This window comes from Egbenema bharatensis FJBBOT/2019, from assembly GCF_048077055.1.
Lineage (GTDB): Bacteria > Cyanobacteriota > Cyanobacteriia > Elainellales > Elainellaceae > Egbenema > Egbenema bharatensis.
Genome location: NZ_CP182236.1, coordinates 322,672 through 378,355 on the forward strand (window position 1 = coordinate 322,672; position 55,684 = coordinate 378,355).

The window sequence follows — 55,684 nt, forward strand, 5'->3', positions numbered from 1 at the left end:
CATAAAATCCCTTGCGCTTGCACGTTTCAAGCTAATCTTATCAGAATCAAACCGCTTCAACTGTTAACAACCTGAAGATAACCTAATAGTTTTCTGTTAATTAAGATACAGAACTTGAAAAACAGGGATCGGAGATCAAGGTTGTCCGGAGTTCAAATGTCCTCTTCACTTAGGCTTACGCCCACGTTCCGCGATCCCTCCTCCTTCCATTGGGCTGAGGCTGACGGCAGAAGCCCCACTGCTCACTCCTCTTCCTCTCCCTGCCCACAACACCGATTGTCAATTCCCAGACTTTGCAAAATCAGATCGCTGACTGCGTTTGCCACTGCGAATTCGCTGTAGAAGCTCTGGGAAAAGTCAAATGCCTGCATTTCAGTGACGATCGCAATGACGAGAGAACCCAGGTCATTCTCACCTTCCATGCGGTGGCGAACAAAGACCTGAGCGGCTCGTTCTGCAATCTCCTGATTGACGGTTTCTGGAAGAAATTCCTGATCCAACCATTGCTGAAGGGTAGCACGAAGCCATTCGCCCTCTTGCTGGGGATCTTCGACAGGGGAAAGGGTAATTGCTTGAATGGGTTCAGCCATCGGCGATTCTTCCGGTTTACGATATACCAACGGTGTTAAGCTAGCGTCATTCGATCGCGCGACGTTGGTTCCTAACGGTGACTCAGTTTCAGTATGACATTCCCAGCATCATTAAAGGCTACGCCCAGGGGTATTTCTTGATGGCAGATGAGATGGGCGGCAACCTGGGGTGGTATTCCAGTCAAGAAAGGGCTTTAATTCCACTGGACGATCGCTTTCGCTACCCCAAATCTTTGCAGCGGATACTGAACCAAGATCGCTTTACGGTGGCGATCAACCGGGACTTTCAGGCGGTCGTCAATGGCTGTGCGAATCGGGATAAAACCTGGATCTCAACGGATTTGAAAGAGATTTACTGGGAACTGTATTTGACGGGATGGGCCCACAGCTTTGAAACCTGGCAGGGCAATCAACTGGCAGGCGGAATTTTGGGACTGGCGATCGGTGGGGCGTTTATTGGCGAATCGATGTTCTACCAGATTCCAGAAGGCTCTAAGGTGGCGATGGTGAGGCTGGTCGAACATTTGCGATCGAGGGGCTTTCTGTTATTCGATGCCCAAATGACAAACCCTCACCTGGAACGATTCGGTTCCTACATCATCGGCAATCGAGCCTATAAGCGATTGTTGAATCAGGCGGTGGAGCGATCGTGTGTATTTGTGTAAAGGTTGAGTTGGGACGGGCAAGATGCCCATCCCACAAGAGATTTGGTTAATGATTAACTTGAGTTTTAATGACTAATCATCCAGGGTCTACTGCCCTGGGAACTGCTGTGTTTGGGAGTGGAAGGCTGGCGATCGGCTTTTTTGACTAGACGGGGTTCTTTGCTGTAGCGGGACAGGCTACCGGAGTTGAGGCTGATGTTGGGGGCGGAGAAGATGCGTTTGGCGATCGTGTTACAACCAGGGCAGGGCATGGGGTCAGTGGCTTCAGCGAGGGTACGCCAGGCATCAAATTCACCACAGGTGTCGCAGCGAAAGTCGTAGAGTGGCATGGGGTTTTCCTCTGGTTGGGTTTAGAAAGGGGATTGATCTTGAATGAAATGGCTGAGGTTTTGCAGGTGTATGACTGGGCGGGCAGGATGCCCACCCCACAAGAGAAGCTACCGTGTACACAGATCTTGGCTGAGAGGCTCAAACCCTGATAGATCCCCCTAAATCCCCCTTAAAAAGGGGGACTTCTAATCCGGTTCCTTCCTTTTTAAGGAGGGTTAGGGAGGATCAAACCCAGTCGTGGCTAGAGCAGATGACTTGTGTGTACACCGTAGACAAGAGAAGGGGGTTTCCTCAGCGAAGCAGATATACCTGGGATGGTCAGTGCCCAGCCGCCGGAAGTCAGCACCATGCGGCGGAGATTCAGACGGGCAGAATATCTTTGTCGAAGATTTCGGTGGGTAAGGCCAGGGTACAGCAGGCGTTGGGAATATCGACAATGCCGCTGATTCGACCTTCGACGGGGGCACAGCTCAGTAACAAGTAAGCCTGCTCGCCGGTAAACCCAAACTTTTTGAGATATTCGATCGCATTCAAGCAAGCCCGACGATAGGCGACATGGGCATCCAGGTAGTACTGCTCGCCGGAGAACTCATCAACTGAGATCCCTTCAAAGATCAGGTATTCGGAATAGCGGGGTTCAACTGGGCCAGGTTTGAAGATGGGATTGACCATGCCGTATTTCTCAACTCCGCCTTTAACGATGTCTACGTGCAGATCGATATAGCCCGACATTTCGATCGCCCCGCAGAATGAGATCTCGCCATCTCCCTGGGAGAAGTGAATATCGCCCATCGATAGCTTGGCTCCGTCCACATAGACCGGGAAGTAAATCCGGGAACCTCTGGAAAGGTTTTTGATGTCACAGTTGCCCCCATGCTCGCGGGGTGGAACGGTTCGGGCCGCTTCTGCGGCGACGCGATCGAATTCTGCTCCTTTCAAGCTCCCTAACACCGCATTCTGAGGATTCGGCAAGGCAGCATAGGGAGGAATTTCGGGTTTCCAGGGGGGTCCCCAGCCCGTTGGGCCTTTGTCCACCAGTGCTTTCTCCCTGGCGTTCCACTTCGCCAGCAGTTCGTGGGAGGGCGCACAGCCAATCAAACCGGGGTGAGTAATCCCGGCAAACCGCACACCGGGAATATGTCGGGAGCTGGTGTAAATCCCTTGCAGATCCCAGATTGCCTTTGCAGCGTTGGGGTAGTGATCGGTTAAAAAGCCGCCACCATTTTCCCTGGCGAAGATGCCTGTGAAGCCCCATTCATCGCCTTGCAGGGCCCCAATATCCAGCAGATCAACGACTAAAATATCACCGGGTTCTGCACCGTTAACGTATATTGGGCCGCTGAGAACGTGAACGACGGTCAGATCAACATCCTGAACGTCACTCGGATCATCGTTGTCCTTAATTTGTCCATCTGTCCAGTCTTTACATTCAATCCGAAAGATATCTCCCGGATTGACCGATGCAACGGCAGGAATATCGGGATGCCATCGGTTATGACCGACGAGTTCCTGTTCTGACATCGGTTTGGTCAGGTCAACTTTGAAGAGAACCTGGGGCATAGGACACTCCTTTTCGTATTCAAAATACGGAACTTTTGAATATATGAACACTAACACAAATGCTTTGGTTTTTTGTTAGTTAAACCAAAAAATACAATTCATTAAGAAATGATTTATCGTGCGCTTTTACACAGAAAAAGCATCTGTTTTTCCTCAAGATTTTGAAATTTTTCTAATCTAAATACCTTCCTTTTCAAATCTTTCAACCTTTTTTAAACCAGTAAAAACGATCGACAAAAAAACGTGAGTTGAGTCAAGACTCAGGAATTAAATAACCTGGGCAACGTTTTACTTCACTGACTGGGCGGGCAAGACTTCGGCTTGAGCGCTCAGTCGAAACGCTACCCACCCCACAAGAATTTCAGGTTATTGAATTTGCATGCCCAAAGAATGAAGCTCAATTCGACTTTTATTGCGACATCAATTTTGTGAATAAACGGGAGCATCCCATTTTTGTATCAGGGTGGGTTCCAAATCCCATGAAAAAAAGTTGGGTATTGTCATACTCAACCCAACTCAGATAAAAGGATTTAATCGATCGAACGTTTAGCTACACTGCCAGGAAGCGTTGAATCACTTCATTACTTAATTCACTGGTTGCTCCAGATGCCACAATTCCACCCTTTTGCATCGCGTAATAGCGATCGGCTTGCCGGACAAAGTGAAGATGTTGTTCGACTAACAATACTGAAATTCCGGTAGCCGCAATAATTTTACGCACCGCCGCTTCAATATCCAGAATAATAGAAGGCTGAATTCCTTCAGTCGGTTCATCCAACACTAACAGTTTTGGTTTACCCATAATGGCCCGGGCGATCGCCAACTGCTGCTGCTGCCCACCACTTAAATCACCCCCCATCCGAGAGAGCATTTCCTTGAGCACCGGGAATAGCTCAAAAATTTCCTCCGGAATCTCCTGAGTATTGCGGGGGCGTTTGGCCCTGGCCTCATAACCCAGCAGCAGATTTTCCTTCACCGTCAGACGAGGAATGACTTCACGTCCCTGTGGCACATAGCCAACCCCTAACTTGGCGCGGCGATCGGGACTTAACCCTACGATGGATTGACCACCATCAAACAAAATATTGCCACTGCGCGGTGCTAACAATCCCATGATGGTTTTCAGCATTGTCGTTTTACCCACACCATTTCGCCCAATCAGGCAAACCATTTGCCCTTTCGGCACAGACAGATCAACGTTTCGCAGAATATGGCTCTCCCCATAGTAAACATTGAGTCCCGTTACCTGGAGCATGAGCGAACTCGGATCAGCAATGGATTCTGAAAGGACAGCAGAATTGGTTTGAGTCATGGGAAAGAATCAGGGATAGTAGAGAAAACTAATAGAACTTGCCGTCAGTTCGACAACTCTTCAAAGGGAGTCAGAAGCCAGGAAGCAGGAGCAAGAAGTCAGGGATTAAACAGGGTAGGCAGACTTCTGCCGCAAAGCACTGGAGCACAAAAGTTGCTTGGCAAGGTGTCTTAGACCCTTGTATGGTGGGTATCCTGTTCGCCCCACCAGCTACTTAACCTCTTGTGGGGTGGGCATCCTGCCCGCCCTTCAACCCAACAAAACGATCGCACAAATCATTGAATTCACAGTCCTAAGCGAATTCCGTTGCAACCGCATCTTGAATCGAAACGGGAGCCTCATGATCATCATGCTGCATTTCCTGACCCAGGTACACTTCAATCACACGCGGATCAGATTGCACTTCATCGATCGTGCCTTCAAACAGAACAGAACCCTGGTGCAGGACAGTGACTTGCCGCGCAATCTGGCGAACAAATTCCATGTCATGCTCAATCACGATTACAGAATGACTTTCTGCCAGGGAAAGCAGCAGTTCTCCCGTTTTCATCGTTTCCTCATCTGTGAGTCCAGCCACGGGTTCATCAACCAACAGCAGATCGGGGGACTGTGCCACCAGCATGCCAATTTCCAACCATTGCTTTTCCCCGTGGGAGAGCAGATTCGCTTTCATATCTGCCTTGTGTACCAGCCCGATCGTCTCTAACAATCCGGCCACCGTTCGGCGTTCAGCAGCAGGAGACTGACTCAACAACGTCGGGAAAACCCCCTTTTTGCGGTTGCAGGCTAGCTCCAAATTCTCGCGGGGAGACAGGTTCAGGTAAACGCGAGGAGTCTGAAACTTCCGTCCCACGCCCATTTGGGCAATCTGGTGTTCTGAAAACGATCGCAGATTGCGGCCCTTGAATAAAACTCGTCCTTCCGTCGGTTTAGTTTTGCCCGTGATGATATCCAGGAACGTCGTCTTACCGGCCCCGTTCGGGCCAATAATCACCCGCAGTTCCCCCGTATCCATACTGAAGTTGAGATTATTTAACGCCTTAAACCCATCAAAGCTGACGGTCAGGTGCTCAATCTCCAAGATTTTGTCGTTCATATTCAACCTCTGGGTCTTCTTCCAAGCTGGGATAGGTAATTGCGCGTTTCCGTTTGCCGGTGACTGCCCGGAATAAATTCATGCCTTCGGTTCGCAGCCAGCCCACAATGCCGTTGGGCAGTAGCAGTACCACAAACAGGAATAAGCCACCCTGGAAAAACAGCCAGATATCAGGGAACCGGGTACTGAGCAAACTTCTGGCAAAGTTAACAACGAGCGCGCCTAAAATTGCACCGATTAACGTCGCCCGTCCACCCACCGCTACCCAGATCACCATTTCGATCGAAAAGGCAATATTCATGGAGTTGGGCGATACAATCCCAGATTGCAGGGTAAACATGGCTCCGGCAATACCTGCCAGAGCCGCTGAAATGGCAAAAACCAGAACCTTAAATCCCGTTGGATTGTAGCCAGAGAAGCGAACCCGGCTTTCATCATCGCGGATGGCAACCAGCAACCGGCCAAAGCGTCCACTGGTGAGCCAGCGGCAAAGGGCATAGCTGAGGGCAAGAAAAATAATGGTAAAAACGTAAATCGTAAACTGGGTTTGGCGCGTATTCACCGTCGCTCCCAACAGGGTTCTGAAGTCCGTTAACCCGTTCGTGCCATTAAAAAGCTGTTGCTGACCATTGAAGAAGTTGAAAAAGATAATCGTCGTGGCCTGGGTCAGGATCGAGAAATAGACTCCACGAATCCGGTTGCGGAAAATTAAATAGCCCAGTCCTGCCCCCACTAAGGCGGGCAACAGGAAAACCGCTAAGGCGGAAAAGGTGAACGAGTGAAACGGTTCCCAAAACCAGGGCAGATCTGTCCCACCGTACAGCGACATAAAGTCAGGAATCCGGATGCTGGAGTTAGGCGGAAATTGCAGCTTCAAGTGCATTGCCAGGGCATAGCCCCCCAGGGTGAAGAACACCCCATGCCCCAAACTCAGCAGCCCCGTGAAGCCCCAGATCAGATCAATTCCCAGGGCGACGATCGCCAGTGCCAGAAACCGCCCCAACAAGTTTTGATAAAAGCCGGACAACATCAGGGGGGCAATAAAGATCAAGAACAGCATCACCACCACCACAATCCCTGCCTCAATCAGCAGCGGTCGGCGCGATGCCCAGTCAACCCCTCGTCTATCTGCTACATCAATGGTCATTCAATTCCCTCAGGCAAGGTTGAGCATTTGAAACCGATCAATCATGGAGATCACTTTATGTATCCACCGTTCGTCCTTTCTGTGGGAACAGCCCAGCCGGACGGAACTGCAAGAACACCACAATCAGGAAGAACACCAACACAGTTGCCATGCTAGTGGTGGCAAAGAAAGCAAAGAAGTCTACCAGGGGCTGAATCGGCGCAAAGAGGAAAACCAGGATTCCCGAACCAATGACAAAATGCACCACACCAATCACCAGTGCCCCCACGATCGTTCCGACCAGCTTGCCGACTCCACCGACCACAACCACCATGAACGTGTTGACAATGTAGTTTTGGCCTGTGTTTGGCCCAACCGCTCCCAGTAGGCTGACCGCACAACCGGCAATTCCTGCTAACCCTGAACCCAGGGCGAAGGTCAGGGCATCCACCTTCTGCGTCGGAATTCCCAAGCAGGCACTCATATTCCGGTTCTGCGTCACCGAGCGAATTCTCAATCCCCAGGGGGTTTGATTCAGGAAGAAGTAAATGCCCGCCACGCACAGAGCCGTCAGCAGCATGATAAATATCCGGGTGTAAGGCAACTGGTAGTTGCCCAAAGGCATGCCGCCCTGCAACCAGGTTGGAGCCGTAACCGCAACGTTTTGGGCACCAAACCAGGGCTGGGTAATGGTCAGCCCAAAGCGGTTCCCCAGGAGCACGTTAACGGTAATGGCGATCGCCGCAGACAGGGGCAACAACGCCAGAATGATCCATTTGCGAATATTGAGGAAATCCGATCGCCGTTCTAAGAGCCGCAATCCGCCAAAAAACAGCAAGCAGAATACAAGCAAGCCAATGATCATGCCCCAGCTGACGCTACGAACGAACTGTTGCAAAATCAGGCTGACCCCCCAGGTGGCCAGCAACGTTTCCAGCGGTCGTCCGTACAGGAAGCGAATCACTCCCTTTTCCAGAATCAACCCCACCAACGCTGCGACTAAAAACGCCATGATCAACGCCACAAAGATGTAGCTCTGGGCGAAGGGCTGCCCCATCGGACGCATCACGTTCTGCACAACGTAGGTGGTATAGGCTCCGAGCATCATCAACTCGCCATGGGCCATGTTGATCACGCCCATCAGTCCAAACACGATCGCCAGACCTAAAGCCGCCAGCAGCAAAATTGATCCAATGCTCAGACCGTTAAAGATCCCGTCTAAGATACTGGGTAACAAGGGTGGTGCTCTCCTCATGAATGGAGTAATTTTTAAACGCAGAAAAACTGTGGTTGAGAGACGATCTGCCCTCTTCCACAGCCTTGCGTCTCATTTCTTAAGCGTCCTGGAACCGACCTGGATCCGGTTTATCCGTCCTCGTCCAATCACAGGTATAACCCTGGGTTTCAGCCACGAACTGGTTCCAGGGCAGGGGATCGACGGGGCCATTGGTTTCGCTGATGATTTCAAACAGTCCATCATCGCGGATTTCACCAATCCGCACCGTCTTCGAGAGGTGGTGGTTGGTGTTCATCTGAACTGGGCCGCCCGGTGCATCAAATTCAATGCCGTACATGGCTTCCCGCACTGCATCCAGATCCGTTGCCGTTCCTTCGGTACCAGCTGCTTCAACCCCCTGTTTCCAGATGTTGACGGAAATATAAGCTGCTTCCATCGGGTCGTTCGTCACCCGGCTTTCACCGTACTTGGAACGGAACGCTGACACGAACTCTTCGTTTTCTGGGGACTCCACCGTCATGAAGTAGTTCCAGGAAGCGTAGTGTCCGGTCAGGAAGTCTTCCCCGATTGCCTTCACCTCTTCCTCAGCAATACTCACCGACATCACAGGATAGCGATCGGGGTTGAGTCCCGCACCGCGCAACTGCGTGAAGAAAGCAACGTTACTATCGCCGTTCATCGTGTTGAAGATGACTCCACCATCGGGCAGGGCAGCCCGAATCTTGGCAATAATCGGTGACACTTCAGTACTTCCCAGGGGCAGGTAGTCCTCACCCACCGTGGTGCCACCTTTGTCTGCCAGTTGCGCCTTGATAATGGTGTTGGCAGTGCGAGGGAAAACATAGTCAGAACCGACCAGGTAGAAGTCCGTGCCCTTGTTTTCCAACAGCCATTCGACAGCGGGTTCAATCTGCTGGTTAGGAGCCGCTCCAGTGTAGAAGATGTTTCTGGAACACTCTTGCCCTTCATACTGCACCGGGTAGAAGAGCATGTGGTTCTTCTCTTCAAACACGGGTAGCACCGCTTTGCGACTGGCAGAAGTCCAGCAGCCAAAAATTACCACGACCTGATCTTCATCGATCAACTTCCTGGCTTTTTCAGCGAACGTGGGCCAATCCGATGCGCCATCTTCCACAATGGGCTGAATCTGCTTACCCAAAAGACCACCATTGGCATTGATTTCATCGATCGCCAGCAGGGTTGAGTCCACCACACTCTGTTCACTGATGGCCATGGTGCCGCTGAGGGAATGCAGCACACCCACCCGAATCACATCACCACTCGGAGACGGAGCCGCAGCAACATCAGTACTCCCCGCGTCAGCCGCCGGAGAAGCATCTGAGGTGGTTGTGTCGGTTCCACCTGCACATGCCTTCAGCAGAATACTTGTCCCTAAGGTCGCGGAACCGTAGAGCAAAAATTTACGCCGACCAAATTGCCTTGTCATCTAATTCAATGCTCCTCTCTGGGGCAAAAACGACAGAGATACTCAAAACTATTCAGCGATAGTAGGATTGAGAATCGCAAGGAATTGTAGCGCAAACTACAAAAAGTGGCGTTTCTGAAGCTTTGTCAAGATTCTTAAGTAGGAACTTGGGGATTGCAGGGAAAAACTACCCGTCAAAGTCGCAGTAAAGAGCCGCTTTTTTACTGAGAATTAATAGCAGGAGAGCACTGAACCGCCCACCAAATGGCAACCTTGCTGTTTTTTTCTACTTATGCAATTTGCGGTTGCCCCATATGAAGCTTGATCAGTGCAATCACCCGATCAAGCCCCTGCCTTGCTTTAAGATTTGTAAACACAAAGGGCTTATCTCCCCGCATCTGCCTGGCATCTCGCTCCATTACGTCCAGATCGGCCCCCACCATCGGAGCTAAATCAATCTTATTAATGACCAGGAGGTCAGATCGGGTGATCCCCGGCCCACCTTTTCGCGGAATCTTGTCACCTGCGGCCACATCAATGACATAAATGGTCAAATCCACCAGTTCCGGGCTAAAGGTGGAAGCCAAATTATCCCCCCCGCTTTCCACAAAAATTAAATCCAGGTGATGAAACCTGCGCTCTAATTCCTCGATCGCCACCAGGTTAATTGAGGCATCCTCCCGAATCGCCGTATGGGGACAGCCCCCAGTTTCTACGCCAATGATGCGATCGCGCTCCAGGGCCTGACTCCGCACCAAAAACTGAGCATCTTCCTGAGTGTAAATATCATTCGTCACCACAGCAATGTTGCATGTTTCGCGGAGCGTTTTACAAAGGGCATCCACCAAGGCCGTTTTTCCAGAACCGACCGGGCCTGCAATTCCAACCCGTAGAGTATGCATAAGGTTCTCCTAGTGTTGTGAATAAGCCATTAACGGCATGATTTGTGAGCCAGTTTTGCAACTGCACATTGTTTCAAAACGTCAAATATCGAGAAAACAGCCATTTCACCCCGTTCTAAATTAGCCGAAGGAAAAACTGGATTATTTTTAGAAATCCTTCAAGATTTGTCATTCGATCGCCTGAAGAACTGTTTAGAAGCAAATCTCAACCAACCTTCAGGGTTCTAATTATGACAACGATTTCTCTCAACCAGGTTTCTCTTTTCGCTATTGGTCAAAGTATGGCCACTGTAGTTAGCCCTAACTGTGTTAGCCCTAACTGTGTTAACCCTGACGATGGACGAGGCAGCGGTCGTTAAATATCGGTAAATATTGATTGAAAAATCAAACTTCATAGTAAATCTTACTGGGGTGGGCACATCGCTCACCCCTGACTTTTTCAGCCCTTCTGATTTCAAGCTGACTGAACCACCTTGAGAGTCTGCAATTCCGGATCTGTGCCACCAGTCATCACCCCCCCTGCCGCCTGCACTTGCCGTAAATAATCGATCGCCGCCTGAGTGATCACCTCCCCTGGGATCAAGACTGGAATCCCTGGAGGATAGGGACAAATCCATTCCGCACTGATCCGGGCAAGGGCAGACTCGATCGCCACAGTTTGAGAAGGCGCGAAAAAAGCCTGACGGGGAGAGAGGGCAGGGGGAAGGGCAGCAGGCGGCAGGGCCATACCCCTGGGCAGCAGAGGGCAGGGGGCAGCAAGAGCCGCAGGGGAGGCATACTGCGCAGACAGGTGTTGGAAAGCGTGGATGAGGCGATCGATATCCTGGTGCGGATTAGCAGGGCTGAGGATGAAGGAGAGCTGGCGCAGGGTGGGCAGTTCCGCCGTGACTCCAAGGGTTTGGTGCAGCAATTCATCAGCCTCAAAGCCAGTCAGTCCAAGCCCGGTCACGTCCACGGTAAGGCGCGTTGGATCAAGGGTAAACCAGTCCCAGCGTGCAATAGCTTCAGCCGTCAGCATCGATACCCCTAGAATTTGCGGAAGTTGCGTTCTGGCATGGGCCGCCAGGTCTAGCGTTTTTGTCAGGAGGACTTTTCCCTGAGTCGCCATTTGCTGACGGGCAGCATCCAGGGAAGCCAGGAGCAGATAGTTTGGGCTGGTGGACTGCACCAGTTGCAGCGAACGAGTCAGCCGATCGCCATCGATTCGCGTGCCCTGAAGATGCAGCATGGCCGCCTGAGTCAGGGCTGATAGGGTTTTGTGAATCGACTGTACGGCTAAGTCTGCCCCTGCTTGTAATGCTGGTGTGGGTAAGTCGGGATGAAAGGGAAAGTGGGAACCGTGGGCTTCGTCTACCAGTAAGGGAATCCCGTATTGATGGACGATGGGAGCGATCGTTTGAATATCGGCACAAACGCCATGATAGGTCGGAGAAACCAACAGCACCGCTTTGGCTTCAGGATGCTGAGACAGAGCCGCCTCGATCGCCTGCGGTGTGACTCCGTAAGCCAGATCCCAGGCTGGATCGAACTCCGGCTCCACAAAAACGGGAATGGCTCCTGAGAGAATCAACCCGGAAATGGCAGATTGATGCACATTACGCGGCAGGATAAGCCGATCGCCCGGACTGCACACTGCCAGGATTGCAGCCTCAACACCACAGGTGGAACCATTCACCAAAAACCAGGACTGATCCGCTCCAAAGGCCTCAGCCGCCAGAATTTGCGCCTGTTGGATCACACTTTCCGGCGCGAACAAATTGTCCAGTTCTGGCAGTTCCGGCAGGTCAGCTTGAAACATTGCCTCGCCCAACCATTCCCTCAAGTCGGGGGAAATTCCCTGTCCCCTTTTATGTCCTGGGGTATGGAAACTTGCCTGCGATCGCCGCCCGGTTCTACCTGAAAACTGTTCCGCTAACGCCCGCAACTTTTCCACCAGGGGCATTGTTGCCTGGTAAGGGGGGAATGGAGGGCGATGGGCTGACATCAGGGGAGCCTGGGAGGAAGGAGGAACACAAATAGTTTATTTGCAGGCAAGACTTCGGCTTGAGTGCTCAGTCGAAACGCTGCCTGCGCTACGGGGTTTGCAGGGGTTTGAATTCACGCCCTAAAAATGGCCGCACTGTTCATCGGGCAACCGGATTGCATTCACCCCTGAACCACTCTGCCCAGTCCGCGAAAGCCAACCTACGGCTCCCAGGAAATTAATTTCCACCCAAATTCGACCATCTGGAGCAACTGACTCAGTTGGAGGATTCGTTGTCGCATAGGCAATCCCACCCGCCCCAATTTGACCCAACGAGGGAAATCCTAAGTTTGGCCCTGTGCGAATGTTGACGGCGGTTAAAACTCGATAACAAGCGCGGAGTGTAATCGGCGTGGGCGTGGGGGTTGGAGTCGGGGCCGGGGCCGGGGTTGGGGCCGGGGCCGGGGTTGGGGCTGGAGTCGGTACAGGCGTATCAGGGCATGGCACTGCGGTTAGCGTACTCACCCAACCGTAGGCTGGATAGCGAATTTCAGCAATTCCTGTGCCCACAATTCCTGTAAGGGTCATTTCCACGTTGGGAGCCAGGGTCAAGAGGCGGCGAGTCCGGGCGGCATCCGCAAATACATCTAGACTGCTGGAACTAATGCGACAGGCTCCGATCAAGTCTCCTTGTTCAGTCAAGCCCGTAGTAACCTGGGCAAGCTGCGGTGGAGCAGTCTGTCCCTTCACCAAACTTTGCTGTCCTGCCCAGGCTGTTGTAGCCAACACCACAGAAACTGTAAAAACCACCCGTTTAGGACGGATATTATCCAAACTCATGTAAAAAACACTCCTCAACCTCACTAGAATGCTTTGTGGAGAGTCTATCATGAACAGCAAATATGTCCGATCGCTACCCTAGAGATATGGTTGGGTATGGTCGCTATACCCCGGATCCCAAATGGCCCAATCAAGCCCGGATTGCCCTTCAGTTTGTCATTAATTATGAAGAAGGTGGAGAAAACTGCATCCTGCATGGTGATCAGGCAGCCGAAGCCTTTCTAACGGAAATCATTGGGGCTGAACCGTTACATGGTGTTCGGCACATGAATATTGAGTCGATGTATGAGTATGGCAGTCGGGCAGGCTTCTGGCGGTTACATCGATTGTTTACGTCCCGCCAAATTCCAGTCACGATCTACGGGGTGGCAATGGCTTTGGAACGAAACCCCGAAGCGGTTGCAGCGATGCAGGAAGCAACTTGGGAAATTGCCAGTCACGGCTATCGCTGGATTGATTATAAGTACTTCTCGATCGAAACTGAACGGGAGCATTTGCAAAAGGCGATCGAGATTCACACTAAAGTTACGGGAAGTCGTCCCCTGGGATGGTACACCGGCCGCAACAGTCCCCACACCCGACAGCTCGTCGTTGAAGCGGGTGGATTCCTCTACGATGCCGATAGCTACGGCGATGATTTGCCCTACTGGGTACAGGACTACGGCAAGCCCCATCTCGTGATTCCCTACACTTTAGACAACAACGATATGCGCTTCGCCACCAGTCAGGGGTTCAACTCCGGCGATCAGTTCTTCGCCTACCTGCGAGATGCCTTTGACACCCTCTATGCGGAGGGAGAAACCGCCCCCAAAATGATGAGCGTTGGACTTCACTGTCGTTTGGTGGGTAGACCCGGACGTACCGCAGCCCTGGGCAGATTCCTGGACTATGTGCAACAACACGATCGAGTCTGGTTCTGTCGGCGCGTGGATATTGCGCGGCATTGGCATGAACAGCATTATCCGGTGAGGAGTGAGGAGTGAGGAGCGAGGAGTGAGGAGTGAGGAGTGAACCGTAGCGCAGGCATCTTGCCTGCAAAAGACTTGCCGAAAGAGTAGCAAAAAATCAAAGACCCAGCCAGCAAACCACTGCACTGGCGTATTATCAAAAAGTTGTTTCTACCAATACTCCGGCTAATGGAACCGCTGATTCGATCGCTCCCTGACAAAATTTATCCTGATAATACGGCGTTACTGGTAATTGATATGGAACGCGATTTCGTAGATGCCGGGGCTGTGCAAGAAACTCCCGGAGGACGCGACCTCGTACCCGCGATCAATCGCTTGATTGCATGGGCAAGGCCCCTTTCGATTCCCGTCATCTTTACCCATGAAATGCATCGCCCGGATCAAAGCGATTATGGCATTGAGTTGGAGTTTGACCCGGTACACTGTCTGGAAGGAACACCCGGCTGCGAATTAACTGATGGGTTGGATGTACAACCTCACGATTACCGAATTTTGAACAAACGACGCTACGACTGCTTTTTAGGAACCGATCTGGATTTACTCCTGCGATCGCTGCGGATTGAAAATCTGGTTTGCTGCGGAGTCACGGCCCATGTCTGCGTGATGAGTACTGTGTTTACGGCTCGCAACCTGGACTATCGGGTCATCGTACCCCGTGATGCAATTGCTGGAGTCACCCCCGATCACTATGCGGCCGCCCTCCTCTGCATGAGTGATGTGTTTGCCTATATCTCAACGGTGGATCAAGTCTGTGCGATCGGTGTCACTGCTTCGTCCAAATTTTAACCAGCGTTAAATAGAATTGACACCCTCTTCGTATTAAGATAAGCTCTTTTCGCATCATTCCTGGGAAAGATTCCTTATGAAACCAGTGCATCGGTTTACACCTTTCGTTCAGCCTTGGACACGCCGTCAAGCACTTTACTTCTTAGCAGGAGCAGTCGGAACCGTTACGCTGAATGCCTGTACCCAAAATGCGAGAACCTCTTCGGGGGCTAATTCAACCTCAAACCCTTCAGGAGATGAAAATCCATCAAACCTGATTTCAGCGGCGATCGGAGTCAATCCCTGGATTGGACAGGCTCCTCTGCATATTGCCTACGAAAAGGGGTTTTTCCGTGAAGCAGGACTGGATCTAGATGTCAAAAACTTTGGCACAAACCTGGAAATGATTCCAGCCTTCTCAGCCGGGCAACTGCAAGGGATTTCTGCCATGCCCTCATCGGAAGCGATCTTAATGGCTGCCAATGGCACAGATTATCGCGTGATTGGGGTTATGGATCTTTCCGCTGGAGGCGATGCAATTCTGGCCCGAAACAGCATTGGTGATATTCAAGACTTTAAAGGTAAGCAAGTTGCGGTACAGGAAGGAGGCTTGGGACATTTCTTTGTACTGCAAGTTTTGAAGGAAGCGGGACTGAGTGCAGAAGACATTTCAATTCTTAATGCTGGGCCAGATGTAGCCGCAGCCGCTTATCAATCCGGCAGTGTTGATATCGCCTTTACCTACTCGCCCTATCTGGAGCAGGCGAATGCAGAACAACCCGATGGTCGCATCATCTATGACACCTCTAAAATGCCAACTGCCATTATTGACTTGAATTTAGTGAGTGCTGATTTTGCCCAGGCCCATCCAGAGGCAGTGCAGGCATTTTTAGACGGCATTTTTAAGGCACAGGAATTTCTAGAAACCAATCCGGATGAAGCCTATGCCATTGTTTCGAGGCCGTTAGGAATCCAGCCGGAAGAGGTAGGCGAACAACTTCAGGGAGTCAAACTGCCTGATTTGCAAGCTCATTTGGAGATGATGACCAATCCTCAAAGTGAATTCTATTTGTTAAACGCTCTCTCAGAAATGGCAGAGTTTCTCCAAGCTCAGGGACAAATTGATACGATTCCAGATTTGTCTAGACTCGTGGATGCTCAATTCCTCTCCAATTTGGCTTAATTTCTGATCATGCTTTAACCGAAATCAGTAGGGGCATTTGCTGAAATGTCCCTGCTTTTTTGCGTTTATTCAGCTCACAGCTACAGCGATCGGCACATTTTATGAATCAACACATGAGCTTGCAATCACTTTAAAGATTTGGCAAACTGCATCGATCTCAGTTTCATCATTGGTTAGATTACTACCAGGACTGCGTATTGCAACAATGACTCGGCTTCACTAAATGGAGTCATCTACCGCTACATCCTACCAGTCATCTACCTGGTCGTCCCTGCGCAAGGCGAATTTTCTCGCAGTCAAATGCCCGCTTTTTTCATGCGTGGGAATGCAGACTTAATCATCTGAAATTCTTGTGGGGTGGGCAGCGTTTCGACTGAGCTCACGCCGAAGTCTTGCCTGCCAGGGAGCGATTTGTCATGCAAATGCAATGGGATACACCCAGACCTGAGGGAGCGATCGCCGCAAAAGAAATTAATGCCCTTTGTAAGTGGAAAAAAGTTCATGGATCGATTTTCATTACATCAACACTCTCGCCGATGGACACGTCGTCAAGCCCTTTGGCTGATGGCTGGAGCCGCAGGTAGCATTGGTCTACACGCCTGTGCACGTTCAACCACCACCCCGTTAGGTTCAACGACAACCGCCTCAGATTTAACATCAGCGACTTTTGCAATCAACGCCTGGATCGGCCAAACACCGCTCCATATTGCTCAAAAAAGGGGATATTTCCAGCAAGGTGGACTGGATTTAACCACAAGGGCCTATGGTACAAATTTAGACAGTATTCCAGCTTTCCTCTCCGGCCGGATTGAAGGGTGTAGTGCCATGCCCTCATCAGAAGTGGTAACGATGGCAGCCCAAGGCGGAAAGTTTCAGATTATTGGCGTGATGGATTTTTCTTCTGGAGGCGATGCGATTCTGGCGCGCAACAGCATCGGTGAAATTCGAGATTTCAAAGGAAAAGCGGTCGCTGTTCAGCGAGGTGGACTGGGTCACTTCTTCTTGCTACAGGTGTTGCAAGATGTTGGGTTAACTGAGAATGACATCCGTATCCTGGACTCAGCACCCGACATTGCCGCCCAGGCTTATCAGGCTGGTAATGTTGAAATTGCCTTTACCTATTCGCCCTATTTAGAAAGAGCAAATACCTCTCAGCCCGATGGGCGGATCATCTATGACTCATCTCAGAAGCCCACAGCAATTATTGATTTGAATCTTGTGAGTACTGACTTTGCTCAGAGCCATCCTGAAGTCGTGCAAGCTTTTACCAAAGGAATTTTTGAAGCGCAAGCCTTTCTAAAAAGTGACCCAAGCCAGTCTTATGCAATTGCAGCTGAACCACTTGGTTTACAGCCTGATGAAGTCAAAGAACAACTTCAGGGCGTAGAATTTCCCGATCTTCAGACGCACTTAGAAATGATCCGTGACCCTCAAAGTGATCTCAATTTGCTTAAGGCTCTGACGGCAATGGCAGAGTTCTTGCAGGCTCAGGGTCAGATTACAGCGGTTCCAGACTTAGCCAGTTTGATCGATCGACAATTTTTTGAAAACCTTTGAAGTTGAACCTGAGTCAACTGAGTCTGAGCCTCGCCTGCTCTATCCAATCAAGAGCAGGGTGCATCCCAATTTTGCAGTTGCAAGACAACTATCTCACTGGCAGGCAAAAGGCCTACAAAATTTTACTGTGCAGGTCAAACAATATTCTGACATTTGCTGACATTTGCTGATGTTCCGCCCAGCCGACAATATATGGTATGAATATCTTCGCTTCGCATATTCGTACAGAGAGTAGAATCGCAAGATGGCATTAAGCTTGAATCCTCAAAAGACAGCACTTCTTTGTATTGACCTGCAAACTGGAATTTTTACCGGCGAAGGTTCCCTGGTTACAGTAGGTGCGCTAGAAATGCTGCCAAACGTCAGAAAAGTTCTGGAGTCCGCCCGTGCAGCTCGAATGCCAGTCATCCATTTTAAGGAAGTACACCGCAAGGAAATGGTTGATTTTGGACGGGAATTAGACGGGGCAGAGCCAATTCACTGTCTGGAAACCTGGGAAAGCACAGACTATTATTGGGAACTTGCTCCGATCGATGGTGAATTTACCATTTCTAAGCGACGCTATAGCTGCTTTTTTGGGACAGATTTAGAAATTCTGCTGCGGGGTTTGAAAGTCGATACTTTAGTATTAATGGGAACCATGACGAATGTTTGCGTTCACTATACTGCCGCAGATGCTCACCAACATGACTATCACTTCCATGTCATTGAGGACTGCTGTGCGGGTTCAGACTGGGAAGCCCATTGGGCCGCTCTTACGGCGATGGAATACCTGCAAACTCAGTCCCGCATTTCCCATCAAGATTTTATCCAGGCACTGCTAACGTTCTCTCATTCCGCTTTCCCATTAAAAAACACTTGAGATCCCTCTCAAGTGCCAGTGAATTTTGGGGCGATCGATACTCAATCATCACTGGGAGCATGTCACGTTTGCAAGTCTAACCCTCATCCCCTAACCCCTTCTCCCAAGCGGGGAGAAGGGGAACCGGATCGAAGTCCCTCGCCCTTTGGGAGAGGGATTTAGGGTGAGGGCGACAAAAGTGACATGCTCCCTCATCACTCGATCACAATGACCTTACCGATCGCCCTAAATTAGCCGATCAACTGACGCCTACTTGATGGAAACCTTACCACCAGCACCTTCGATCGCTTTCTTGGCTTCTTCTGCCACTTCCTTAGCCACCGCTTCCTTGATCGCCTTCGGAGTGGATTCCACCAGATCCTTCGCTTCCTTCAGACCCAGCCCGGTCAATTCACGAACTGCCTTCAGGACGGCAATCTTCTTGTCAGCCGGAACTTCATCCAGAATGACATCGAATTCGGTCTTCTCTTCTACTTCCTCAGCCGGAGCTGCTGCCGCACCCGGAGCCGCCATCATCATGCCGCCAACGGGAGCCGCTGCACTTACGCCAAAGGCTTCTTCAATTTGCTTAACCAGATCAGCTGCTTCCAGCAGGGTCAGGGACTTAAGCTGTTCTAAAATTTCATCAGTTTTTGCAGACATGGATCAACTCCTAAGTGTTGTAATCAGTAATCGTGAATCAAAGTGAATGAAACAGGGATGAGCCGCGAATGGACGAGCCAACGTTTGAGCCTAAGCCGCTTCGTCTTGCTTGTCTTTGTCCGCCACTGCTTGCAAAGCCCGCGCCAGCGAACCAGGAACTTCGTTGATGCCAACGGCGAGCTTGGTTGCCACACCGTTGATCGCTCCAGCAATCTGGGCCATGAGCTGCTCCTTAGAGGGCAGATCGGCGATCGCCTTCACATCCGCTTCCGTCAACAGACGGCCTTCCATTGCCCCACCACGAATTACGCTCTTCTTGGTGACTTTCTGGAATTCCTGATAGGCTTTTAGGGCCCCTCCCAAATCTTCTTTGAGGAACAGGAAAGCGGAGGACTCTTTGCACAGATCCGTCATCGCCTGCCAATTGGGATCATCTTGAATCGCAATTCGCATCAGCGTGTTTTTAGTGACCGTGCACTGGGCACCCGTCGGACGCAGACGATTCCGCAGGTTGGTCATTTCTGCAACCGACAACCCTTTATAGTCAATCACCACCGTTAACTGAGTATCCGTTAAGGACTCCTTCAGTTCGGCGACGATCTCCTTTTTGTTTTCCAGTGTTCTACCCACTTTTGTCTCACCTCCTTAAAAACGGGGTAAAGTCTGACAACCGGACGCTTCCAAGCGACCCATGCCGACCTCACCAAAAAACCCCGATGAGAAACCGGGGTTCAGCGTAGTTTGAGTCTGTCCTCGTTCGGATTGAACCAACGAGTTTTTTGCAAACTCAGACCTACCTCGGCAGGCAATTAAGCTCTCGCTCCTGCTGTCTCCGGCATGGTGTATTCAGTTGGAAGCTTTGCCCAATTACGCCACCTCAGTCAGTTTCAAATCGCGTAGGGAATTGATATCAACCTGAATCGATGGCCCCATTGTGGCAGAAACATAAATACTGCGCCAGTAGCGACCCTTTGCGCCTGAAGGACGGTTGCGATCGATCGTTTCCTGCAACGCCTTCAAGTTAGTTAAGAGATCCTCTTCACTAAAAGAAGCCTTGCCAAACATAACATGAACAATCCCCGTTCGATCCGCCCGAAACTCCAGTTTCCCAGCTTTAAACTCTGAGATCGCCTGTGCTACATCCGCAGTCACTGTGCCCCCTTTAGGCGAAGGCATTAAACCGCGCGGTCCCAATAAACGACCCAACTTGGCCACCTGTGGCATCACATCTGGCGTAGCGATCAGGACATCGAAATCGAGCATTCCGCCCTGGATTTCATTGATCAATTCTTCTGAACCAGCGATGTCTGCTCCGGCATTGGAGGCTTCTGTCACCTTTTCCCCACGAGCAATCACTGCGACACGCACCACCTGTCCCGTTCCCTTTGGCAGGGCAACAGTGGTTCTCAACTGCTGATCGGTGTACTTCGGATCGATCCCCAAACGAATATGCGCTTCAGCAGATTCGGGAAATTTTGCAGTTGCAGTTTCCTTCAATAGCTTCAGGGCTTCGATCGGCTCGTAGGGGTGATCTTCCACCTTCTTCTGAAGTTCTTCTAATCGACGCGATACTTTTCTAGCCATTTTCTTCTCCTGGGGTATTCACGAAGCTTTGCCTCTCCCCCACTAAGGTTTACTGACACAAATACCCACTCATTCAGTGCGATCGGATGAAGATACCAAACTGCGGCCAACTCATGCTCAAGTCAGCTTCAGCTCAGTCCACTCCAACCTAATCAACCACGGTCACACCCATGTTACGGGCGGTTCCCTCAACAATTTTCATCGCTGCGTCGATGTCATTGGCATTGAGGTCAGGCATTTTGGTTTGAGCAATCTCCTGGAGCTGTGCTCGAGTAATTTTGCCCACTTTCTTCTTATTCGGTTCGCCCGATCCCTTCTCAATCCCAGCCGCCTTACAAATCAGTACGGATGCTGGTGGAGTTTTGAGGACGAACGTGAAACTGCGGTCTTCAAACACCGAGATTTCTACTGGAATCACCAGCCCAACCTGATCGGCAGTTCTGGCGTTATATTCCTTGCAGAACATCATGATGTTGACCCCATGCTGACCCAGTGCCGGGCCAATGGGAGGGGCTGGGTTTGCCTTCCCAGCCTGAATCGCCAATTTAATAATTGCTACAACCTTCTTTGCCATTGCTGAACTAGCTCTGCTTCTGAACCTGATTAAATTCCAACTCAACTGGCGTATCTCTACCAAAGATAGAGAGTAATGCCTTTAACTTGCTCCGTTCAGGACTCACCTCAATGACTTCACCTTCAAAGTCTTTGAATGGCCCTGACAAAACCAAGATTTTATCTCCAGCCGCCATATCGATCTTGACGATCGCCCGTTGCTCTTGAGACTGCTTGAAGATGCGTTCGACTTCCGATGCTCCGAGTGGAACGGGTTTGACGTGACCTCTACCCCGTCCATATCGCCGCTTCTGCTCTGCTCCAACAAAGTTAATGACGTTTGGCGTGTTTTTAACCACCTGCCAGGTGTCATCATCCATCACCATCCGCACCAAAACGTAGCCCGGAAACACTTTCTCAGCAATTTCCTTGGGCTTGCCACTTTTTCGGGGTTTCAAAGCCGGAGTCTGAGGAATTTCAATCTGAAGGATGCGATCGGCAACATCCAAAGTCTCAATGCGCTGCTCCAGGTTAATCTTCACTCGGTTTTCGCAGCCAGAAGCAACCTGAACTGCATACCACCGAGCCGATTTTACTGAAGGGGAAGACTCATCCAAAAACTCCGATGAGATTTCTTCCTCCTCACGAAACGGCATCAAATTTTCGGACTCATCTGATGCGAAAGACATTTAAAATACCTGCGTAGCAGCCCAGCTGAAAAGATTATCAACTAAATAAATTAAAGAAGCCGACAAAATCACCATCAAGATCACCGCAAGGGACTCACTGATCAGCTGTTGGCGACTCGGCCAAACCACTTTACCTAGCTCCTCACGGGTTCCCTGAAGGAAATTTCCGACATTAAATGAAGAATCGCTACTCTCCACCTTTTGGGAGCTTTTCGACTCTTTACTTAAGCTTTTGGATTCCTTTTTAGATTGTGCTTCTGCTTCGTTTTTCTTTGCCACAGCCCTTATCGCCTCACGAGTAGGATCTTCCAATCTTTAGCCTAGACGGATATATAGCCAAGTGGGACACAGCGCGCCCTGGAGGACTCGAACCCCCGACATCAGGTTTTGGAGACCTGCGTTCTACCAACTGAACTAAGGACGCACGTACCGAAGCAGATCCGGTGATGCCTTTCCTAGTCTAACAGGTCATTTGCAATTCGTTGTCAGTCATTTGCTGTTAGTTTTGCTTGGGTGCATGATGAATGGTCACACGAACCACTAAAAACCAATGACCAACAACGGGATGACCTAGTCTAAGGGGCGATCGAACCGCTGTTTCAAGCGAGTTGCCTTACCAACCCGATTGCGCAGGTAGTATAGCTTCGCCCGACGTGCCTTACCCCGCCGCAGCACCTTGATACTGGCAACCCGGGGAGAGTGCAGCAGGAACACCCGCTCAACGCCAACCCCCTGGAAAATCCGCCGTACGGTGATGGTTTCATTAATTCCACCATTTCGCATGGCGATCACAGTCCCTTCATAGGGCTGAATCCGCTCTTTGCCACCTTCACTAATCCGAACTCCCACGCGGACGGTATCACCAACGTGGATGGTCGGGAGATCCGACTTTAATTGCTCCGCTTCAATGGAGCGGATGATTTCTTGTGCTTTCATTCGACCCTAGCAAAACTCACAATCGTCTATATTAGCGTGGGAAAGTCCGAAAGTCTAGTGCTCGATTAATGTTTTTGATATTTTGATATTATCTTTGCTCTTTTGAGTTGGCTCACTGTGAGTCATCCCGCTAGGGCCAATCCGTCCGCTCTGGGTTCAGAAGCCGCCATCAGAGATCCACGGTGGCGAAGAATCATCTGCCCTTTACCGAAGTTCCTGCCATCGGCTCTAATTTGAATCGCGTGACCCCGATCGCTCAATGCCAGGGCCACCGATCGCGGTACGGATTGCTCCAGCCAGATGTTTTTGCCTGCGATCACCTGCCAGCGAGGCGCATCCAGAGCCACCTGGGGATTCATGCCATAATCCATCAGGTTGACAACGACCTGAAGGTGTCCCTGGGGTTGCATGTGCCCGCCCATAACCCCAAAGGGGCCAAGGGGTTGGTGTCCCTGGGTCAGAAATCCAGGAATAATGGTGTGAAACGATCGCTTGCCGGGGGCGATTTGGTTGGGGTGTCCTGCTTGCAGGGTGAAGCCTGTGCCGCGATTTTGGAGGGCAATGCCGGTTTCAGGAATCAAAATGCCACTGCCAAATCCTTCGTAGTTGGACTGGATGAAAGACACCATTAAGTCCTGATCTGCCGTTGCCAGGTAAACGGTGCCGCCCGTGGGAAGACCAGACTGAAAAAAGCTAGCGCGATCGCCAATTAAGCTTCGCCGTTGGGTGGCGTATTGTTTGTCCAGCAATTGGGCAGGAGTTACCTGCATCCAGTCGGGATCGGCAACGTGCTGGTGGGCATCGGCAAAGGCCAGTTTCATCGCTTCTAATTGCCAGTGAAAACTGGTGACGGAATCGCGGGGATATTTGGCCAGATCAAACCCTTCCAGGATGTTGAGGGCCATCAGGGCAGCAATCCCCTGGCCGTTGGGCGGAATTTCCCAAACGGTAAGACCTCGATAGTCGGTTGAGAGTGGCTGCACCCAGTTGGGCTGGTGGGTTGCGAGATCGGCTGTGGTGAGATACCCCCCGGTGTCAGAGGCAAAGTTCGCCATATGCTGCGCCAGGCTGCCCTGGTAGAAACTTTCTCCGCCCGTTCTGGCAATTTCTCGCAGGGTGGCCGCATGGTTGGGACTGCCCCAGACTTCACCGGGATGGGGAGCGCGATCGTTTGGGAAAAAGGTGGTTTGAAAGGCTGAAAATTCTGTACCCGTTTGGGACAAAAAGAGTTGCTCAACGGATTTCCAGGCGCGAGCCGTTTCAGGTGATACTGGATAACCCTGTTCCGCATGGCGAATGGCCGGTTCAAATAATTGCTCAAAGGGGAGTTTTCCCCACCGCTCCCATAACGCTCTCCAGGCAGAAACCGCCCCTGGAACGGTGACGGGCAACCATCCCAGCTGCGGGACTCGATCGAATTCCTCCAACTCCTTCATGTCTAAGGATTGGGAACTGCGACCGGAGGCATTTAAACCATGAAGCTGACCATCCCAGACGATCGCAAAGGCATCGGAACCAATCCCATTCGAGGTCGGTTCAACGACGGTTAGCGTGATAGCCATGGCGATCGCTGCATCGACTGCATTTCCCCCAGCTAAAAACATTTCCATTCCCGCTAAAGTAGCCAGAGGTTGACTGGTGGCTGCGGCATAATTTTTCCCTAAAATCACGCGGCGAGAGGAGGGATAGGGATATTCAGTCAGGGAGGGAGAGTACATGGTCAAAACTAAGCTTAGAGAAACAATAAGGATTAAGAAATAGAAATGATTCAGGTCAAGGATTGTTTGGCGGATTGGGTGATCTGGTGAATCATCCTATGATCGGGAGAAGGATTCGTTGTCGCCATACTGAGCCAGAGGAGATACTCAATGTTTCCGGCGGGTCCTGAATAGGGGCGACCAGGTGAGTCCTTGATAATGCCAACCCAATGCTTGTGCCGAGGTCAGAACGGAAGCGATCGCCTCTGCCTGATCCCGCTCGTCGCGCACCACACCTTTTTTGCCGACCTTTTCCCGTCCGACTTCAAACTGCGGCTTCACCAACAGCACCACTTCACGCAGCGGCTCCAGCAGTTGCCAGAGGGCAGGCAGAACTTTGGTCAACGAAATAAACGACACATCCACTACCCCCAAATCCGGTCGGGGGCGATCGTCTGGATATAAATCCTCTGGGGTCAGGTGCCGTAAATTGGTGCGTTCCCTGAGAATCACGCGCGGATCTTGCCGGATTGTCCAGGCGACCTGCCCGTAGCCCACATCGATACCGTAAACCTGTTTAGCTCCGGCTTTTAGCAAACAATCGGTAAATCCCCCGGTTGAGATGCCCCCATCTAAACAAATGCGATCGCTTACCTGGATCTGAAATTCCGCTAAAGCTTTTGCCAGTTTCTCGCCACCCCTGGAAACGTAGGGCGATCGTTCTTTCACCCGAATTTCTGCCGTTTCTTCGACTTCAGTTCCGGGCTTATCGATGACCTGTTGATTCACCTGAACTTCCCCCGCTCGAATCAGCCGTTGGGCTTGCTGGCGGGAGTCGCACAGTTGGCGTTCTACTAGGAGCGTATCAAGACGTTGTTTAGACAGTTTAGACAAGGAATGCGGTGAAGGTGGGCATTCCAGATCATACATTTTTTACTGGAGCAGAAGGTCAAGCCTGCGGGAAAGAATGACGGTGAATCTGATGCTATGGGGCGATCGTCTTTGCATTAGAGAAAAGCAGGGTGGGCAGAACCCACCCAAACCCATCAGCGCAGCTATCGGCAGGATTCGCCTCTCCTATGGCTGGTTTCGCAGTTCTCGGACAATCTCCTGCGCCAGGTTCCTTGACCACATGGAATCAAAGGGACAAAGGATTTGGCGATTTTCTGGGCTTGTCCACACCAGGGCATCTTCCACATCGGCAAGGCGATAGGACTCACTGAGGAGGATGCGGGTCAGGAGTTGGTGGAGGGTTCTTGCCTGGTCATCAGTGAGGACAATCATGGGCGGCGATCTCCTTTGCTGAGGAGGACGAGGGCTTTGTCAATGTCTCGAACTTTGATGGCCCTCAGTGCAGTGAGGAGCGATCGAATTAAGGCAACTTCATCATCGGACAGCGTAACCATAGGTCAAACCTCGCTTTATAGTACAAGTGAATACTCCGGTCGTCCGGTCGTCCGGTCTTTGCTCTTATACTATGGGACACTGAGAGCGTTTGTCTACAGGTTGGATATAGTGTGCCTACAAGGAAGGGGAAAAAAGAAGTTAGAGTCGTGCTGAACGAAGAAACAGTCAGGCTCATCAAGGCGATTGCAGGCGTATCCAGCCGATCGGTTAGCTCCCTGATTCAGGAAGCTGTAGACAAACTCTTAGCAGAAGAAAATATGCAAAACTTAATAGAACACCACAGGTTGGATGAGGAGCTTGATCTTGAGTCAGGTGATCCTGGTAGCTAGGTGGGATCAAAGTAAAAAAAAAGCAATCAATCAAGCTGAAATTCTTGTGGGGTGGGAATCTTGGTTGCCCAGGCTATGAAGTAGGGCGATCGCATCAATGATTCAATCTACAATCCTAAAGTTATCCTGTTTGTGTTCCTAAAGGCGATCGGTTTTTGGATAATCGGTAATGGGCGATGGGTGATGGTGGAGAAGAGGCGATCGGGTTTAGACATCGAGGGGACTGCGAACACCCTTGCCACCGCGATTCAAAACATGAGTGTAAATCATCGTTGTTTTGACATCCTTTTGTCCCAATCCTTGACTCGCAGGCGCAACCCTTCGCTTAAGCGAAGACCACTCCCGTAAAGCAGCTTTACAACCAGTTGATAAATACCGTTACACTGCTGGATCACTGCGATCGCTTCCTGTTTGGTCAACACAGTTGGCACATACTGAGGTCGTTTTGCTCGAACGGCATCAATGCCCGACATTTCCAGATGGAGCACTTCTCGATAGAGAAACAGCAAGGCACTGAGGGCTTGATTTTGGGTCGAAGCCGAGACTTGCCCCTCGACGGCTAGATGGGTGAGAAATGCTTCAATTTCAGCATTGCCCATCTCCTTAGGGTGGCGCTTGTTGTGAAACAGGATGTAGCGACGAATCCATTGCACGTAAGTTTCTTCAGTACGGTAGGCGTAGTGCTTGAGACGAATCGCATCCCGCACCTGATCCAGCAATTTCTTAGGAGGAGGTGATTGCATAGACATAAGTAGATGTACCGTGTATCTAATAGCACATCTGCTCGCCACCGTATGGAATCTGAAATTATGCGGAAAGATTCTTGCGAATCAGGTTAGACGGCGTATTATGTAGAAATAATCGGCATAAGTAGTAATTTGGGATCTTATGCAGAATCGTTCTGCCTATCTGCCCATTTTGGGATCTTATGCAGAAATAATCTGGATATGCAGCAAATTTTGGGTGTTATACCGAATCATTCTGCCTATCTACCCAGTTTGGGATCTTATGCGGAAAAATTCAGCCTATTAATAGTTATGCCTACTAAGTTTCCAGTAGTAATAGTATAGAGAGCAATGTCACTACGCCTTACTGATGCTGCTTTAGATTGGGCTTTGAAACATGCCCTTACCTGGAGTGATACTGATATTTTTCCGGAGATTTTTGAGTTTCAAGCAATTTCAGATGACTGGGCAAACATTAAGAAGTCAATTCAGAATACAGATATATTGGATTGGAGAGTTAGAGCCTTCAGGCGTTGTTTAGTACCGAAGCATAGATTTGGATTTCGGATCTCAACGCAACTTGACCCATTAGATTTTTTGGTATTTACAGCACTCATTAAAGAAATCGGAAAAAAGTTAGAGGCTGTAAGAGTTCCAGTAATTCAAAATATTGTTCATTCTTATCGCTTCTCTCCCAGTGCTGATGGAACTATGTTTTCCAAACAGTATACGTATCAGAGTTTTCAAAAATCTTCCCAAACTATATGTGACAATCTTAATCCGTCTCATGTTGTTATTGCTGACATCGCAGATTTTTTCCCACGTCTCTATACACACCGCATTGACAACGCTTTAGATAGTGCCTTGGGCATCGGTCATATGCACGCAAAAGTCTTGAAAGACCTAATAGCTCATTGGGCTGGTTCATATTCATATGGTATCCCTGTTGGTTCTGCGGCTTCTCGCTTAATTGCTGAAGTAACCATTTCAGACATTGATGAAATGTTGCTTTCTGAAGATGCTCACTATGTCAGATACTCTGATGATTTCCGAATTTTCTGTACGTCTGAAGCAGAAGCATACAAATACCTTACATTAGTAGCCCGCTCTTTACTTGAGAATCATGGTCTCACATTACAGCAGAATAAAACAAAGATTGTTCCTGTAGATGTCTTCAAGAAAGTGTATTTAAAAGAGAATGAAAAACGAGAGATTGAGACTCTATCTGAGAGATTCTATGATTTGCTTTCCTCAATGGGAATTACAGATCTATATGGGGAAATCAACTATGAAACTCTCTCTCCTGAATACAAGAAGGCAATTGATGAGTTGAATCTTGAGAATATTTTGCGCGAACATATTGAGGAGGATGAACCAGACCTTTCTTTGCTGAAGTTTTTGTTGCGTCGATTAGGACAAATAGGTGATATTGATGCAATTGATCTAATCTTCGATAATTTCAACAAATTTGTTCCAGTCATACGTGAGACAATTGAATATCTTTTAAAGCTTGATGAACTAAAACCAGAGGAAAAAGCTGATCTTGGTGAATCACTGATTAATATCTATAAAGATGAGTCTTCAACCGCTTCTCATCTTGAGTACTCCCGAATGTATATGCTCAGACCATTTTCATTAGATGGAGAGTGGAATTCTGACAAACAGTATATAAAGCTTTATAACGATGCACTTGACGATGATTTTTCAAGACGAGAAATTTTGCTGGCAATGGGACGCAGTAAAAAGGATTTTTGGTTTCGCAGTCGTAAGCAATACCTGCATCAAATGACACCCTGGATCCGTCGCGCCTTCATATACGCTGCTTCTTGCCTGCCAACTGATGAGTATAAACATTGGATACGTGGTGTAGATAGCAATTTAGATGATGTAGAACGTGCAATTGCAACTTGGGCTAGGAAAAACCCTATAACTGTTAGCTAATTTATGCACTAATTGAATCTGCTGTGTTATCCCTTAATCTGGGTAGGCATAACACGTCACGGCAGCGGACGGACGAAAGCCGCTGGTGCTTAGTTCAAGGTTATCTGCCGCCGCTGCGTTTTGCCGTTGTGCTGCTCAGTCCTCAATGGTGACAGCACCGAAAGCGTTTTTGTTTGTCATGTAAGGTTGAAAGCTACTCTAGGACTAGCGATCGCTTCTGACAGGCGTTTTGATCAGAAATTGTAGGCTAAGATCAAGGAGATTTCTGCTATTGGATAGTTGATATGACAACCGTAGCGCGTGTTATTCATAGTGACCCTGATATTTTAGGAGGAACCCCTGTTTTTGTTGGAACTCGTGTGCCAGTGAAAACGTTACTCGATTATCTCGAAGCAGGTGATCCACTCGACGAATTTTTAGATCATTTTCCAAGTGTTCGGCGTGAGCAAGCGATCTCAGCTCTTGAGTTAGCAAAGGAAATGCTGACAGCCTATGCGAATCCTGCTTGATGAATGTGTTCCACGTCCCCTCAAGCGGGAACTGGCTGACTATGAGATACGCACAGTTGTTGAAATGGGATGGTCAGGAAAAAAGAATGGTGAATTGTTGCGGCTCATGAATCAAGAGGGCTTCACGATTCTACTGACGACAGATCAAAATTTGCGGTATCAACAGAACTTAGAGCAAGCTGGAGTAGCAGTTATTGTTCTTGTAGCACTCAGTAATAGGTTGCCAGATTTAGTGCCTCTGATATCTGATGTTCGCAGTGTGCTGAGTACTGTTGCGCCAGGGGAAGTAATCGAAGTTGGAGACTCCTTATAGTTTTGTAAGTGACGCAGCATAACATAGCCTCTGAGCCGGACGGGATCAAGTCTTCGCGCTTCGTTTCAGGGTTATCTGCCGCCGTTGAGCTTCACCCGATGCCACAGCTGAGGCAACTGCTGCAACAGTTCGCGGGAGATTAGATGAAGCTATAATTTGGGTCAAGTGATTTGGGCAGAAATCATGACTACAGTAGCTATCTTGCCAATCTCTGACAGTAATGGCGAAAGAGCCTATCGTGCGATCGCAGGGGACAAGTTTTCCGTTGGCAAAACCGCAGGGCAGGCTCTGGATGCCTTAACCGCTCAGTTGGATGAGATAGAACTGAGTACACTGCTGATTATCCAAAGCTTTCGTCCTGACTCATTTTTTAGTGCTGAACAGCAGGAACGGTTGTCAGAATTGATGAACCTCTGGCGATCAGCAAGAGATCAAGGACAGGAACTGGCACCAGAACAACAAGCAGAGTTGAATGGCTTAGTTGAAATGGAACTGCAAGCGGCAACAGCCCGTACTGCGGCTTTGATGCAGCAAGGAAATTTATGAACCCTTACTACACGACGGTCGCTCAACGAGCAAACCATCGTTGTGAATACTGTAAGGCTCCTGAAGTTGTTTTCAATTTTCCGTTTGAGGTGGAGCATATTGTTCCACTTTCTCGACAAGGTTCTAACAATGAAGCCAATTTAGCCCTTGCTTGTCGTTCCTGTAATCTTCGAAAAGGCAATCGTACCAGCGGATTGTCCACTCGTTTCAACGTAGAAGCTCGTTTCTTCCATCCGCGAGAAGATCAATGGGGCGATCATTTTCAAATCAATGCTGAATCTGGCGAAGTTATAGGGATAACTCCAATTGGTGCGGTTACTGTGGAGTACTTGGAGATGAACAGTCCTGCCCAAGTCGCAGCACGACAACTATGGATTCGCCTGAATTTGTTTCCATAACCACAGGCATTAGCCCAAAATGGCAGCGGGTGTTTCCAAAGAAGACATCGTATTAGGTTTTCGTCATCCTAAAATCCGGCAGCACACAGGTTTTGCAGTGGCTTGGTGAGTCAGCGTGGCGATCGCGGCATAACACAGTGCGATCGCATCGCCGTAGGTTGGGTTGACGCAGGAAACCCAACGACTTCTGGTTTACTCCTGTCCACCACCTCAGTGCGATCGCTACTTTTGTTGATCAGGGTAAAACAGCGTGTTCACTATAGAATTAGGACAGGTCTTACTCAAGAATCAGGGGGTCAAGTTAATTGTCTTTGATGATGAAAGTGAGGCAATTGTGCAATGGATACCCGATTAAAATACCAAAGTATTATTAAGAACGTCCTTCAAAATCATGCTGATTATCGTGCTACTTTGCCTGATGACTACAGTTCTCAGGTCATCTTTGATGATGAACGAGGACAGTACTTGGTTCTAGATATGGGTTGGCATGGTGATCAGTACCTCTACGCGACACCAATCCACCTTAGTTTGGTTGGTGATAAGGTCTGGGTTCAATACGATGATACTGAGGAAGGGGTAGCGACTGATTTAATGGCAGCGGGTGTTTCCAAAGAAGACATCGTATGATGATTAATGAAGCTTTGCGCCAGCATATTCAACAAAGTCGTGAGCCTTTAGAGGAAACCCTGCGTAGAGTGGTTCGTGAAGAATTGGAGCGTGTTGAACGGTAAGGTACTTGCTGAAGGCTAACTTCACGGCAGCGGACGGACGAAAGGTGAAATCATCCGAATCTACGTGCGATCGATGATCCTCTAATTAACTCCGTAGGGGCACATTCGGAAGGGTACACTGCGGTGTGCCCCTACTTGTGGGGTGGGCATCTTGCCTGCCCAACCTAACAAAGATGATTGGGTAACTGCTGCATCACCCGCTGGAACGGAGCAGGATCATGTAATCCCTGCGCTAAAATCAGTGAACCTTGAATGGTAATTAACGCATCCTCTCCTCGTTCTTGAGCCAGGTTTTGCTCCATTCCCGATTCCATCAAAATATGGGCGATCGCATCGATCCAGGATTGATAAATGACCTGCACCCGATCGTGAAAAACATCACGGGCAGAACCCAACAGCAAGATAGACGTTAAGCAGGGCTGATTACCATCCTCATAAGCCAGACGCAGGCGATCGCACATTTGCTGCAATCGAGCTCCAGGCTCCCCTTCCTCCTTCAGCACTTGCAAAATATTTTGCTCAATCCAGCGTTCCAAATAATCCAGCACGGTCTGCACCATTTCGTCCTTACCACCCGGAAAATGATGATAGAGACTGGCTTTTCCTAATCCTGTTGCCTGAGAAATTTTGGATAGGGTAGCCCCATCATAGCCATACCGCCGAAATAGCCCCAGCAGACAGGGAACATAGGTTTCTTTCGCCATTTATCAAACGCCATTTATCAAACGATCGCCAAAAGCGGAGATGAATCTATTGACATTATACCAAACGTTCGGTACAGTCAATTTAGACCGAACGAACGGTACAGTAATCAAGCAGTATTCACCATGATTAAACTCTACGGTCACGAACTCTCTGGTAACAGCTACAAAGTCAAACTGATGCTGTCCCTGCTGGGACTGGATTATGAATGGATCAAGGTCGATTTAATGTCCGGGGCACACAAACAGCCTGACTTTTTAGCCCTCAATCCCTTTGGGCAAATTCCAGTGCTGACCGACGGAGAACTGACTCTATCCGATGCCCAGGCAATTCTGGTATATCTGGCGCGGCAGTACGGCGGAGCAGACTGGTTCCCCCTGGATGCAGAACCCATGAGCCGAGTGGTTCGCTGGCTCTCAACGACAGCCGGAGAAGTGCGTCAGGGCCCAGAATCGGCTCGGCTCTATCATATGTTCAAAGTGACGAACCTCTCGATAGACCGCACGAACCAGAAAGCAGAATTCATTTTGACTCAGTTGAATGAACATCTGGCAGACCGGGAATGGCTGGAGTTGGGACACCCTACGATCGCCGATATCGCCGTATTTCCCTATGTTGCCCTTGCCCCTGATGGCAAAATTGATCTCACCCTTTATCCCCACGTGTTGACCTGGATCGATCGCGTCAAACAGCTTCCGGGGTTTGTAGGCATGAGGGGTATTGAAGCACCCACTACGGCTGGAGAGCACATTTAGGAGATCACTATGGCTCGTCGGTTTGGAGAAATTGCCTTCACGCCAGAAGTGCAGGCAGCGCAGGAGAAGCGAGGTTCACGGCAGACCTACGATCGCTATATTGCCAGTGGGCCAACTAATAATACAATCACGCCAAAACTAGCAGAATTGATTGGGCAATTAGATGGGTTTTACCTGGGCACAGTCAGTTCCAATGGTTATCCTTACATTCAGTTTCGGGGTGGCCCACCAGGATTCCTTCAAGTGTTAGATGAAAAGACCCTTGGCTTTGCAGATTTTTCTGGAAATGCTCAGTACATCACAATCGGTAATTTATCCGGCAACGATAAAGCCTTTCTGTTTTTGATGGACTATCGCCACCGCAAACGAATCAAGATTTGGGGTCGAGCTGAATGGGTGGAAAATGATGCTGAAATCATCGATCGCCTCCGTGTGCCAGATTATCCTGCCAACATTGAACGAGCCATTCTGTTTCACGTCGAGGCAATCAGCGAAAACTGTCCCCAACACATTCCGATTCGCTATTCCGAAACCGAAGTGGAAACGATGATCGCTCCGCTTCAGGCAAGGATTGCGGAACTGGAAGCGCAGCTAAAAGAAATATCGGTTTAACTTGATGTCTGTTTAACTTGATGTCTTTAGGAGCGAATGAATCATGGCAACGATTACCAGTTTGAATGAATCGGGAGTCGCCATCCAGGGATATGATCCGGTGTCCTATTTTTCCGGTTATCCCATTTCTGGTAAGCCAGATCTCACTGTTTCCTATGATGGAGCCATCTATTTCTTTGCCACTCCCGATAACAAAGCTAAATTCGAGGCAGCCCCCGAACAATACAGTCCCCAGTATGGTGGATTCTGTGCCGTTGCTATCTCCGAAGGCAAATTGGTTGAGGTTGATCCAGAAACCTACAAAGTCACCGACAACAAACTGTACTTGTTCTACAACAGTGAACTGGGCAACACCAAACCGCAGTGGGAAGCCGATGAAGCCACTTTGAAGTCCAACGCTGATAAAGAGTGGGCTGCGCTGGAAGTGAAACCACCCCTGCCTCCCTTCACCCTGGAAACGGCAAAGGCCGAAGTTCAGGCCGCAGAAGATGCCTGGAACACCCGCAATCCAGAAAAAGTGTCCCTGGCTTACACCAAAGATTCCACCTGGCGCAATCGATCGGAGTTTTTCAGCGGACGAGATCAAATCCGCGAATTTCTCACCCGCAAGTGGAACACCGAACTGGACTATCGGCTCAGGAAAGAACTGTGGAGCTTCACGGGCAATCGAATTTCTGTCAAATTTGAGTACGAATATCACACGGATTCAGGTCAGTGGTATCGCGCCTACGGCAATGAACAGTGGGAGTTTGCCCCCAATGGTTTAATGCAACGCCGGGAAGCCAGCATTAATGATGTACCGATTCAGGAAGCCGATCGCAAGTTTCGCTGGGAACGGTAAATTTTCCTTACAGCATTAGCATTTCCCACTGGCAGTCGCTGCGTTGAACATAGAAAAAGCCATTGAGAATTTCTCGAAAATCGACTTCGACTGGGTGCCCGAATCCCGAATCCCTAAACTTCCGAACCCTCGGCGACATAGAGCGATCGCATCAAAAAATTGAATCATTTCATTTCATCGGTGAGCGAAGGTCAGCAATGGGCAGATCTGGCTCACCTTTACTTTTGGATAATGCCGTTAGATGATGTCATAGCATGGGAAAAGCTTGGCAATGTCGGGATTAGCAATGCATGGGGCTAAAAATGCAGTGGTCTGATCTAAACCAACTCGATTCTTTGATTCTGGAAACAGCGGCTCTGGGAGCATCGATCGAGCAAATTGGTGTCTCTGGTGAAGGACGATCGCTCTACGGGGTTACGGTTGGCGAGGAGCAGGCAAAGTATACCGTCGTGATTTTGGCGGGCTGTCATGCCACTGAAATTGTGGGTTCTTTGGCAGCAGTTGCAATTCTACAATCGATCGTCCAAACGCCCATTCCGTCTGTCCGATTTGGGTTTGTTCCAATTGCTGATCCAGACTGCCTGTATCCAAATGCCGCTACTGTATCATCAACATTTACGCTACAGGATGCCCTGAACCTCAGCCATGAGCGAGATCTGGAAGGAAACTTTATGGCTGACACCTATCCTGAGTGCGTTGCGATCCGACAGTGGTTCCAAAAATTCTCTCAAATTGATGCTTATTTCTCCCTCCATGCAGCAGCACCGATCGCACCTGGATTGTTTTTCTATGTCGGTGAACCCTCTGATCCTCCCTTGGTTCAACGGGTGATCGAGGATATGACGGCAATTGTTCCTCCTGAAATTCCTTTGTTAGATCATGATCCAACCGGAGTAGCCCAGAGCGTTTTAGCACCCGGATTCTTTGAGTTAGCTCTGTCTAAGGCAGAACCAGGTCATGTGTCGCCGGGTAGTTCCCTGGCATTTGTTGCTGATCGATTTCAGCCGAAGTTTCTGGCTGTTTCAGAAATTCCGTTTGCAGTTTGTCCTGCCTTAATGAACGCTTCGCTGGATGAAATTCATCAAGTGAATACTGAGGTGAAGCATGCAGGCAGCACGAATCAAACGCTTTATGAGATCAACTTAGAGACTCAGCTTCACCTTTTACAGTCCCTCGTTCGATCGACCGTTACCCAACTCATGAACTCATAATAGAACTATCGTGAGCCTCAAGAAACCATCATGAGCCAAACTACAGCCCCATCCAGGCGAATAGGAGGTAAAACCATTGACCACCTTCACCATTGACCTTAGCCCCATTCTCTCCGAACAAAGCTCTGCTAATGTCATCCTTACCCATATCCAGTTCGAGCGACTTTGTGCTGCCAACCCTGACATCAAATTTGAACGCACCCCTACCGGAGAACTGGTGATTATGTCGCCCACTGGCGGAGAAACGGGTATGAACAATGCTACCCTAATTGCACGATTTGTGGTCTGGAATGAGCAGCTTAATTTGGGCAAGTCTTCGATTCCTCTACCTGCTTTAGATTGCCGAACGGAGGAGAACGATCGCCGGATGTAGCATGGGTTGAACGATCACGGTGGGAAGCCCTCACCCCTGAACAACAGCGCAAATTTCCGCCCCTCTGCCCCGATTTTGTTCTGGAACTGCGATCGCCCAGTGATAACCTCATGCTCCTCCAGGCAAAAATGCAGGAATACCTCAATGGTGGCGCAAGGTTAGGTTGGTTACTTGATCCTGAAGCAAACCAGGCAGAAATTTACCGTCCAGGGCGATCGGTTGAAGTATTGCAAGCCCCCAATTCCCTTTCTGGAGAAACGGTTCTCCCCAAATTCACTCTCAATTTAAAATGGCTCTGGAGCTAATCTTTTTACTTTACATTGGCTTTCCTAAACAACCCACGCTTTCGCTTTATACCCTGGTAGAAGGAGAATATCAGGTACAACAGTTTAGAAATAAGGATAGAATTCAATCCCTGGCATTTCCCCAACTTGAACTGACAGCAGAGCAAATTTTTAGCGCAGGCTGATCAAGCTACGTTCACAAGCGGACTGGAATAGCGATCGGTCAGTAATTTTGAGATTGCGGGGACATGTACCTTTAAGCCGGAAAACCATGGCAGTTCTGACTCTGTGGTGCCCTCTGAAATGAGTCAACGGCTATACGCTGCTGCACCAGAGCCTAAGCAATTATTCCTGATTCCCGAAGCAGATCACGTCAGCATTTATCAACCGGGCGATCGATCGTATTTCAAAGCAATTCAACGGTTTGTTGAAACCTTGTCGCCCTGAGTTCGCATTGCATATGGGTCGCCCTGCGTATTGTATGGCCAACATAAATAGCTGTTTATATCAACTCCTTAACTTTCCCTAAATTATCCCCATTTTCATTTCTGAAACTTCCTCGTAAAGTTGAAACATACCGGATGAACAACCCAGACAGCCATAAAAAAGCTTGTTCACCAATCACTAAAACCTAAACAAGGAGTTTGAAAATGTCTAACGCCCAATCCTATGAGCACTACTATGCACAAGCCTGTGAATATGTTGTTCCCGTTAAAATTACTGTACCGCTGTTTGTAGAGCCAAAAGTATTCATCAAAACTCCACCCTGCGTCAGAGAAAAAGTTTTTGTTTACTTAGAACCAGAGATTAATTTAGAACCACAGGTCAAAGCAAATCGTCCTGTTTGTACTCCCCAAAACGGGCATCAGCCAGTAGCAATGGCATGACCAATTCGCATACATAGATGACCAATGATTAACACTTTGTGTGATCTGGTTTTAACTCAAGTAACGACTTGATTCATTGCTTAACTTGACAATACTGGACTCCTATTCTGAGAGGAAATGGGAGTCTTCTTCATTGATTACATTCTCTAACTTCTCCAACTTAAGCTGGCTATGGGACTCACGTAGAGAATATGGGTGGTCAACCAGGTTAGAGTAGGTAAGTGAAGACAAGCGCAACCTGCATCCATCGCTTCAGCCGAATGGTGACAGGGTAAACCCGTTTTCCTCAAACCGTTCAGTTCCCCAAACCCATGCCCGAAGGCCCCGAAATTAAACGTGCCGCCGATCGCCTTGCCAAGGCAGTAATCGATCGTCCCACCACCGAAATCTTTTTTGCCTTCGAGCATCTCAAGCCCTACGAAGCAAAATTGACGGGCAGGGTTGTCACCGCAGTCCAAACCAGAGGTAAGGCGATGCTGATTCGGTTTGACAATGACCTCAGCATTTATAGCCACAATCAGCTTTATGGTGTGTGGATGATTCGTCAAGCCTACTCTTATCCAGATACCCGACGGCAACTGCGGTTAGCGATTCACAACGAAAAGAAATCAGCCCTACTCTACAGCGCGTCAGACATTGAAGTGCTGACTGATGAAACAATCGCCACCCATCCGTTCTTAAGCAAAGTTGGATTGGATGTGCTTGATCCGACTGTCACCCTGGAGCAGGTGATTCAGCGATTTCAGGATCCCCAGTTTCAGCGACGACGATGGATTGGGTTATTGCTGGATCAGCATTTTTTGAGCGGATTAGGGAATTACCTGCGGAGTGAAGTCCTGTTTGTGGCCCGCATTCCGCCCCTATACCGGCCGATGGACTGTACCCCAGAGCAAATTCAACGCCTGGCTGAAGTATCGATCGCCCTGGCCCATCAGTCCTATCACTACAACGGCATCACCAATGATTTGCAACTGGCCCAAATGCTCAAGGATGAAGGCAAACGGCGCAAAGACTATCGTCACTGGGTATTTAATCGTTGGGGAAAACCCTGCTATGTTTGCAAAACTGCGATCGTTAAGGAAATGCTGGGCGGACGACGGCTCTACTACTGCCCACAATGCCAACGCTGATCCTGAAGTTTGCCTTTAAAAAATCCATTGCAAAAAGAATCCATTGCAAAGCATCCGTTTCAAACATCCTCTACCATACAATAAGCGAAAGATAATCGTAGCAAAGCCTCTCAATCCAAAATCGTCAATCTAAAATCTCAAATCGACAGAACCCTATGGGGCGCATCCCAACCCTAAAATTCGATCGCGGCACATTGATCCTGCATCCACCCCCCAGAGGGAAGTCCTGGATTGACTTTGCCACCTGGGACGATCGCGTGGAGCGGTTTCGGGTTCCGGCTATCCAGTATCGGGAGTTGGTGGCGACGCTGAAGACCGAAAAGGCAGCCTTTAGCGATGAAGCCCAGGATTTTCCATCGGTGAGTCTATTCGCCCAAAGCGATCGACAGCCCTATTCCCATCAGCAGGAAGCCCTCACAGCCTGGATTCAGGCGGGACATCGTGGGGTAGTCGTATTGCCGACTGCTTCAGGGAAAACCTACCTGGCACAAATGGCGATGCAAGAAGCGGCTTGCAGTACCCTGATCACCGTGCCAACACTGGACTTAATGCATCAGTGGTATGCCCAACTGATCACCACCTTCCCGGATGCAGAAGTTGGGTTACTGGGGGGCGGTTCCCGCGATCGCACGCCGATTTTGGTGGCCACCTACGACAGTGCAGCCATCCATGCCGAATCGTTGGGAAATCGCTACGGACTGCTGGTTTGTGATGAGTGCCATCATCTGCCGACGGACTTTAACCGGGTGATTGCCGAATATGCGATCGCGCCTTATCGGTTGGGATTAACAGCCACCCCCGATCGATCCGATGGCAAGCACACCGACCTGGATACGCTGCTCGGTACAGTCGTTTATCATCGCACGGCGGAAGAGTTGGCAGGGAAAGCCCTGTCCCATCATGAAATTATTCAAATTAAAGTGGAGCTATCCCCTCCGGAACGCGAACAGTATGATGCTCTGATTCAAACCCGCGATGAGTTTTTGCAAAAATCCAAAATTCGCCTGGGAACCCTGCAAGGCTGGCAGCGATTTGTGCAGGTCAGTGCTCAGTCGCAAGCCGGACGGCGGGCCATGCTGGCCCATCGGGAAGCCCGGACGATCGCCCTGGGGACAGAAGGCAAGCTGCGGATCCTGGCTGAGTTGCTGGAGCGACACTATCCAGAGCAAACATTAATTTTTACGAATGACAATGCCACGGTGTATCGAATTTCCCAATCGTTCCTCATTCCCGCGATCACCCACCAAACCCCGGTCAAAGAACGCCATGCTATTCTCCAACGGTTTCGGGAGGGAACCTATAAAATGCTGGTTGCGTCCCATGTGTTAAATGAAGGGGTGGATGTGCCGGAAGCAAATGTAGCGATTCTGCTGTCGGGGACGGGTTCGGCCCGAGAATATATTCAGCGATTGGGACGGGTGCTGCGCAAAGGACGGATTCAGAAAACTGCGGTGCTCTATGAGGTCGTAGCGGAGGAAACAACGGAGGAAGGCGTTTCCCGGCGCAGACGACAACCCAGCAAAACGAAGCGATCGCCCCAGCAGTTAGAATTGGTTCCATCCCCATCACTGGATGCTACGCCACTCTATGGTAATGCCCATTCACCCCCTCGCCTGGCCGCTGAATCTGCCGCCACCTGGAATCACACCACCCCCCTCGAATCCCCCAGTCCTGATGGTCAACCGGATGGACAGGAAACTTAGCAGCAGAAATTAAACGTAATATTAAACATCATAATAGTAACTAAACCTGTAATGAGCAGTTGGGAAAGCGTCCTAATTGATTCGCCTCAACGATCGCATTTCGGCACTCTAACAAACTCGCCCCAGTCCGATCAGATAAAACTTTCAAATCAATGATTGGATACTGGGCTTGTGGAGCCTTCAAATACAAATCATAGGCTACGTTTAATACCTTTTCATTCAGCATTAAAGGTTTTACCGTAGCCTCAATTAAGTCGAACATCCTCTTCCCCCTGAGCTTTGTCAAATTTAGACGTATCGACATTTTTCCGCAGTCACGATGGATCCTCTTCTACCCAAAGAGAGGACTTATCTCTGCCTTCAGATGAATTTTAAAAAGTTCTTAAAAAGCAGCCTGACTGCAACCAAATTAGCCGCGTTGTTAGCAGCATTGTCGCCATTCCAGAGCTATCATTTAAAAAGTCAACAAGCATTATGTTCGGATGCCCAGTCGTTTTTTTGAAAAGCGTCTCTCCGAATTCTCAATGCCAATCCGTCAACGAAATTTGGAGACGCACGAGTTATGTCTATTTATGTCGGCAACTTGTCCTATCAAGTTACGCAAGAAGATGTAGAGCAAGTTTTTGCAGAATATGGAACTGTTCGTAATGTGTCGCTTCCGGTCGATCGGGAAACCGGGCGGATGCGGGGATTTGCCTTTGTCGAGCTAGAGTCTGAAACGGATGAAACGGCAGCCATTGAAGCCCTGGACGGTGCAGAGTGGATGGGGCGGGATCTCCGAGTCAGCAAAGCCAGACCCCGTGAAAACAACAACAATCGTCGATCGGCTTCATCCTTTGGGGGTGAACGACGGTATCGTTAATCTCTAATGTAAGGGCGATTCGCGAATCGCCCCTACCCTTCTCCTTGGGAATCACCCCTACCCTTCCCATCTCGTTGACGACGCGCCTCGTACAGGATCAGGGCAGCCGCAACCGCCACATTCAGCGACTCTACGCCTGATGCCAAAGGAATTTTGACCTGAACATCTGCGATTTCAGCCAGTTCTGAGGTCAACCCTGCTCCTTCATTCCCCAGCAAAATCAGGGTGGGGGGAGTCAGATCAATCTCCCAGAAGGTGACTGCAGCATTGGGCAGCGTTGCCACAATTTGCACACCCTGCTGCTGCATCCCCTGAAGCTCAGCTCCCAGATCAGAACTCACCGTCATGGGCAGTCGAAACCATTGCCCCGCCGAAGCCCGCAACACCTTCGGATGATCCAGATCAACGCTGTTGGCACTTAACCATAAACCATCGGCACCGACTGCCGCCGCCGTACGAATCACGGTTCCCAGGTTTCCTGGATCTTGAATGGTTTCTAAAGCGACCCCCAACTGCATCTGGCCTAAATCGGGAGATTTTCGCCCTCGCTGGACAGTAGCCACCACTCCGTCCGGGTTTACCGTCGTGGCGATCGACTTCAGCACTTCAGCACTAACCAACTCCGATCGCTGTGATCGGGCTGTGGACTGCTGCCAGAGGTCGGGATGGGACTCCTGCCAGGTGGGAGTACAGCAAACTGTAACCGGGGCATACCCATTGGCGTAAGCCTCCTCTAACAGATGGGTTCCCTCCAGCAAAAAGACATCCTGCGATCGGCGTTCCTTTGCCTGATGCAGCTTTCGCATCTGCTTAACCAGGGGATTTTGCAAGCTGGTGATGGTTGGCTCCATTGCAGACTTTAATGAGTCAAACTACCCTTCAGCATATTCAGGGAATCGATCGCACAATGATTGAAATTTTGTTGAGACAAACAATCCATTCATCAGGTTTTCAAAACTTAATTCACTTTTGCCTGGAGTAAATTTTTTTCAAGCGATTGGAGTAGTGTCATCAGGACAGAATTTACCAATAAAGTCTGCCCCTTTTGACCCCACCTGAATCACTGGCTTGAATGCGGAACCCGGGACTTGAACCCGGAAGTCTTTGCAGACACTAGAACCTGAATCTAGCGCGTCTACCAATTCCGCCAGTTCCGCTTGTTTCAGCCTGTCAGTAAACTTTATTTCACTCACTGACCGCGCGATTTCTTATCATCTGCTAAATTGTGGCATTCGTCAACTAGTTTAATTCTAATAAATGTGCGAAGGTAGGTCAGGTTAAGTTTGGTTACTCAGGATCGACTCTGTAATGCCCGGACGAAAAGACTGGACATTTTAAATCTTTCCGGTAGAATCAAAACCAAAATTTGCAATTTGCAACGCCAACTTGCAAACTCAATTTAGTCCACTACGTTATAAATTTTGGAGGGTAGAGCCATTACTCCCACTCTCAATGTGAAAAGCTCCCAGGCTTCCTCTGAGGAAGGCGAATCTGTTTTACAGATTTGGGGTAAGCATTCTCTGCAAGGGCAGGTTGAAATTAGCGGTGCAAAAAACTCCGCGCTGGTCATTATGGCTGGGGCACTGCTCTGTGCAGGGGACTGCCGCATCCGCAACGTTCCCTCCCTGGTAGATGTCTCCCGAATGGGCGAAATTCTGGCATCCCTGGGCGTGAAGCTAACTCGCAACGGTGACACGCTGGATGTAGATGCTCGTCATATTCGGCAATCCCAGGCTCCCTATGACTTGGTGAGCCAACTGCGGGCCAGTTTCTTCGTCATCGGCCCATTACTTGCTCGGTTGGGAGTGGCACGGGTGCCTCTACCGGGTGGTTGTGCGATCGGGGCGCGACCCGTTGATTTGCATGTTCGCGGTCTACAGGCCCTTGGAGCCGAAGTCCAGATTGAGCATGGCACGGTTCATGCTTACGTTCGGGGCGGCAAGCGACTCAAAGGTGCTCGGATTTATCTGGATGTGCCCAGCGTGGGCGCGACCGAAACTTTGATGATGGCAGCGACCCTGGCGGAAGGGGAAACCATCATTGAGAATGCGGCGCAGGAACCTGAAGTGGTGGATCTTGCCAACTTCTGCCGAGCCATGGGAGCCAAAATTCGCGGTGTCGGAACGAATACCCTGGTGATTTCTGGGGTTCCTAGCCTGCACTCTGCCGACTACTCCATCATCCCCGATCGCATTGAAGCCGGAACCTTTCTGGTGGCCGGAGCCATCACGCAATCGGAAATTAGTCTCACCCCTGTGATTCCAGATCATCTGACCGCAGTAATTGCCAAACTACGGAGCATCGGCGTTCAGATTGTTTCAGAAGCCCCCAATCGGTTGCGCGTTGTCCCTGGCGGACATCACCGAGCAGTAGATATTAAAACATTGCCCTATCCAGGTTTTCCTACGGATATGCAAGCCCAGTTTATGGCTTTGCTCACCCTGGCAGACGGCAATAGTGTAATCACAGAAACCCTGTTTGAGAATCGTTTACGGCACGTCGCTGAACTCACCCGCATGGGAGCCAACATTCGGGTAAAAGGCAATATCGCTATCGTCCAGGGAGTTCCGCTCTTATCCGGAGCACCTGTATTGGCGACCGATCTGAGAGCCTCGGCCGCCCTGGTACTGGCAGGATTAGCTGCTGATGGAATGACTACCGTTCAAGGACTCCATCACCTCGATCGCGGGTACGAAAACCTGGAAGGCAAGCTCAAAACCCTGGGAGCCAAGCTTCAGCGTGTCAACCTGGAAACCGACCCTGTCGTCCCATCTAAGGGGGAAGCGATCGAGGTTGAGCCTGCTGTGGGGGTGGAGTAAGATTTGAGGACTGAGGCAGGAGTAGGGTTAGATTGCCCCACCATCGAGATCCAACGCTGATCACCCCTCAGTTGCCGTTGAATCTCGATCGTCCCTTTCCCTATTCCGCCCCCCTGATGCCTTACATCGTTCCTGCTCCCGTAGCAATCAACCGTTTGAACAGTCCCTCTGACCATCCGGTTTCTCGCAGAACGGCAGCAGAACTCACTTCTACATAGGCTTGCTCAATGAAGGCCAGGTCAATCATGCAAATTCGTCCCAGAGCATCCTGGAGAGCCTGCTCCTTGCCTTCTGCCCGCAGGCGGTTGCCCACTTCTTGAACCACAGTCGCCATCGCTGGAACAACGTGCTGAGGGCCGATGCCAATCTGGACATGCACCAGACCAATGCGCCAGCGGCGATCGGCGTATGCTTTGTCCCAGTTATCCATCCCAGTAAACATTTCATGGAACCACTGGATGAAGGTTTCCCGCAGGCGATGCATCCGCCCTTCTTTGGCAGTGAGAATGTTGCTCATCTCTGGATCGCGGTCGAGGTAAGCGTAGAAATGATCGGCCATCTCTGAGGCGATCGTCTGTCCCCAATCGGCGTAGGATAGCAATAATTGTTTATCGTCGTTGGTAAAGCCCGATCGATGTTCCAGTGTTTTCAAAAACTCATGGGGATCTAAAGCCATCTTTATACTCCTGAAATGTGTCGAGAACCTTTGATTCGGCGTAACAATTGATTTGGCGTAGCAATTGATTTGGCGTAACAATTGAGGTGGTAAAACTGGGAGACGAACAGCCTGCCAGGATGTTAACAGATGAGAACACACGAGAACATACGAGAACAGGTGAGAACCTGGTTGACTGACAAAACTTCTTAGTCAAGACCCTGAAAGCCCTCACCCTAGCCCTCTCCCGAGGGGAGAGGGAACTGGAAAAGTGAATCGCTCCCCTCTCCCAGGGGGCGAGGGGTTGGGGGTGAGGGCACACAACTTTTGTCAGTCAATTCAAGGTGAGAACACACGGGAATTAATAGCCTCAGTCAGACTTACGAGGGTGCAGGACAGCAATCCGCGTGGTTCGTGCAGAGTTCAGGACAAGACTCTTTAAAGCTTGGATGAAGGAATCGGGGAGCCGCGAAGGGATGATCGTTCCCATCAGTCGGGCTATTCCTCGCTACAATGAGCATGAAATGGTTGTTTGCGCAGTTTGGTTCCCAGCGCGTCACAAATTCTTATGGCTTATTCCAAAACGACCTTGATTGGTCTGAAATCTGATCATTTTCGTCATCCCCTGGATTTAGAAGCGACGAAAGCACTCAAGCAAATTCCGGCTCTGGATTTAGTAATTCGATCGCTCCTGGGTGGTGTAGCAGAGCAAGTTTTTTACCTGGACAATATTGCCTCTAGCGTTTTAGTCAGCGAGCAGCAGCTTCCCCACATTCATAAGCTGTTGATCGAGGCCTGCAACATTCTGGATCTGGAGCCACCCCAGCTTTACGTGCGGCAGAACCCGGTGCCGAATGCTTATACCTTTGCCATGCGAGGTAAACAGCCGTTCATTGTGATCCACACATCGCTGATGGAACTACTCACCCCCGAAGAAATTCAGGCGGTGATTGCCCATGAGCTGGGGCATCTCAAGTGTGAGCATAGTGTCTACCTCACCCTGGCAAACATCGTCGTTCTGGCGGCAGGACAACTGACTCCCTTGGGCGGGTTGCTGGCCCAGAGCTTACAGACCCAGATTCTTCAGTGGATTCGCTGTGCTGAGTTTACCTGCGATCGAGCGGCCTTATTGGTGGCTCAGGATCCCAGAGTGGTGGCTTCGGTCTTGATGAAATTATCCGGCGGTTCTCCCTCCCTGGCTCCTCACCTGAACCTGGATGCGTTCCTGGCTCAGGCCCGTTCCTATGAGGAACACAGCATGGATGACCTGGGTAAAATGCTGCGGCAAATTCAGACGGAACAGTTAACCCATCCAGTTCCAGTCCTGCGAGCCAGGGAAATCGATCGCTGGGCCAGCACTCAAGATTATCAATCCCTGTTGGCCGGGCAGTTGATGCAGCGTAAAGACGAAGATCAATTTAAGGGTGGCTGGCGAAACTGGTAGGTATGCCCCACTCAAATTTGCATGATCCAGTTCTGTCACAAAGGCAATTGATGCACTATAATGGTGAAGCTGCATCCAAGGGCGGATGGCGAAATTGGTAGACGCACCACACTCAAAATGTGGCGACTTCGGTCATGTCGGTTCGAGTCCGACTCTGCCCATGATTTAACTCATCAGGTTCAACGTTCAGCGATCGTTCCGGAGCGATTGTGGAAACTGATGCACCATTGCGCGTAACGCTGGACAGGGCGATCGATCGTCGAGATTTTCCGGCTTACTCCAGGTGAAGGGAGCTTTTTGAGCCGCCGACATCCATAGGAGCCGTTTGGCGCGGGTCATGGCCACATAGAGCAGCCGATATTCTTCAGCGGTTTTCAGCGTCTCAGCTCGGTTCCAGGCAGAAAGGGCATCGGGAACCGGATATTCTCCATGAATGCTGGCCCGAATCTGGCCGGCCGACCTCCGAGAGGGTAAAGTCTCCCAGAAATTGTGCCTGGGGTAGCACCCGCAAGCTGCCTGGAATCAGGTGATCATGCAAAAACGGAATGAAGACATAATCCCAGTCCAACCCCTTGGCCTTGTGCATCGTGATAATTGTGAGCTGATGCGATCGGACATAGCGAGATTCCAGATTTTCAGTTTCAACGGGTTCAAATCGCTCCGATCGCACAATTTCACTCAGGGCATCCAGCACCCCGGCCATGGACTGATTGCCGAAGGTCTGTTGCACGATTCGCTCAGACAGCTTATCAGCCGTTGCCAGTTCCGCCTGTTCATACTGCAAGGTCATCGCCAGGAAGGGAATTAGCTGAAACTGAGGCAATTCCGATCGGCCCGGAGGAGGCTGGTGCAGTAGCGTCGAGCCCGGCTCACCGGTTCAGACTGAGGTGGATCGAGGGGACTGGGGTAGAGAAACTGTTCCGGCAAACTGACGATCGCATTCAGATCCTGGGTGGGTATCAGTTGGCGATCGACCATGACCTGTAGCGCCGATTTTAAATACTCAGGAGAATGGGGCCGATTTAAAAATTGCAGCAACGCCAAAATTTCCGCCGGAATATGAGAATGGCGATCGCGCTCTCCCACGTCATAGATCGAAATGCCCAGTTCCTTCAGATTGACCTCAAGGTGATACTGTTCCGGGTTTTGCAACAACTCCGCCAAAAACCGTCCCTGCCGATTCTCCCGCACCAACACTGCCGCCCGGCGATCGGGATGTCGAATCAGCAAATCCGCCACTCGCTGCCCAACTAAATTCACCGTTTGATACACATCCGGTGGAAACCGAATTTCCAGGCCATATCCCTCCGGCTCCGGGTTGGCATCCGGTTGCGGATCGGTAGGAGGAACGGGGTGGATGTGTTGGGGGCGGAAGGGGAGGGAGGACTGAGGACTGAGGACTGAGGACTGAGGACTGAGGACTGAGGACTGAGGACTGAGGAGTGTTCGCGGAGCGTGGGCGTAGCCCTTGGAGTGGGGACTGTTTGCGGAGCGTGGGCGTAGCTCTTGGAGTGAGGAGTGAGGTTGCTGTGCTTGCCCAGAGGCATGGTCGGCTCCCGACTCCTGACTTCCCACTCCCGACTCCCGACTCCCCACTCCCCCATACCGCTGATTCACCCAATCCAACATAAAGTTAGCGGCATTGGTGATAATGAGGCTGCTGCGGCCGGCCTGATCCATTTCAGCCAGATTGCCCGTTAGGGCGCACTGTTCGCAGAATTCTCGGAAGAAGACTGGATCAGCCGGGGTGAAGGTGGAGTTGATTGCCTGATTGGGATCGCCGACGCGGATCAGGTTGAGGGGATGGGCGGGATCGGTGGGGTGGGCTGCCAGAATTTCCAGGAGCCGAGTTTGCAGGGGGGAAGAATCTTGAGCTTCATCTTCAAAGACGGCAAAGGTTTGGAATTGCCAGATTTGGCGAACGCCAGGATTTTCTAATACTCGCAGGGCCGCCAGGATCATATCGTCATAGTCAATGAAGCCCCGATTTTGCAGAAGAAGCTGATAGCGTTCGTACAGTCCAGCGGCGATCGTCAGCACGTCATAATCTTCCACTTCAGCCACACTGCGGGTGACGTTTTGGCTGAGATCATACAAATCCGCAGGCATTAACCCGGAACTTTTAGCCTCGTGGATAGCGGTGTAGGCCAGATCGGGTAACACTTCCGTTCGCAGAACCGACTGTCGCCGCAGTCGCTCGGTTTCTTCTCCGTCAAACTGTCGTCCCTGGAGCAATTGCTGATAGGCAAAGGGATTCGCTGAAATCCACTGTTCCACCGCCGATCGCACTAACCGATTGCTTTGGTTGGGGGAAACCAGCGTTAACCGACTCAAATCCAGCTTCGATAGTTCAGGATGGCGAGTGGCAATGTTCAACGCTAATCCATGCAGGGTGTAAACCATGAAGCCCTGGGAAGCGATGGAAAGCTCCTGGAGATACTGACGAACTTTGGTTTTGAGGTTGGCAACGGCGGAGCGGGTGAAGGTGACGAGGATGAGTTGTCCGGGGGGAGTGGGGAGTGAGGAGTGAGGAGTGAGGAGTCGGGAGTCGGGAGTCGGGAGTTCTCCTACGGAGACGCTCCGCGAACGGGAGTCGGGAGTGGAGATGTTCTCGGTTGTTGAGGCTTGGTTTTCGATTTCTACTTCCCTATTCCCCATTCCCCATTCCCCACTCCCCTCCTGACGCAAGTACCGTTTGGCGAGGAGGATGGCGGCGGCGATCGCCATGCCTGTAGATTTACCAGAACCAGGAACGGCGGATACAGCCAGCGATCCACCCTGCCAGTCGGCCATGCGCTGTTGTCCAGGACGCAGGCGATCGTACAGGCGTTGTAAGATCGATTCTCGTTGGGTAGAAAGGGGATCGAGGTGAGTGGTCATGGCTGGCGATCGGGTGGCTTACTTGGGGAGCGAGGATGAGGGAATTGTCAAATGCGGGCAAAAGTGGGTGAGTGGGTGAGTGGGTGAGTACGTCAGTCCTATCTATTACATTGTCGGTTAATCTTTTTGATTCGGTGGCGTTAATTTGTGGCTCAGTTGAAACGATCGAGTTTGCATTATGCGGTTTTGGTGGCCATCCTGCTGGTGGGATTGGGGCTACGGTTCTGGCAGTTGGATGCTAAACCGCTGTGGTTGGATGAAGTGATTTCAGCTCTGTTTAGCACGGGGCATCGGTATGCTGATGTGCCTTTGCAGGTATTTTTTCCCTTATCTCAACTCGATCGCCTGTTTACGGTTCAGTCTGGGGTCAGTTGTGCTCAGATCGCTCAGCGGGTGGCAACGGATTCCGTTCATCCTCCAGTGTTCTTTTGTTTACTGTATGCCTGGATGGAAGCGTTGCAGCCCTGGACAGCGAACTGGGTCTGGGTGTTGCGATCGCTGCCGGCCCTGTTTGGAGTTCTGGGAATCGTTGCGCTTTACGGACTCAATCGGGTTGCATTTTCGCCCCAGGCTGGACTTGTAGGGGCCGCATTGATGGCTGTCTCTCCCTTTGCTGTCTATCTTGCCCAGGAAGCTCGACACTATACCCTGCCGATGCTGCTGATTACCCTGGCCCTGCTGGGACTGGTGCAAATTCAGCAAGATCTTTTGACGGTCAATCGGTTTCGGCCCTGGGTTTGGTTTGGCTGGAGTGCGGTCAATATCCTGGGTTTGTATACCCACTACTTCTGCGCTATCGCTCTGGTGGCTCAGTTGCTTGCCCTGCTGGGCTGGATTCTGCTGCAACGCCGCAAATTAACCGGGCAACAATGGGGGGCGATCGCTCTAGCCGTTGGATTGATTGTTTTGTGCTATCTGCCCTGGCTGCCCACCTTTCTGGAACATTTCAGCCGCCCTGAAACCGACTGGCTGATTCCCTACCGCATCACCTGGCAACGACGACTGGCTCCGCTCTACCAGACGATCGTGAACTGGATCCTGATGGTGATTGCCCTCCCTGTAGAAAACCAGCCCGATCGTGTGGTGATTCCCCTTGCCCTGCTCATGCTCGGCTTCAGCATCTGGTTCATCTGGCAGGTGAGAAAAGGCTGCCGCTACCTCTGGCAATTGCCCACTCACCGTCCCGCCATCCAACTCCTGAGCGGCTTCATCCTCGGTGTCTTGCTGCAATTTTTTGCGATCGTCTATCTCCTCAACAAAGATCTCACCCTCGTTCCCCGCTACAACTTCATCATTTATCCAGCGATCTGTGCGTTATTGGGAGCAAGCTTAAGTGCCACTCCCTCTATAGGCGAACGCAATTCGCCCCTACGCCCTATCCTCCTCGCAAGCCTCCTCAGCAGCCTCTTTGTCGTCAATGGTTTAGTTTTCCTCAAGTCCTACTCTCCCGATCGCGTGGCAGCCCAAATGGCCTTTGAACCGGAAAAATCCCTGATTACCGTAATGAGCTATGAGTCGTTACAGGAGGTAGCTTTGGGACTCAGCTTTGCCCTGGAGTTGAAAAAGCTGTATCCGCCTGAAACGATCGATGCTCAGGTGCAGTATGGATTTTTCGATCGCTCAGAAAATTATGGGGAGGTCTGGCGATCGCTTCGAGAGTTAGAGCAACCTTTATCGATGCCGTTGAATCTGTGGGTGGTGGCATCCCCCGGAATGCGAACCGATGATTACCCGGATCAGCTCCGCGTTCAGGATCCGAATGCGGTTCGACGGGCCCTCTGTCCAGTTGATCCAGCAGAGTTCTACCGAATTGGGTTTCCCTATCAGTTGTTTCGGTGTGAGTCACAGAGGGGAGTGAGGAGTGAGGAGTGAGGAGCAAACCGTAGCGCAGGCATCTTGCCTGCCTATGATCAACACCAGCGATTAAGGGATCTGCAATCAAATGGCATCCCAATCTTTGAAGAAATCTGCTGTAAGGGCGCACAGCAGTGTGCCCCTACGAGGTGCGTTATTTTGCTGCATATCCCTAACCCGATCGATACCAATCAAGCCGATCAAACCGATCGCACAGATATTTCGATAAACATCCCGATCTGGAAACGCTAGAAACATAAGAAACATATCTCAACACTTGCCAACATAGGGACGCATTTTCTTTTACAGATTGTAACCAGTTAAAGATTCCTAACTCTGATCTCCGTTCAGGTTATGGACAGGTTAATCTAATACCATGCAGTAGAGATCATTGAATTGCAAACCTAAAATCTCGAACTAAAGCATCAGCATTTTTCCTTAAGCGATCGGCTTGACTCAACCTCTACAAAACTGTTTCACTCCCCTTTAGTTTCGCCTTCAACGGCTGGTTGCTTAACTTCAAAACGCTGATATATCAATGCATTTCATGATCAGCAGTTAGGGTTTACTGCCGCAAGTTGCTGTTGATTTCTTCTAATGAAGAAAAGGATGTTGTTATGAGTGAAAAAGCTTTCTCTGGCTCACGAAATGTGGCGATCGTGGGTTCCTACCTCAGTGGTAAAACAACGGTTCTGGAGAGTTTATTGTTTGTCAGTGGAGCAATAACTCGCAAGGGCAGGGTAGTGGATGGAAATAGCGTGGGTGATGCGTCTCCTGAAGCCCGCGATCGCCAGATGAGTGTGGAAGTGAATGCCGCTAGTACTGAGTATGGCGGCATTTGTTTTACGTTTTTAGATTGTCCCGGGTCGGTAGAATTTTCCCAGGAAACCTGTAATGCCTTAATGGGGGTTGATGCTGCGATCATTGTTTGTGAACCCGATGTCGATCGCGTCCTTACCCTGGCTCCGCTGTTTCAGTTTTTGGATAGCTGGGAAATTCCCCATCTGATTTTTATTAACAAGATGGATCGGGTCCGCTCTCAATTTGCTGATATTTTGCACGCCCTCAAGGAAGTTTCCAGTCGTCCGCTGGTGCCGCATCAATACCCGATCTGGCAAGGCGAAACCCTGACGGGCTTTATTGATTTAATCACTGAGCAGGCTTATCAATACCATCCGGGCGCACCCGCCGACCCCATCCCCCTGCCGGATTCATTGAAGGAACAAGAACACGCTGCCCGTGCTGAAATGCTAGAAACCCTGGCAGATTTTGATGATCATTTGCTAGAGGAACTGCTGGAAGATATTGACCCACCCCAGGAAGAAATTCTGCAAGACCTGAAGCTGGAATTAGGGGCAGATTTGATTGTGCCCGTTTTGATTGGCATTGCAGAACAGGAGTTTGGCATTCGTCCGCTATTGGAAGCCCTACTGCGAGAAGCTCCCGAACCCTTTGAGACCGCCCAACGTCGGGGATTGTCGGCAGAGGATGAAACGCCGATCGCCCAGGTGTTGAAAACCTACGCCACACCCCAGGGCGGCAAACTGACCCTGGTACGAGTTTGGCAGGGCACATTGACCGATGGTATGTCCCTGAATGGCGTGCGTGTTGGCGGGATTTATCAACTCCAGGGACAGCAACAGCAAAGCCTGAATGAAGCTGCCGCAGGATCGATCGTCGCCTTGGGACGGATGGAGGGGATTCAAACGGGAGAAACCCTCAGTACCGATGGGGAACTCGCTGATCTGTTGCCGAAAGCTGAACGTCAGGCCCCGTCTATGCCCTGGCTATTATGCCAGAGAAGCGTAGTGATGAGGTGAAGTTGAGCAGTGCCCTGAACAAACTGCTGGAAGAAGATCCGTCTCTCGTTTGGGAACAGCATGGCGATACCCACGAAGTGATTCTTTGGGGACAGGGTGAGATTCATCTACAAGTCGCCCTCGATCGCCTGCGTCGTAAGTATGGCTTACCAATGACGACCCATGTACCGCAAGTTCCCTATAAAGAAACCGTTCGGCGATCGGCGAACAATATTCACGGACGCTACAAGCGGCAAACGGGGGGGCACGGTCAATTTGGTGATGTGTATATTGACATCCAGCCCTTACCGCGCGGAGAAGGCTTTAACTTCAAAGAGACGATCGTGGGTGGAGTCGTGCCCAAACAGTACATTCCCGGTGTGGAAATGGGCGTGCGGGAGTCACTGACTCACGGGCCGTTGGGCTTCCCGGTAGTGGATGTAGCGGTAACGCTGACCAATGGTTCCTATCACTCGGTGGATAGCTCTGAACAAGCCTTCAAACAGGCCGCCCGGATTGCAATGCAGGAAGGGATGATGAAATGCCAGCCCAGCTTGCTGGAACCGATTTTGTCGGTCACGATTTCGGTGCCCAATACCTTTACCTCCAACGTGCTGCGCCTGATCAGCGGTCGTCGTGGGCAAATTTTGGGCTATGAAGCAAAGTCTGGCTGGAACGGTTGGGATGATGTCCAGGCGTATTTACCGCAAGCAGAAATGCAGGACATGATTGTGGAATTGCGATCGCTGACCTTAGGAGTCGGAACCTTCCAGTGGCAGTTTGATCACCTCCAGGAAGTTCCAGACAAGATCATGGAGCGTGTCCTGGCTAAGGCGGATAACGGCAAGTAGAATCAGTCCTCTTGGGTGGGCATCTTGCCCGCCCATCCAGAAAACCGATCGCCTCTACTCTTGTGGGGTGGGCAGCGTTTCGACTGAGCTTTCGACCTGATCTCAAGCCGAAGTCTTGCCCGCCCATTCAACCAGGCAGAATCATGCTTGTATTTCAACCGATCGCCAAATTCGCTCCAGTAACTCATAAAACGGTTGCCAGTTGTCTTCTTGGGTAATGGGTTCCCAGACCGCTTCAATTTCGGGACGCAGGATGACAGTGATTGGATTGTGTTGACGCAACCGCCGCTCGATCGCCTCCATTTCCTCAACGGGTAGGCTATTGAGAACCTGATGGTAGAATTCCCGCCAGTGATTGAGCAGATGATTGACCGCATCTGTTTTTTCTGGGGGAGCCTCATTCATCGCTTGATTGAAAATTAAAGTTGCATCTTCTCGCCAGGTGTGATCGAACTGTTGCCGCAGGGCCATGAAGAAATCGTGATAGCCGACCTTCGTTTCCCACAATAGTTGAAGGGTGCGCCGCAACAACTCATCCCCTACGTCAATGGACACCTGATCAAAGCTGATTTCAAATCCCAACTTACGCAGCATACGCTCTCGGTAAGTAGTTTGAAACTGTCGATCGAATTCCGCTAAAGCCGCTTCCATTTCAAACGGATCAATTAGCCCCTTCAGCGGGACTTGCAGCTTTTGTAAATTCCACAGACAGGCGATCGGTTGATTGGCATAGGCATACCGTCCGGAATAGTCAAAGTATGCAGCTGTGAACTTCGGATCATATTGCTCCATGAAGGCATAGGGCCCGTAATCAAAACTTTCCCCCGTGATGGACATATTATCGGTATTGAGAACGGCATGGCAAAAGCCAACAGACATCCATTGCGCCGTTAGATCAGCCGTACGCTGCACCAATTCACGATAAAACTGAAGATAGGCATCCTGCTGATTCAAGAGATGAGGATAGTAATACGTAACGACATGATCCAACAACTTTTGAATCAAATCCTTGCGGCTGATGTAGTGCAAACGTTCAAAGGTACCAAAGCGAATATGCGATCGAGAAAAGCGCACCATGACCGACGATCGGGTCGGGGACGGTTCATCTCCGCGCCATAGGGATTCACCCGTTTCAACTAAGCTCAAACAGCGTGAGGTTCGCACCCCCAGACGGTACAGCATTTCCGCTGCCAGCACTTCCCGGACTCCCCCTTTGAGGGTTAATCGACCATCGGCTCCCCTAGAGTAGGGCGTTCTCCCTGATCCCTTCGTACCAAAGTCGTACAGTTCCCCGTCAATACCGCGCACCTGACCATAGAGAAATCCCCGGCCATCGCCCAGAAAAGGATTATACTCACCAAACTGATACCCGTGATAGCGCATCGCCAGGAGCGGCTGCCGGTTCTGAAATTGCCCAAATACCGCAATGAAATCAGCATCCGTTACCGTCTGAGCATCTAACCCGAGCGTCTGCAACACTTCATCATTGCGAAACCGGAGCATATGACGCGGAAACTCAGCGGCTGCCACTGTATCGTAATAATCATCGCCCAACTGTTCAAAGGCAGGCTCAAAGTTCAACGCGAGGAATGGATTGAGATCATTGAGGCGATCAGTTGGCTGTGGAAACATGGGATTGGCGCGAGGGTTTTAGGAGTAATCAGCACTCCTGCCAGGTTATCATTTTCGTTTCCGCTCCTTCAGCCATCTCCCTCGCTCGCAGGTGAGATATCCCTGAGAATCTACCCCAGAAAGTACAAAAGGGAGAGCCGTTTGGCAACTCTCCCAACCATCAGGGTGCATCTACTTAACATAGTATGCCACATCAGGGGTGAGGGGTGTCACCCCCTATTCGATTTTTTTTACAAAAAAACTCTTTTCTTTAAGGATCGGCTCCGGTTTGATAGAGCATCTGGGCATTTTGGTGAAGAATAGATCGGGCGATCGCCTCTGCCTCTTGGTTTGTTATATCGCCATCCTGAACAGATTGCATGAGGGTTTGCCCCAATATTTCTCGCCCATATTTAGCCCCCAGGTAATAAAGTTCTGGGATCAGATGGGCATCCGATGAATACATCACTTTACTGGTGGGGCTAAGTTCCAGCAGCATTTCCAGGGTTCGCCGCATCCCCGCCACACTGAGAAAAGGGACGGCTAGCCCAGTATCAAGATACACCTGAGAATAAACTGAAGCCAGATAACCCGCCTCCTGCGTAAAGGGATAGGCAGCATGGAGCAGGACGATCGGTGCTTGATGATAGCTGGGATTCTCTAACAGAGGCCGCAAATGCAGCGGATTCGCCAGCCGCAAATCCAGATCAGGATCGCCAAACCCAGTGTGAAACTGCACTGGAAGCTGATACCGCGCTGCGATCGTCAGGGCTTCGTGAACGAGAAAGTCAATCAAAGGCTTGTCGGACAGGCGAAACGGTTGATCCCCGCCATAATAATCCTTTAGGGCATAAAATCGATCGGCTGCAACTTCCATGGGTATGGATTGAATATCCAACCCCGTTCGGTAAGCCGCCACGCTCTTAAAACCAATCACCCCAGCAGGCGGTGGATCCAGTTCACTGCGAAACCACTCTAAAAAAATCTCAAAGCGATTCACCTGCGGGATCATTTGTTCGGCCAGCCATTC

General features: G+C 50.3%; 56 protein-coding genes, 3 tRNA genes, 10 pseudogenes and 1 other annotated feature (2 of these 70 running past the window's edge). Of the genes and pseudogenes, 32 read left to right on the forward strand and 37 right to left on the reverse strand.

The features are described 5' to 3' along the window. A pseudogene (locus tag ACM1PF_RS01435) lies at positions 1 to 3 on the reverse strand (response regulator transcription factor) (it extends 764 nt beyond the left edge of the window). Positions 4 to 242: 239 nt separating this feature from the next. Then, positions 243 to 590, reverse strand: coding sequence for a hypothetical protein (locus ACM1PF_RS01440; RefSeq protein WP_416671781.1), 348 nt, complete (start codon positions 588 to 590; stop codon positions 243 to 245). A gap of 77 nt (positions 591 to 667) precedes the next feature. On the opposite strand from ACM1PF_RS01440, the gene aat reads away from it, so the two are divergent. Continuing rightward, complete coding sequence (gene aat, locus ACM1PF_RS01445) at positions 668 to 1,255, forward strand: leucyl/phenylalanyl-tRNA--protein transferase (protein ID WP_416671782.1); 588 nt, start codon at positions 668 to 670, stop codon at positions 1,253 to 1,255. A gap of 65 nt (positions 1,256 to 1,320) precedes the next feature. Here aat and ACM1PF_RS01450 read toward each other — a convergent pair whose 3' ends face one another. The 10 genes from ACM1PF_RS01450 to ACM1PF_RS01495 form a co-directional block, all read right to left on the reverse strand. Next, complete coding sequence (locus tag ACM1PF_RS01450; protein ID WP_416671784.1) at positions 1,321 to 1,584, reverse strand: FmdB family zinc ribbon protein; 264 nt, start codon at positions 1,582 to 1,584, stop codon at positions 1,321 to 1,323. A gap of 361 nt (positions 1,585 to 1,945) precedes the next feature. Continuing rightward, positions 1,946 to 3,145: a formamidase gene (fmdA, locus tag ACM1PF_RS01455; protein WP_416671787.1), complete on the reverse strand. Its 1,200-nt coding sequence runs from the start codon at positions 3,143 to 3,145 to the stop codon at positions 1,946 to 1,948. A gap of 550 nt (positions 3,146 to 3,695) precedes the next feature. Then, positions 3,696 to 4,400: an urea ABC transporter ATP-binding subunit UrtE gene (gene urtE / locus ACM1PF_RS01460; protein ID WP_416676532.1), complete on the reverse strand. Its 705-nt coding sequence runs from the start codon at positions 4,398 to 4,400 to the stop codon at positions 3,696 to 3,698. Between the two features lie 349 nt (positions 4,401 to 4,749). Further along, a complete protein-coding gene (gene urtD, locus ACM1PF_RS01465; protein WP_416671790.1) occupies positions 4,750 to 5,553 on the reverse strand; it encodes an urea ABC transporter ATP-binding protein UrtD in 804 nt (267 codons plus the stop codon). Then, entirely contained in the window at positions 5,528 to 6,700 is a 1,173-nt protein-coding gene (urtC, locus tag ACM1PF_RS01470; RefSeq protein WP_416671792.1) for an urea ABC transporter permease subunit UrtC, read from the reverse strand. The genes urtD and urtC overlap by 26 nt, the downstream gene beginning before the upstream one ends. 55 nt (positions 6,701 to 6,755) lie before the next feature. After that, the gene (urtB, locus tag ACM1PF_RS01475; RefSeq protein WP_416671793.1) at positions 6,756 to 7,916 is read right to left on the reverse strand and encodes an urea ABC transporter permease subunit UrtB; all 1,161 of its coding nucleotides are present in this window, start codon (positions 7,914 to 7,916) and stop codon (positions 6,756 to 6,758) included. 97 nt (positions 7,917 to 8,013) lie between these two features. After that, a complete protein-coding gene (gene urtA / locus ACM1PF_RS01480) occupies positions 8,014 to 9,363 on the reverse strand; it encodes an urea ABC transporter substrate-binding protein (RefSeq protein ID WP_416671794.1) in 1,350 nt (449 codons plus the stop codon). 269 nt (positions 9,364 to 9,632) lie between these two features. After that, a complete protein-coding gene (ureG, locus tag ACM1PF_RS01485) occupies positions 9,633 to 10,244 on the reverse strand; it encodes an urease accessory protein UreG (RefSeq protein WP_416671797.1) in 612 nt (203 codons plus the stop codon). Positions 10,245 to 10,698: 454 nt separating this feature from the next. Next, positions 10,699 to 12,228, reverse strand: coding sequence for an aminotransferase class I/II-fold pyridoxal phosphate-dependent enzyme (locus tag ACM1PF_RS01490; protein ID WP_416671800.1), 1,530 nt, complete (start codon positions 12,226 to 12,228; stop codon positions 10,699 to 10,701). Between the two features lie 120 nt (positions 12,229 to 12,348). Further along, positions 12,349 to 13,047, reverse strand: coding sequence for a hypothetical protein (locus tag ACM1PF_RS01495; protein WP_416671802.1), 699 nt, complete (start codon positions 13,045 to 13,047; stop codon positions 12,349 to 12,351). A gap of 62 nt (positions 13,048 to 13,109) precedes the next feature. On the opposite strand from ACM1PF_RS01495, the gene puuE reads away from it, so the two are divergent. The 5 genes from puuE (at position 13,110) to ACM1PF_RS01520 (ending at position 18,382) form a co-directional block, all read left to right on the forward strand. Beyond that, a complete protein-coding gene (gene puuE / locus ACM1PF_RS01500) occupies positions 13,110 to 14,030 on the forward strand; it encodes an allantoinase PuuE (protein ID WP_416671804.1) in 921 nt (306 codons plus the stop codon). Between the two features lie 153 nt (positions 14,031 to 14,183). After that, positions 14,184 to 14,801: a cysteine hydrolase family protein gene (locus tag ACM1PF_RS01505; RefSeq protein WP_416671806.1), complete on the forward strand. Its 618-nt coding sequence runs from the start codon at positions 14,184 to 14,186 to the stop codon at positions 14,799 to 14,801. 76 nt (positions 14,802 to 14,877) lie between these two features. Then, on the forward strand, positions 14,878 to 15,963 hold the full coding sequence (locus ACM1PF_RS01510) for an ABC transporter substrate-binding protein (RefSeq protein ID WP_416671808.1): 1,086 nt from the start codon (positions 14,878 to 14,880) through the stop codon (positions 15,961 to 15,963). A gap of 501 nt (positions 15,964 to 16,464) precedes the next feature. After that, complete coding sequence (locus tag ACM1PF_RS01515; protein WP_416671811.1) at positions 16,465 to 17,520, forward strand: ABC transporter substrate-binding protein; 1,056 nt, start codon at positions 16,465 to 16,467, stop codon at positions 17,518 to 17,520. Positions 17,521 to 17,764: 244 nt separating this feature from the next. Continuing rightward, entirely contained in the window at positions 17,765 to 18,382 is a 618-nt protein-coding gene (locus tag ACM1PF_RS01520; protein WP_416671813.1) for a cysteine hydrolase family protein, read from the forward strand. A 249-nt stretch (positions 18,383 to 18,631) separates the two neighbouring features. Here ACM1PF_RS01520 and rplL read toward each other — a convergent pair whose 3' ends face one another. The 12 genes and pseudogenes from rplL to ACM1PF_RS01580 all read right to left on the reverse strand — a co-directional run bounded on the left by rplL (position 18,632) and on the right by ACM1PF_RS01580 (position 25,888). Then, positions 18,632 to 19,024, reverse strand: a complete 393-nt coding sequence (rplL, locus tag ACM1PF_RS01525) for a 50S ribosomal protein L7/L12 (protein ID WP_416671815.1) — start codon at positions 19,022 to 19,024, stop codon at positions 18,632 to 18,634. A 90-nt stretch (positions 19,025 to 19,114) separates the two neighbouring features. Further along, complete coding sequence (gene rplJ / locus ACM1PF_RS01530; protein ID WP_416671816.1) at positions 19,115 to 19,654, reverse strand: 50S ribosomal protein L10; 540 nt, start codon at positions 19,652 to 19,654, stop codon at positions 19,115 to 19,117. A 66-nt stretch (positions 19,655 to 19,720) separates the two neighbouring features. Beyond that, positions 19,721 to 19,878: a sequence feature (ribosomal protein L10 leader region), on the reverse strand. Between the two features lie 13 nt (positions 19,879 to 19,891). Beyond that, positions 19,892 to 20,608, reverse strand: a complete 717-nt coding sequence (gene rplA / locus ACM1PF_RS01535) for a 50S ribosomal protein L1 (RefSeq protein ID WP_416671818.1) — start codon at positions 20,606 to 20,608, stop codon at positions 19,892 to 19,894. A 148-nt stretch (positions 20,609 to 20,756) separates the two neighbouring features. Beyond that, the gene (gene rplK / locus ACM1PF_RS01540; RefSeq protein ID WP_416671819.1) at positions 20,757 to 21,182 is read right to left on the reverse strand and encodes a 50S ribosomal protein L11; all 426 of its coding nucleotides are present in this window, start codon (positions 21,180 to 21,182) and stop codon (positions 20,757 to 20,759) included. A gap of 7 nt (positions 21,183 to 21,189) precedes the next feature. Next, complete coding sequence (gene nusG / locus ACM1PF_RS01545) at positions 21,190 to 21,849, reverse strand: transcription termination/antitermination protein NusG (protein ID WP_416671820.1); 660 nt, start codon at positions 21,847 to 21,849, stop codon at positions 21,190 to 21,192. Then, a complete protein-coding gene (secE, locus tag ACM1PF_RS01550) occupies positions 21,850 to 22,047 on the reverse strand; it encodes a preprotein translocase subunit SecE (protein ID WP_416676533.1) in 198 nt (65 codons plus the stop codon). It lies immediately after the preceding gene. 153 nt (positions 22,048 to 22,200) lie between these two features. Further along, positions 22,201 to 22,273, reverse strand: a tRNA-Trp gene (locus ACM1PF_RS01555). Between the two features lie 146 nt (positions 22,274 to 22,419). Next, the gene (gene rplS / locus ACM1PF_RS01560; protein WP_416671821.1) at positions 22,420 to 22,785 is read right to left on the reverse strand and encodes a 50S ribosomal protein L19; all 366 of its coding nucleotides are present in this window, start codon (positions 22,783 to 22,785) and stop codon (positions 22,420 to 22,422) included. A gap of 122 nt (positions 22,786 to 22,907) precedes the next feature. Next, positions 22,908 to 24,503: a gamma-glutamyltransferase family protein gene (locus tag ACM1PF_RS01565; RefSeq protein ID WP_416671822.1), complete on the reverse strand. Its 1,596-nt coding sequence runs from the start codon at positions 24,501 to 24,503 to the stop codon at positions 22,908 to 22,910. Between the two features lie 50 nt (positions 24,504 to 24,553). Then, positions 24,554 to 25,367: pseudogene (locus ACM1PF_RS01570) on the reverse strand (TlyA family RNA methyltransferase). Between the two features lie 192 nt (positions 25,368 to 25,559). Then, the gene (locus tag ACM1PF_RS01575; protein ID WP_416671824.1) at positions 25,560 to 25,766 is read right to left on the reverse strand and encodes a hypothetical protein; all 207 of its coding nucleotides are present in this window, start codon (positions 25,764 to 25,766) and stop codon (positions 25,560 to 25,562) included. After that, positions 25,763 to 25,888: a hypothetical protein gene (locus ACM1PF_RS01580; protein ID WP_416666263.1), complete on the reverse strand. Its 126-nt coding sequence runs from the start codon at positions 25,886 to 25,888 to the stop codon at positions 25,763 to 25,765. The genes ACM1PF_RS01575 and ACM1PF_RS01580 overlap by 4 nt, the downstream gene beginning before the upstream one ends. A 147-nt stretch (positions 25,889 to 26,035) precedes the next feature. On the opposite strand from ACM1PF_RS01580, the gene ACM1PF_RS01585 reads away from it, so the two are divergent. After that, positions 26,036 to 26,218: a hypothetical protein gene (locus tag ACM1PF_RS01585; RefSeq protein WP_416671825.1), complete on the forward strand. Its 183-nt coding sequence runs from the start codon at positions 26,036 to 26,038 to the stop codon at positions 26,216 to 26,218. Between the two features lie 290 nt (positions 26,219 to 26,508). Here the strand turns inward: ACM1PF_RS01585 and ACM1PF_RS01590 are convergent. Next, positions 26,509 to 26,961: pseudogene (locus tag ACM1PF_RS01590) on the reverse strand (phage integrase N-terminal SAM-like domain-containing protein); the annotation flags it as partial. Positions 26,962 to 27,294: 333 nt separating this feature from the next. Here ACM1PF_RS01590 and ACM1PF_RS01595 point away from each other — a divergent pair. From ACM1PF_RS01595 to ACM1PF_RS01630, 8 genes and pseudogenes are all read left to right on the forward strand, one after another. Continuing rightward, a complete protein-coding gene (locus tag ACM1PF_RS01595) occupies positions 27,295 to 28,884 on the forward strand; it encodes an RNA-directed DNA polymerase (RefSeq protein WP_416671827.1) in 1,590 nt (529 codons plus the stop codon). Positions 28,885 to 29,168: 284 nt separating this feature from the next. After that, positions 29,169 to 29,393 (forward strand): DUF433 domain-containing protein, encoded by a 225-nt coding sequence (locus tag ACM1PF_RS01600; RefSeq protein ID WP_416671828.1) that lies wholly within the window; start codon positions 29,169 to 29,171, stop codon positions 29,391 to 29,393. Next, positions 29,377 to 29,706 carry a DUF5615 family PIN-like protein gene (locus ACM1PF_RS01605; RefSeq protein WP_416671829.1) on the forward strand — a complete coding sequence of 110 codons (330 nt, stop codon included), beginning with the start codon at positions 29,377 to 29,379 and terminating at the stop codon, positions 29,704 to 29,706. Before ACM1PF_RS01600 ends, ACM1PF_RS01605 begins: the two co-directional genes overlap by 17 nt. A gap of 183 nt (positions 29,707 to 29,889) precedes the next feature. After that, the gene (locus ACM1PF_RS01610) at positions 29,890 to 30,252 is read left to right on the forward strand and encodes a hypothetical protein (protein ID WP_416671831.1); all 363 of its coding nucleotides are present in this window, start codon (positions 29,890 to 29,892) and stop codon (positions 30,250 to 30,252) included. Then, a complete protein-coding gene (locus ACM1PF_RS01615; RefSeq protein WP_416671832.1) occupies positions 30,249 to 30,650 on the forward strand; it encodes an HNH endonuclease in 402 nt (133 codons plus the stop codon). Before ACM1PF_RS01610 ends, ACM1PF_RS01615 begins: the two co-directional genes overlap by 4 nt. Before the next feature lie 19 nt (positions 30,651 to 30,669). Continuing rightward, positions 30,670 to 30,759 (forward strand): annotated as a pseudogene (locus ACM1PF_RS01620) (element excision factor XisI family protein); the annotation flags it as partial. Positions 30,760 to 30,989: 230 nt separating this feature from the next. After that, positions 30,990 to 31,277 carry a XisI protein gene (locus ACM1PF_RS01625; protein ID WP_416671833.1) on the forward strand — a complete coding sequence of 96 codons (288 nt, stop codon included), beginning with the start codon at positions 30,990 to 30,992 and terminating at the stop codon, positions 31,275 to 31,277. Further along, a pseudogene (locus ACM1PF_RS01630) lies at positions 31,268 to 31,381 on the forward strand (CopG family transcriptional regulator); the annotation flags it as partial. The gene ACM1PF_RS01625 and the pseudogene ACM1PF_RS01630, both read left to right, overlap by 10 nt. A gap of 164 nt (positions 31,382 to 31,545) precedes the next feature. Here ACM1PF_RS01630 and ACM1PF_RS01635 read toward each other — a convergent pair. Continuing rightward, a complete protein-coding gene (locus ACM1PF_RS01635; protein ID WP_416671834.1) occupies positions 31,546 to 32,085 on the reverse strand; it encodes a TetR/AcrR family transcriptional regulator in 540 nt (179 codons plus the stop codon). 123 nt (positions 32,086 to 32,208) lie between these two features. Here ACM1PF_RS01635 and ACM1PF_RS01640 point away from each other — a divergent pair, with 123 nt between their 5' ends. From ACM1PF_RS01640 to ACM1PF_RS01655, 4 genes and pseudogenes are all read left to right on the forward strand, one after another. After that, a complete protein-coding gene (locus ACM1PF_RS01640) occupies positions 32,209 to 32,838 on the forward strand; it encodes a glutathione S-transferase family protein (RefSeq protein WP_416671835.1) in 630 nt (209 codons plus the stop codon). A 9-nt stretch (positions 32,839 to 32,847) separates the two neighbouring features. After that, on the forward strand, positions 32,848 to 33,450 hold the full coding sequence (locus ACM1PF_RS01645; RefSeq protein WP_416671836.1) for a pyridoxamine 5'-phosphate oxidase family protein: 603 nt from the start codon (positions 32,848 to 32,850) through the stop codon (positions 33,448 to 33,450). A gap of 43 nt (positions 33,451 to 33,493) precedes the next feature. Then, positions 33,494 to 33,853 (forward strand): annotated as a pseudogene (locus tag ACM1PF_RS01650) (YHS domain-containing (seleno)protein); the annotation flags it as partial. Positions 33,854 to 33,868: 15 nt separating this feature from the next. After that, positions 33,869 to 34,291: a nuclear transport factor 2 family protein gene (locus ACM1PF_RS01655; protein WP_416676535.1), complete on the forward strand. Its 423-nt coding sequence runs from the start codon at positions 33,869 to 33,871 to the stop codon at positions 34,289 to 34,291. 16 nt (positions 34,292 to 34,307) lie between these two features. Here ACM1PF_RS01655 and ACM1PF_RS01660 read toward each other — a convergent pair. Continuing rightward, positions 34,308 to 34,397 (reverse strand): annotated as a pseudogene (locus ACM1PF_RS01660) (IS5/IS1182 family transposase); the annotation flags it as partial. Positions 34,398 to 34,593: 196 nt separating this feature from the next. Between ACM1PF_RS01660 and ACM1PF_RS01665 the strand changes: the two are divergent. The 7 genes and pseudogenes from ACM1PF_RS01665 (at position 34,594) to ACM1PF_RS01695 (ending at position 39,879) form a co-directional block, all read left to right on the forward strand. Next, on the forward strand, positions 34,594 to 35,502 hold the full coding sequence (locus ACM1PF_RS01665; RefSeq protein ID WP_416671837.1) for a M14 family zinc carboxypeptidase: 909 nt from the start codon (positions 34,594 to 34,596) through the stop codon (positions 35,500 to 35,502). A gap of 76 nt (positions 35,503 to 35,578) precedes the next feature. Continuing rightward, positions 35,579 to 36,180 (forward strand): annotated as a pseudogene (locus tag ACM1PF_RS01670) (Uma2 family endonuclease). Positions 36,181 to 36,191: 11 nt separating this feature from the next. After that, positions 36,192 to 36,344: pseudogene (locus ACM1PF_RS01675) on the forward strand (Uma2 family endonuclease); the annotation flags it as partial. Positions 36,345 to 36,462: 118 nt separating this feature from the next. Next, complete coding sequence (locus tag ACM1PF_RS01680; RefSeq protein WP_416671838.1) at positions 36,463 to 36,606, forward strand: hypothetical protein; 144 nt, start codon at positions 36,463 to 36,465, stop codon at positions 36,604 to 36,606. 203 nt (positions 36,607 to 36,809) lie between these two features. After that, positions 36,810 to 37,046 carry a hypothetical protein gene (locus ACM1PF_RS01685; protein WP_416671840.1) on the forward strand — a complete coding sequence of 79 codons (237 nt, stop codon included), beginning with the start codon at positions 36,810 to 36,812 and terminating at the stop codon, positions 37,044 to 37,046. Positions 37,047 to 37,357: 311 nt separating this feature from the next. After that, entirely contained in the window at positions 37,358 to 38,176 is an 819-nt protein-coding gene (nei, locus tag ACM1PF_RS01690; RefSeq protein WP_416671841.1) for an endonuclease VIII, read from the forward strand. 155 nt (positions 38,177 to 38,331) lie between these two features. After that, positions 38,332 to 39,879 (forward strand): DEAD/DEAH box helicase, encoded by a 1,548-nt coding sequence (locus tag ACM1PF_RS01695; protein WP_416671843.1) that lies wholly within the window; start codon positions 38,332 to 38,334, stop codon positions 39,877 to 39,879. Between the two features lie 40 nt (positions 39,880 to 39,919). On the opposite strand, the gene ACM1PF_RS01700 is transcribed toward ACM1PF_RS01695, so the two are convergent. Beyond that, complete coding sequence (locus ACM1PF_RS01700; protein ID WP_416671844.1) at positions 39,920 to 40,141, reverse strand: hypothetical protein; 222 nt, start codon at positions 40,139 to 40,141, stop codon at positions 39,920 to 39,922. 300 nt (positions 40,142 to 40,441) lie between these two features. Here ACM1PF_RS01700 and ACM1PF_RS01705 point away from each other — a divergent pair, with 300 nt between their 5' ends. Next, positions 40,442 to 40,741, forward strand: coding sequence for an RNA recognition motif domain-containing protein (locus ACM1PF_RS01705; RefSeq protein WP_416671846.1), 300 nt, complete (start codon positions 40,442 to 40,444; stop codon positions 40,739 to 40,741). 32 nt (positions 40,742 to 40,773) lie between these two features. On the opposite strand, the gene ACM1PF_RS01710 is transcribed toward ACM1PF_RS01705, so the two are convergent. Together ACM1PF_RS01710 and ACM1PF_RS01715 are read right to left on the reverse strand one after the other, a co-directional pair. Further along, positions 40,774 to 41,592 carry a TrmH family RNA methyltransferase gene (locus tag ACM1PF_RS01710; protein WP_416671848.1) on the reverse strand — a complete coding sequence of 273 codons (819 nt, stop codon included), beginning with the start codon at positions 41,590 to 41,592 and terminating at the stop codon, positions 40,774 to 40,776. Between the two features lie 222 nt (positions 41,593 to 41,814). Continuing rightward, a tRNA-Leu gene (locus ACM1PF_RS01715) sits at positions 41,815 to 41,898 on the reverse strand. 297 nt (positions 41,899 to 42,195) lie between these two features. Here ACM1PF_RS01715 and murA point away from each other — a divergent pair. Next, positions 42,196 to 43,560 carry a UDP-N-acetylglucosamine 1-carboxyvinyltransferase gene (murA, locus tag ACM1PF_RS01720; protein ID WP_416671850.1) on the forward strand — a complete coding sequence of 455 codons (1,365 nt, stop codon included), beginning with the start codon at positions 42,196 to 42,198 and terminating at the stop codon, positions 43,558 to 43,560. 121 nt (positions 43,561 to 43,681) lie between these two features. Here murA and ACM1PF_RS01725 read toward each other — a convergent pair whose 3' ends face one another. Further along, positions 43,682 to 44,236: a protoglobin domain-containing protein gene (locus ACM1PF_RS01725; protein WP_416671852.1), complete on the reverse strand. Its 555-nt coding sequence runs from the start codon at positions 44,234 to 44,236 to the stop codon at positions 43,682 to 43,684. Positions 44,237 to 44,783: 547 nt separating this feature from the next. Here ACM1PF_RS01725 and ACM1PF_RS01730 point away from each other — a divergent pair. Together ACM1PF_RS01730 and ACM1PF_RS01735 are read left to right on the forward strand one after the other, a co-directional pair. Then, entirely contained in the window at positions 44,784 to 45,659 is an 876-nt protein-coding gene (locus ACM1PF_RS01730) for a M48 family metallopeptidase (RefSeq protein WP_416671853.1), read from the forward strand. A 79-nt stretch (positions 45,660 to 45,738) separates the two neighbouring features. Beyond that, positions 45,739 to 45,820 (forward strand) — tRNA-Leu (locus ACM1PF_RS01735). 25 nt (positions 45,821 to 45,845) lie between these two features. Here the strand turns inward: ACM1PF_RS01735 and ACM1PF_RS01740 are convergent. From ACM1PF_RS01740 to ACM1PF_RS01750, 3 genes are read right to left on the reverse strand one after another with little or no spacing between them, the layout of a single operon-like run. Further along, positions 45,846 to 45,998: a hypothetical protein gene (locus ACM1PF_RS01740; protein WP_416671854.1), complete on the reverse strand. Its 153-nt coding sequence runs from the start codon at positions 45,996 to 45,998 to the stop codon at positions 45,846 to 45,848. Between the two features lie 43 nt (positions 45,999 to 46,041). Beyond that, positions 46,042 to 46,482, reverse strand: coding sequence for a 3'-5' exonuclease (locus ACM1PF_RS01745; RefSeq protein WP_416671856.1), 441 nt, complete (start codon positions 46,480 to 46,482; stop codon positions 46,042 to 46,044). Then, positions 46,464 to 48,539: a UvrD-helicase domain-containing protein gene (locus ACM1PF_RS01750; protein WP_416671857.1), complete on the reverse strand. Its 2,076-nt coding sequence runs from the start codon at positions 48,537 to 48,539 to the stop codon at positions 46,464 to 46,466. The genes ACM1PF_RS01745 and ACM1PF_RS01750 overlap by 19 nt, the downstream gene beginning before the upstream one ends. A 147-nt stretch (positions 48,540 to 48,686) precedes the next feature. Between ACM1PF_RS01750 and ACM1PF_RS01755 the strand changes: the two genes are divergently transcribed. Next, a complete protein-coding gene (locus tag ACM1PF_RS01755) occupies positions 48,687 to 50,411 on the forward strand; it encodes a glycosyltransferase family 39 protein (protein ID WP_416671859.1) in 1,725 nt (574 codons plus the stop codon). A gap of 66 nt (positions 50,412 to 50,477) precedes the next feature. On the opposite strand, the gene ACM1PF_RS01760 is transcribed toward ACM1PF_RS01755, so the two are convergent. Next, the gene (locus tag ACM1PF_RS01760; RefSeq protein ID WP_416671860.1) at positions 50,478 to 50,651 is read right to left on the reverse strand and encodes a hypothetical protein; all 174 of its coding nucleotides are present in this window, start codon (positions 50,649 to 50,651) and stop codon (positions 50,478 to 50,480) included. 359 nt (positions 50,652 to 51,010) lie between these two features. Between ACM1PF_RS01760 and ACM1PF_RS01765 the strand changes: the two are divergent. Further along, positions 51,011 to 53,043 (forward strand): annotated as a pseudogene (locus ACM1PF_RS01765) (elongation factor G). 141 nt (positions 53,044 to 53,184) lie between these two features. Here ACM1PF_RS01765 and ACM1PF_RS01770 read toward each other — a convergent pair. Both ACM1PF_RS01770 and ACM1PF_RS01775 read right to left on the reverse strand, forming a co-directional pair. Continuing rightward, positions 53,185 to 54,675, reverse strand: a complete 1,491-nt coding sequence (locus ACM1PF_RS01770) for a protein adenylyltransferase SelO (RefSeq protein WP_416671861.1) — start codon at positions 54,673 to 54,675, stop codon at positions 53,185 to 53,187. Between the two features lie 250 nt (positions 54,676 to 54,925). Continuing rightward, positions 54,926 to 55,684 carry the 3' portion of an amidohydrolase family protein gene (locus ACM1PF_RS01775; RefSeq protein WP_416671862.1) on the reverse strand. The gene runs 372 nt beyond the window's last position, so 759 of the gene's 1,131 nt are visible here — the last part of the coding sequence; the start codon falls outside the window, past its right edge; it ends in the stop codon at positions 54,926 to 54,928.

Coding starts and splice junctions, on each gene's coding strand:
- ACM1PF_RS01440 (WP_416671781.1), bottom strand. CDS start 590: ATGGCTGAACCCATTCAAGCAATTACCCTTTCCCCTGTCGAAGATCCC.
- ACM1PF_RS01450 (WP_416671784.1), bottom strand. CDS start 1,584: ATGCCACTCTACGACTTTCGCTGCGACACCTGTGGTGAATTTGATGCC.
- fmdA (WP_416671787.1), bottom strand. CDS start 3,145: ATGCCCCAGGTTCTCTTCAAAGTTGACCTGACCAAACCGATGTCAGAA.
- urtE (WP_416676532.1), bottom strand. CDS start 4,400: ATGCTCCAGGTAACGGGACTCAATGTTTACTATGGGGAGAGCCATATT.
- urtD (WP_416671790.1), bottom strand. CDS start 5,553: ATGAACGACAAAATCTTGGAGATTGAGCACCTGACCGTCAGCTTTGAT.
- urtC (WP_416671792.1), bottom strand. CDS start 6,700: ATGACCATTGATGTAGCAGATAGACGAGGGGTTGACTGGGCATCGCGC.
- urtA (WP_416671794.1), bottom strand. CDS start 9,363: ATGACAAGGCAATTTGGTCGGCGTAAATTTTTGCTCTACGGTTCCGCG.
- ureG (WP_416671797.1), bottom strand. CDS start 10,244: ATGCATACTCTACGGGTTGGAATTGCAGGCCCGGTCGGTTCTGGAAAA.
- ACM1PF_RS01490 (WP_416671800.1), bottom strand. CDS start 12,228: ATGTCAGCCCATCGCCCTCCATTCCCCCCTTACCAGGCAACAATGCCC.
- ACM1PF_RS01495 (WP_416671802.1), bottom strand. CDS start 13,047: ATGAGTTTGGATAATATCCGTCCTAAACGGGTGGTTTTTACAGTTTCT.
- puuE (WP_416671804.1), top strand. CDS start 13,110: ATGTCCGATCGCTACCCTAGAGATATGGTTGGGTATGGTCGCTATACC.
- ACM1PF_RS01505 (WP_416671806.1), top strand. CDS start 14,184: ATGGAACCGCTGATTCGATCGCTCCCTGACAAAATTTATCCTGATAAT.
- ACM1PF_RS01510 (WP_416671808.1), top strand. CDS start 14,878: ATGAAACCAGTGCATCGGTTTACACCTTTCGTTCAGCCTTGGACACGC.
- ACM1PF_RS01515 (WP_416671811.1), top strand. CDS start 16,465: ATGGATCGATTTTCATTACATCAACACTCTCGCCGATGGACACGTCGT.
- ACM1PF_RS01520 (WP_416671813.1), top strand. CDS start 17,765: ATGGCATTAAGCTTGAATCCTCAAAAGACAGCACTTCTTTGTATTGAC.
- rplL (WP_416671815.1), bottom strand. CDS start 19,024: ATGTCTGCAAAAACTGATGAAATTTTAGAACAGCTTAAGTCCCTGACC.
- rplA (WP_416671818.1), bottom strand. CDS start 20,608: ATGGCTAGAAAAGTATCGCGTCGATTAGAAGAACTTCAGAAGAAGGTG.
- rplK (WP_416671819.1), bottom strand. CDS start 21,182: ATGGCAAAGAAGGTTGTAGCAATTATTAAATTGGCGATTCAGGCTGGG.
- nusG (WP_416671820.1), bottom strand. CDS start 21,849: ATGTCTTTCGCATCAGATGAGTCCGAAAATTTGATGCCGTTTCGTGAG.
- rplS (WP_416671821.1), bottom strand. CDS start 22,785: ATGAAAGCACAAGAAATCATCCGCTCCATTGAAGCGGAGCAATTAAAG.
- ACM1PF_RS01565 (WP_416671822.1), bottom strand. CDS start 24,503: ATGTACTCTCCCTCCCTGACTGAATATCCCTATCCCTCCTCTCGCCGC.
- ACM1PF_RS01575 (WP_416671824.1), bottom strand. CDS start 25,766: ATGATTGTCCTCACTGATGACCAGGCAAGAACCCTCCACCAACTCCTG.
- ACM1PF_RS01580 (WP_416666263.1), bottom strand. CDS start 25,888: ATGGTTACGCTGTCCGATGATGAAGTTGCCTTAATTCGATCGCTCCTC.
- ACM1PF_RS01595 (WP_416671827.1), top strand. CDS start 27,295: ATGTCACTACGCCTTACTGATGCTGCTTTAGATTGGGCTTTGAAACAT.
- ACM1PF_RS01600 (WP_416671828.1), top strand. CDS start 29,169: ATGACAACCGTAGCGCGTGTTATTCATAGTGACCCTGATATTTTAGGA.
- ACM1PF_RS01605 (WP_416671829.1), top strand. CDS start 29,377: ATGCGAATCCTGCTTGATGAATGTGTTCCACGTCCCCTCAAGCGGGAA.
- ACM1PF_RS01610 (WP_416671831.1), top strand. CDS start 29,890: ATGACTACAGTAGCTATCTTGCCAATCTCTGACAGTAATGGCGAAAGA.
- ACM1PF_RS01615 (WP_416671832.1), top strand. CDS start 30,249: ATGAACCCTTACTACACGACGGTCGCTCAACGAGCAAACCATCGTTGT.
- ACM1PF_RS01625 (WP_416671833.1), top strand. CDS start 30,990: ATGGATACCCGATTAAAATACCAAAGTATTATTAAGAACGTCCTTCAA.
- ACM1PF_RS01635 (WP_416671834.1), bottom strand. CDS start 32,085: ATGGCGAAAGAAACCTATGTTCCCTGTCTGCTGGGGCTATTTCGGCGG.
- ACM1PF_RS01640 (WP_416671835.1), top strand. CDS start 32,209: ATGATTAAACTCTACGGTCACGAACTCTCTGGTAACAGCTACAAAGTC.
- ACM1PF_RS01645 (WP_416671836.1), top strand. CDS start 32,848: ATGGCTCGTCGGTTTGGAGAAATTGCCTTCACGCCAGAAGTGCAGGCA.
- ACM1PF_RS01665 (WP_416671837.1), top strand. CDS start 34,594: ATGCAGTGGTCTGATCTAAACCAACTCGATTCTTTGATTCTGGAAACA.
- ACM1PF_RS01680 (WP_416671838.1), top strand. CDS start 36,463: ATGAGTCAACGGCTATACGCTGCTGCACCAGAGCCTAAGCAATTATTC.
- ACM1PF_RS01685 (WP_416671840.1), top strand. CDS start 36,810: ATGTCTAACGCCCAATCCTATGAGCACTACTATGCACAAGCCTGTGAA.
- nei (WP_416671841.1), top strand. CDS start 37,358: ATGCCCGAAGGCCCCGAAATTAAACGTGCCGCCGATCGCCTTGCCAAG.
- ACM1PF_RS01695 (WP_416671843.1), top strand. CDS start 38,332: ATGGGGCGCATCCCAACCCTAAAATTCGATCGCGGCACATTGATCCTG.
- ACM1PF_RS01700 (WP_416671844.1), bottom strand. CDS start 40,141: ATGTTCGACTTAATTGAGGCTACGGTAAAACCTTTAATGCTGAATGAA.
- ACM1PF_RS01705 (WP_416671846.1), top strand. CDS start 40,442: ATGTCTATTTATGTCGGCAACTTGTCCTATCAAGTTACGCAAGAAGAT.
- ACM1PF_RS01710 (WP_416671848.1), bottom strand. CDS start 41,592: ATGGAGCCAACCATCACCAGCTTGCAAAATCCCCTGGTTAAGCAGATG.
- ACM1PF_RS01725 (WP_416671852.1), bottom strand. CDS start 44,236: ATGGCTTTAGATCCCCATGAGTTTTTGAAAACACTGGAACATCGATCG.
- ACM1PF_RS01730 (WP_416671853.1), top strand. CDS start 44,784: ATGGCTTATTCCAAAACGACCTTGATTGGTCTGAAATCTGATCATTTT.
- ACM1PF_RS01740 (WP_416671854.1), bottom strand. CDS start 45,998: ATGACCCGCGCCAAACGGCTCCTATGGATGTCGGCGGCTCAAAAAGCT.
- ACM1PF_RS01750 (WP_416671857.1), bottom strand. CDS start 48,539: ATGACCACTCACCTCGATCCCCTTTCTACCCAACGAGAATCGATCTTA.
- ACM1PF_RS01760 (WP_416671860.1), bottom strand. CDS start 50,651: ATGTTTCTAGCGTTTCCAGATCGGGATGTTTATCGAAATATCTGTGCG.
- ACM1PF_RS01770 (WP_416671861.1), bottom strand. CDS start 54,675: ATGTTTCCACAGCCAACTGATCGCCTCAATGATCTCAATCCATTCCTC.